Origin of the sequence: Streptomyces sp. NPDC006925 (assembly GCF_042869575.1) — a bacterium.
Lineage (GTDB): Bacteria > Actinomycetota > Actinomycetes > Streptomycetales > Streptomycetaceae > Streptomyces.
Genome location: NZ_JBIAGB010000009.1, coordinates 1 through 42,201, shown reverse-complemented (window position 1 = coordinate 42,201; position 42,201 = coordinate 1). Strand labels below are relative to the sequence as shown.

The 42,201-nt window shown below is 71.3% G+C and carries 37 protein-coding genes, 2 pseudogenes and 1 riboswitch; of the genes and pseudogenes, 21 read left to right on the top strand and 18 right to left on the bottom strand.

The genetic code is table 11. The annotated features are described in order from the left end of the window. Positions 1-124: 124 nt before the first annotated feature. From groL to thrC, 4 genes are all read right to left on the bottom strand, one after another. Entirely contained in the window at positions 125-1,753 is a 1,629-nt protein-coding gene (gene groL / locus ACFYNS_RS14760; RefSeq protein ID WP_019355143.1) for a chaperonin GroEL, read from the bottom strand. Positions 1,754-2,261: 508 nt separating this feature from the next. Further along, on the bottom strand, positions 2,262-2,465 hold the full coding sequence (locus ACFYNS_RS14755; protein ID WP_016472377.1) for a cold-shock protein: 204 nt from the start codon (positions 2,463-2,465) through the stop codon (positions 2,262-2,264). Positions 2,466-2,991: 526 nt separating this feature from the next. Then, positions 2,992-3,267: a MoaD/ThiS family protein gene (locus ACFYNS_RS14750; RefSeq protein ID WP_019355144.1), complete on the bottom strand. Its 276-nt coding sequence runs from the start codon at positions 3,265-3,267 to the stop codon at positions 2,992-2,994. 186 nt (positions 3,268-3,453) lie between these two features. Continuing rightward, positions 3,454-4,767 (bottom strand): threonine synthase, encoded by a 1,314-nt coding sequence (gene thrC / locus ACFYNS_RS14745; protein WP_360301113.1) that lies wholly within the window; start codon positions 4,765-4,767, stop codon positions 3,454-3,456. Positions 4,768-4,784: 17 nt separating this feature from the next. Next, positions 4,785-4,934: riboswitch (SAM riboswitch) on the bottom strand. A 318-nt stretch (positions 4,935-5,252) separates the two neighbouring features. Here thrC and ACFYNS_RS14740 point away from each other — a divergent pair. Further along, entirely contained in the window at positions 5,253-6,254 is a 1,002-nt protein-coding gene (locus ACFYNS_RS14740; protein WP_360301110.1) for a glucosyl-3-phosphoglycerate synthase, read from the top strand. A gap of 81 nt (positions 6,255-6,335) precedes the next feature. Continuing rightward, entirely contained in the window at positions 6,336-7,958 is a 1,623-nt protein-coding gene (locus ACFYNS_RS14735) for a trehalose-6-phosphate synthase (RefSeq protein ID WP_388603023.1), read from the top strand. A 76-nt stretch (positions 7,959-8,034) separates the two neighbouring features. On the opposite strand, the gene otsB is transcribed toward ACFYNS_RS14735, so the two are convergent. From otsB to ACFYNS_RS14720, 3 genes are all read right to left on the bottom strand, one after another. After that, a complete protein-coding gene (otsB, locus tag ACFYNS_RS14730; RefSeq protein ID WP_388603021.1) occupies positions 8,035-8,913 on the bottom strand; it encodes a trehalose-phosphatase in 879 nt (292 codons plus the stop codon). A gap of 59 nt (positions 8,914-8,972) precedes the next feature. Next, on the bottom strand, positions 8,973-9,338 hold the full coding sequence (locus ACFYNS_RS14725) for a DUF3263 domain-containing protein (RefSeq protein WP_388603018.1): 366 nt from the start codon (positions 9,336-9,338) through the stop codon (positions 8,973-8,975). A gap of 118 nt (positions 9,339-9,456) precedes the next feature. After that, entirely contained in the window at positions 9,457-10,752 is a 1,296-nt protein-coding gene (locus ACFYNS_RS14720; protein WP_388603015.1) for an extracellular solute-binding protein, read from the bottom strand. A 371-nt stretch (positions 10,753-11,123) separates the two neighbouring features. On the opposite strand from ACFYNS_RS14720, the gene ACFYNS_RS14715 reads away from it, so the two are divergent. The 3 genes from ACFYNS_RS14715 to ACFYNS_RS14705 all read left to right on the top strand — a co-directional run bounded on the left by ACFYNS_RS14715 (position 11,124) and on the right by ACFYNS_RS14705 (position 14,448). Continuing rightward, positions 11,124-12,083 (top strand): ROK family protein, encoded by a 960-nt coding sequence (locus tag ACFYNS_RS14715; protein WP_388603263.1) that lies wholly within the window; start codon positions 11,124-11,126, stop codon positions 12,081-12,083. Further along, positions 12,080-13,261, top strand: coding sequence for an N-acetylglucosamine-6-phosphate deacetylase (nagA, locus tag ACFYNS_RS14710; RefSeq protein WP_388603012.1), 1,182 nt, complete (start codon positions 12,080-12,082; stop codon positions 13,259-13,261). The genes ACFYNS_RS14715 and nagA overlap by 4 nt, the downstream gene beginning before the upstream one ends. A 197-nt stretch (positions 13,262-13,458) precedes the next feature. Further along, positions 13,459-14,448 carry a 1-phosphofructokinase family hexose kinase gene (locus ACFYNS_RS14705; RefSeq protein ID WP_388603010.1) on the top strand — a complete coding sequence of 330 codons (990 nt, stop codon included), beginning with the start codon at positions 13,459-13,461 and terminating at the stop codon, positions 14,446-14,448. Between the two features lie 205 nt (positions 14,449-14,653). Here ACFYNS_RS14705 and ACFYNS_RS14700 read toward each other — a convergent pair whose 3' ends face one another. Beyond that, on the bottom strand, positions 14,654-15,709 hold the full coding sequence (locus ACFYNS_RS14700; protein ID WP_360292644.1) for a hypothetical protein: 1,056 nt from the start codon (positions 15,707-15,709) through the stop codon (positions 14,654-14,656). 105 nt (positions 15,710-15,814) lie between these two features. Beyond that, positions 15,815-17,614: a diguanylate cyclase CdgB gene (gene cdgB / locus ACFYNS_RS14695; protein ID WP_360292641.1), complete on the bottom strand. Its 1,800-nt coding sequence runs from the start codon at positions 17,612-17,614 to the stop codon at positions 15,815-15,817. A 396-nt stretch (positions 17,615-18,010) separates the two neighbouring features. On the opposite strand from cdgB, the gene ACFYNS_RS14690 reads away from it, so the two are divergent. Next, positions 18,011-18,529 (top strand): flavin reductase family protein, encoded by a 519-nt coding sequence (locus ACFYNS_RS14690; RefSeq protein ID WP_360292653.1) that lies wholly within the window; start codon positions 18,011-18,013, stop codon positions 18,527-18,529. A 276-nt stretch (positions 18,530-18,805) separates the two neighbouring features. On the opposite strand, the gene arfB is transcribed toward ACFYNS_RS14690, so the two are convergent. After that, on the bottom strand, positions 18,806-19,246 hold the full coding sequence (gene arfB / locus ACFYNS_RS14685) for an alternative ribosome rescue aminoacyl-tRNA hydrolase ArfB (RefSeq protein WP_388603007.1): 441 nt from the start codon (positions 19,244-19,246) through the stop codon (positions 18,806-18,808). A gap of 304 nt (positions 19,247-19,550) precedes the next feature. On the opposite strand from arfB, the gene ACFYNS_RS14680 reads away from it, so the two are divergent. Together ACFYNS_RS14680 and ACFYNS_RS14675 are read left to right on the top strand one after the other, a co-directional pair. Further along, positions 19,551-20,126 carry a TerD family protein gene (locus tag ACFYNS_RS14680; protein ID WP_276476027.1) on the top strand — a complete coding sequence of 192 codons (576 nt, stop codon included), beginning with the start codon at positions 19,551-19,553 and terminating at the stop codon, positions 20,124-20,126. A 345-nt stretch (positions 20,127-20,471) separates the two neighbouring features. After that, entirely contained in the window at positions 20,472-20,990 is a 519-nt protein-coding gene (locus ACFYNS_RS14675) for a hypothetical protein (RefSeq protein ID WP_388603004.1), read from the top strand. Between the two features lie 38 nt (positions 20,991-21,028). Here ACFYNS_RS14675 and ACFYNS_RS14670 read toward each other — a convergent pair whose 3' ends face one another. Next, a complete protein-coding gene (locus tag ACFYNS_RS14670; protein ID WP_360292632.1) occupies positions 21,029-21,691 on the bottom strand; it encodes a pentapeptide repeat-containing protein in 663 nt (220 codons plus the stop codon). A 183-nt stretch (positions 21,692-21,874) separates the two neighbouring features. Here ACFYNS_RS14670 and mltG point away from each other — a divergent pair, with 183 nt between their 5' ends. From mltG to ACFYNS_RS14650, 4 genes are all read left to right on the top strand, one after another. Then, a complete protein-coding gene (gene mltG / locus ACFYNS_RS14665; protein ID WP_360292629.1) occupies positions 21,875-22,666 on the top strand; it encodes an endolytic transglycosylase MltG in 792 nt (263 codons plus the stop codon). Positions 22,667-22,931: 265 nt separating this feature from the next. After that, entirely contained in the window at positions 22,932-25,154 is a 2,223-nt protein-coding gene (locus tag ACFYNS_RS14660; RefSeq protein WP_388603001.1) for a TerD family protein, read from the top strand. Between the two features lie 455 nt (positions 25,155-25,609). Continuing rightward, entirely contained in the window at positions 25,610-25,804 is a 195-nt protein-coding gene (locus ACFYNS_RS14655) for a hypothetical protein (protein ID WP_360292623.1), read from the top strand. A 469-nt stretch (positions 25,805-26,273) separates the two neighbouring features. Further along, the gene (locus ACFYNS_RS14650) at positions 26,274-26,795 is read left to right on the top strand and encodes a hypothetical protein (RefSeq protein ID WP_388603000.1); all 522 of its coding nucleotides are present in this window, start codon (positions 26,274-26,276) and stop codon (positions 26,793-26,795) included. 7 nt (positions 26,796-26,802) lie between these two features. On the opposite strand, the gene ACFYNS_RS14645 is transcribed toward ACFYNS_RS14650, so the two are convergent. Continuing rightward, entirely contained in the window at positions 26,803-28,296 is a 1,494-nt protein-coding gene (locus tag ACFYNS_RS14645) for an MFS transporter (protein WP_388602998.1), read from the bottom strand. A gap of 523 nt (positions 28,297-28,819) precedes the next feature. Between ACFYNS_RS14645 and ACFYNS_RS14640 the strand changes: the two genes are divergently transcribed. From ACFYNS_RS14640 to ACFYNS_RS14630, 3 genes are all read left to right on the top strand, one after another. Then, the gene (locus ACFYNS_RS14640) at positions 28,820-29,476 is read left to right on the top strand and encodes a TetR/AcrR family transcriptional regulator (RefSeq protein WP_388603261.1); all 657 of its coding nucleotides are present in this window, start codon (positions 28,820-28,822) and stop codon (positions 29,474-29,476) included. 222 nt (positions 29,477-29,698) lie between these two features. Further along, the gene (locus tag ACFYNS_RS14635; RefSeq protein WP_360292611.1) at positions 29,699-29,905 is read left to right on the top strand and encodes a hypothetical protein; all 207 of its coding nucleotides are present in this window, start codon (positions 29,699-29,701) and stop codon (positions 29,903-29,905) included. A gap of 253 nt (positions 29,906-30,158) precedes the next feature. Then, positions 30,159-30,764 (top strand): DUF1062 domain-containing protein, encoded by a 606-nt coding sequence (locus ACFYNS_RS14630; protein ID WP_360292608.1) that lies wholly within the window; start codon positions 30,159-30,161, stop codon positions 30,762-30,764. A 44-nt stretch (positions 30,765-30,808) separates the two neighbouring features. Here the strand turns inward: ACFYNS_RS14630 and ACFYNS_RS14625 are convergent, their stop codons facing one another. Continuing rightward, positions 30,809-31,219: an SRPBCC family protein gene (locus tag ACFYNS_RS14625; RefSeq protein WP_388602996.1), complete on the bottom strand. Its 411-nt coding sequence runs from the start codon at positions 31,217-31,219 to the stop codon at positions 30,809-30,811. Positions 31,220-32,188: 969 nt separating this feature from the next. Here ACFYNS_RS14625 and ACFYNS_RS14620 point away from each other — a divergent pair. Both ACFYNS_RS14620 and ACFYNS_RS14615 read left to right on the top strand, forming a co-directional pair. Continuing rightward, positions 32,189-32,601 (top strand): annotated as a pseudogene (locus ACFYNS_RS14620) (Uma2 family endonuclease); the annotation flags it as partial. A gap of 16 nt (positions 32,602-32,617) precedes the next feature. After that, positions 32,618-32,770 (top strand): annotated as a pseudogene (locus ACFYNS_RS14615) (flavoprotein); the annotation flags it as partial. Between the two features lie 140 nt (positions 32,771-32,910). On the opposite strand, the gene ACFYNS_RS14610 reads toward ACFYNS_RS14615, so the two are convergent. Together ACFYNS_RS14610 and ACFYNS_RS14605 are read right to left on the bottom strand one after the other, a co-directional pair. Continuing rightward, positions 32,911-33,759, bottom strand: coding sequence for a GNAT family N-acetyltransferase (locus tag ACFYNS_RS14610; protein ID WP_360292602.1), 849 nt, complete (start codon positions 33,757-33,759; stop codon positions 32,911-32,913). Between the two features lie 281 nt (positions 33,760-34,040). Then, positions 34,041-34,817 (bottom strand): hypothetical protein, encoded by a 777-nt coding sequence (locus tag ACFYNS_RS14605; RefSeq protein WP_388602993.1) that lies wholly within the window; start codon positions 34,815-34,817, stop codon positions 34,041-34,043. A gap of 73 nt (positions 34,818-34,890) precedes the next feature. Here ACFYNS_RS14605 and ACFYNS_RS14600 point away from each other — a divergent pair, with 73 nt between their 5' ends. Beyond that, entirely contained in the window at positions 34,891-38,028 is a 3,138-nt protein-coding gene (locus ACFYNS_RS14600) for a Tn3 family transposase (RefSeq protein ID WP_388602990.1), read from the top strand. A gap of 96 nt (positions 38,029-38,124) precedes the next feature. Here ACFYNS_RS14600 and ACFYNS_RS14595 read toward each other — a convergent pair whose 3' ends face one another. After that, positions 38,125-39,174: an RNA ligase family protein gene (locus ACFYNS_RS14595; protein WP_388602987.1), complete on the bottom strand. Its 1,050-nt coding sequence runs from the start codon at positions 39,172-39,174 to the stop codon at positions 38,125-38,127. Between the two features lie 194 nt (positions 39,175-39,368). Between ACFYNS_RS14595 and ACFYNS_RS14590 the strand changes: the two genes are divergently transcribed. The 3 genes from ACFYNS_RS14590 (at position 39,369) to ACFYNS_RS14580 (ending at position 41,094) form a co-directional block, all read left to right on the top strand. Next, positions 39,369-40,037 (top strand): recombinase family protein, encoded by a 669-nt coding sequence (locus ACFYNS_RS14590; RefSeq protein WP_388602985.1) that lies wholly within the window; start codon positions 39,369-39,371, stop codon positions 40,035-40,037. 107 nt (positions 40,038-40,144) lie between these two features. Continuing rightward, on the top strand, positions 40,145-40,810 hold the full coding sequence (locus ACFYNS_RS14585; protein WP_388602982.1) for a class I SAM-dependent methyltransferase: 666 nt from the start codon (positions 40,145-40,147) through the stop codon (positions 40,808-40,810). Further along, a complete protein-coding gene (locus tag ACFYNS_RS14580) occupies positions 40,807-41,094 on the top strand; it encodes a sulfurtransferase TusA family protein (RefSeq protein WP_388602980.1) in 288 nt (95 codons plus the stop codon). The genes ACFYNS_RS14585 and ACFYNS_RS14580 overlap by 4 nt, the downstream gene beginning before the upstream one ends. Positions 41,095-41,159: 65 nt before the next feature. Here ACFYNS_RS14580 and ACFYNS_RS14575 read toward each other — a convergent pair whose 3' ends face one another. Together ACFYNS_RS14575 and ACFYNS_RS14570 are read right to left on the bottom strand one after the other, a co-directional pair. Continuing rightward, positions 41,160-41,873, bottom strand: coding sequence for a caspase domain-containing protein (locus ACFYNS_RS14575; protein ID WP_388602978.1), 714 nt, complete (start codon positions 41,871-41,873; stop codon positions 41,160-41,162). A 2-nt stretch (positions 41,874-41,875) separates the two neighbouring features. Continuing rightward, a complete protein-coding gene (locus ACFYNS_RS14570) occupies positions 41,876-42,046 on the bottom strand; it encodes a hypothetical protein (protein WP_388603259.1) in 171 nt (56 codons plus the stop codon). Between the last annotated feature and the right edge of the window lie 155 nt (positions 42,047-42,201).

Here is a 42,201-nt window from a genome sequence, read left to right as displayed (position 1 = left end):
CCGGGGCCGCTCGCCTCGCCGCCGGGCCGGGCGGCCGCGCAGTGGGGGGGGGGGCCCCCCCGCGGGGGGGCCCCCCCCCTCCCGCCGCCCTCGGCGGGCGGTACTGCCTGCGTGCGGCTCGGACTCAGAAGTCCATGCCGCCCATGCCACCGGCGGCAGCCGCGTCGGCGCCGGCGGCGGCCTTCTCCGGCTTGTCGGCGATGACGGCCTCGGTGGTGAGGAAGAGCGCCGCGATGGAGGCGGCGTTCTGCAGCGCGGAGCGCGTCACCTTGGCCGGGTCGAGGATGCCCTCGGCGATCATGTCGACGTACTCGCCGGTCGCCGCGTTCAGACCGTGGCCCGGGGTCAGGTTGCGCACCTTCTCCACGATGACGCCGCCCTCGAGGCCGGCGTTGACCGCGATCTGCTTGAGCGGGGCTTCCAGAGCCAGCTTGACGGCGGCGGCACCGGTGGCCTCGTCGCCCGCCAGGTCCAGCTTCTCGAAGACCGAGGAAGCCTGCAGCAGGGCGACGCCACCGCCGGCGACGATGCCCTCCTCGACGGCCGCCTTCGCGTTGCGGACGGCGTCCTCGATGCGGTGCTTGCGCTCCTTGAGCTCGACCTCGGTGGCGGCACCGGCCTTGATGACGGCCACGCCGCCGGCCAGCTTCGCCAGCCGCTCCTGGAGCTTCTCGCGGTCGTAGTCCGAGTCGCTGTTCTCGATCTCGGCGCGGATCTGGTTGACCCGGCCGGCGACCTGGTCGCTGTCGCCCGCACCGTCGACGATGGTGGTCTCGTCCTTGGTGATCTGGACCTTGCGCGCCCGGCCCAGCAGGTCGAGGCCCGCGTTCTCCAGCTTGAGGCCGACCTCCTCGGAGATGACCTGACCGCCGGTGAGGATGGCGATGTCGTTGAGCATCGCCTTGCGGCGGTCGCCGAAGCCCGGAGCCTTGACGGCGACGGACTTGAAGGTGCCGCGGATCTTGTTGACGACCAGCGTGGACAGGGCCTCGCCCTCGACGTCCTCCGCGATGATCAGCAGCGGCTTGCCCGACTGCATGACCTTCTCCAGCAGCGGAAGGAGGTCCTTCACGTTGCTGATCTTGGAGTTGACGATGAGGATGTAGGGGTCCTCGAGCTCCGCCTCCATGCGCTCCATGTCGGTGGCGAAGTAGGCGGAGATGTACCCCTTGTCGAAGCGCATGCCCTCGGTGAGCTCCAGCTCGAGCCCGAAGGTCTGCGACTCCTCGACGGTGATGACGCCTTCCTTGCCGACCTTGTCCATGGCCTCGGCGATCAGCTCACCGATCTGGGTGTCGGCCGCGGAGATGGAGGCGGTGGAGGCGATCTGCTCCTTGGTCTCCACGTCCTTCGCCTGCTCCAGCAGAGCGGCGGAGACAGCCTCGGTGGCCTGCTCGATACCGCGCTTGAGGGCCATCGGGTTGGCACCCGCGGCGACGTTGCGCAGACCCTCGCGGACGAGCGCCTGGGCGAGCACGGTGGCGGTCGTCGTGCCGTCACCGGCGACGTCGTCCGTCTTCTTGGCGACCTCCTTGACCAGCTCGGCGCCGATCTTCTCGTAGGAGTCCTCGAGCTCGATCTCCTTGGCGATGGAGACACCGTCGTTGGTGATCGTGGGGGCGCCCCACTTCTTCTCCAGAACGACGTTGCGGCCCTTGGGGCCGAGCGTGACCTTGACGGCGTCGGCAAGCTGGTTCATGCCACGCTCAAGACCGCGCCGCGCCTCCTCGTCAAAGGCGATGATCTTGGCCATGTGGGTTGGTCCTCCCTGGCTTCCCCCATGCGTCGAGCGCAAGGGGAGGGTTGGATTTCTCCGGACCGCGTGGCGCCCGCGACGGACGGCCTGAGACCCGGTGGTTCCTTCCCCACCCGGCTGCGGCCTCACCGACCCGGTCCTTCTTTGTCACTCTCACTCGCAGAGTGCTAACCCAATGATTAGCACTCGGGCATGGAGAGTGCAAGCGACGGCGAAGCCGTCTCCGTGGGAGTGGTGGCTCGGTGGGGGCACCTCCCGGCCGGAGGCCGGGGGAGGGTGGGCACAGGCGACGGCGGGGGCCTCCGGCCGGGGCGGCGGAGTCGCTCCCGGCCGGAAAGCGGAACCCGAGAGCAGGCCCGGGGCCCGGGAGGCACGAGCTCAAGCGGATGGCGGACGACGGGCGACGGGCCACGGGCAGCAGACAGCAGACAGCAGAGAAGGGGCCGCACCCGAGGGTGCGGCCCCTTCTCCGCTGTGTCTGCAGCTCTGCGCAGTCCGGCGACACTCAGCCGGTCACGCGGACCATGTCCGCCTGCGGCCCCTTCTGACCCTGCGAAATCTCGAACTCGACCCGCTGCCCTTCGTCGAGAGTGCGGTAACCGTCCATCTGGATCGCGCTGTAGTGGACGAACACGTCCGCACCACCGTCGACCGCGATGAAGCCGTACCCCTTCTCCGCGTTGAACCACTTGACGGTGCCCTGAGCCATTCCTAACTCCCCTATTACTGGCCCTTGCGCGAGCCCGCACTTCGCGAACCCGGGTCAGACCTCACCCCCATGAGCAAGCGGGGGCGTGCGCCGGAACGCGTCGACCGCCGCTGAATGTATCTGCACGGACGCCCTGTGCAACAGGTCAATCGGACGAGAATTCTGGGCACGGCTGATCGGAAATAAGCCTCAACTGGTCCCGAAGCAGGGCAAGTCGGGCCAGACATTTGGAGTCTTCGCGACAATTGCCGTCCGGTTTTCGACCGTAACTTGTCCCGTTGTCGTCGCGGCGCTGTCCCGTCCTCGGCCGTGCCCGCCGCGGTCTGCGCGGCGGTCGGCGGGTGCCGGGTGGGGGAACTTCCGTCACTCTACCGCCTCCCGAAACACGGAATCGCCCCCTCCGATTCTCTTCGGAGGGGGCGACCCCACGGCGTAAGCCCTGCTGGCGAGCGGTGGTCCGGGACCCGGCGGGCCGGGGCTGGTCCGGCGGCGGAGGACCGGCCAGACCCGCCGCGCGTGCGACCGGTCAGCCGCCGGCGACCGCCGGAATGATGGAGACACCGGTGCCGTCCGGGGTGGGGGTCTGCAGCCCCTGTTCGAAGCGGACGTCGTCGTCGTTGACGTAGACGTTGACGAAGCGGCGCAGCTTCCCGGCGTCGTCCAGGACGCGGGCGGAGATGCCCGTGTGGTTCTTCTCCAGGTCCGCCAGCACCTCGGCGAGAGTCCCGCCCTCGGCGCTGACCTCGGCCTGACCGCCCGTGTAGGTGCGGAGGATGGTGGGGATCCGGACGTTGACGCTCATGTCGATCTTCCTCACGTGTAGGGGACGCGTCCCAGGGGCCCGCTCCGGCACTCCCGATGCGGAACACCGGGCAAACACCGGGGGGCGGATTTCAGCCGTTCGAGGCGCTGCGGGCCTGCGAAGCCCGCGGCCCCTCGAGGCGCCGCGGTGGCTCCCGGGGCGGCGCGCGCCCCGGGAGACCCCCGGTCAGGCCAGACCGGCCTCGCGGAAGGCGGCCAGGTTGGGGCGGATCACGGCGGTGGGCCGCGCCGTGGCGGCCACGGCGTCGAGGGTCTTGAGTCCGTCGCCGGTGTTCAGGACGACCGTCGTGAGCGTCGGGTCGATGGCACCGGACTCGATCAGCTTGCGGGTCACGCCCAGCGTGACACCCCCGGCCGTCTCCGCGAACACCCCTTCGGTCCGGGCGAGCAGCGCGATGGACTCCACGATCTCGGCGTCGTTCACGTCGTCGACGGCGCCGCCCGTGCGCGTGCAGATGTCGACCACGTACGGCCCGTCCGCCGGGTCCCCGATGGCCAGGGACTTGGCGATGGTGTCCGGCTGCTTGACCGGGCGCACGGCACCGGTGCCGTCCTTGTACGCGCGGGACACCGGCGAGCAGCCCTCGGCCTGCGCGGCGTAGATGCGGTACGGCTTGTCCTCGACGAGCCCGAGCCGGATCAGCTCCCGCAGCCCCTTGTCGATCTTCACGAGCTGGCAGCCGGAGGCGACGGGGATGACGAGCTGGTCGGGCAGCCGCCAGCCGAGCTGCTCGCAGATCTCGTACGCCAGCGACTTCGATCCCTCGGCGTAGAACGGCCGCAGGTTGACGTTCGTGAAGCCCCACCCCTCGCCCAGCGGGTCGCCGATCAGCTCGGAGCAGAAGCGGTTCACGTCGTCGTAGGTGCCGTCGATCGCGACGAGTTCGCCCCCGTAGATCGCGGCCATCACCACCTTGGACTGCTCCAGCCCGTCCGGGATGAACACGCACGAGCGCAGTCCGGCCCGGGCGGCGGCGGCACCCACCGCGCCGGCCAGGTTGCCGGTCGAGGAGCAGGAGAGGGTGGTGAACCCGAAGGCGCGCGCTGCCTCCAGGGCGATGGCGACCGGGCGGTCCTTGAAGGAGTGGGTCGGATTGCCGGAGTCGTCCTTGACGTAGAGCCCGCCGGTCACGCCCAGTTCGGCGGCGAGCCGGTCGGCCTTCACCAGCTGGGTGAGACCGGGGTTCAGGTTCGGCCTCTCGGCGACGTCGGCAGGCACCGGCAGCAGCGGCGCGTAGCGCCACATCGAGGCGGGCCCGGCGGCGATGCGCCGCCGCAGCTCCTCCGGGTCGCCGGAGGGGAGCTCGTAGGCCACTTCCAGCGGGCCGAAACACTCCAGGCACACGAAGCTGGGGCCCAGCTCGGTGCGGGTGCCGCACTCACGGCAGGAGAGGGCCACTGCGGCACCGAGGTCGTAGGGGGTGCTGCCGGCGGTGCCGGTGGAGGTGGTGCTGTTCGCTGCAACTGTCTGCACAGCCATGGAGGCGAGGCCCTTTCTCCTCATCTTCCCCGTGGCGTATCTCGTCACGGGCCGGAATTGGCACCGTCCCCACGAGGCGGTCTCGCCTTTGAGTCCGCGTACGCGCGGATCGCGGGATGGTTGCCGGGGCTTCAACGGGCCGTTCCCTCTGCCCCTCTGGATGAGCTGCACTATGGCTACGGGCGGCCGACAGCCGCCCGGGCGTTTGTGTCGCGGCGACCCCGAGATGCGGAGGTCACCTGCGTTGTTCAAGACTGTAACCGACGGCGGTCACGCTTGAGGGGGACGTCCGAACCGCGAGATGGATCTTCCACTGCTCGTCCTCCCCGGTCCGGGGCGGCAACGGTACCGCCGGGCGCTCCTCGGCCCGCCCCCGGACCCGACCGACCGGCCCGACCACCCGACCACAGATCCGACCGGACCGGCTACAGATCCGATCGGACCGACCACAGATCCGACCGGACCGACTACAGGAAGGCGCGCACGTGCTCGACGAAGTGGGCCGCTGGCTGCGGCGCCGTTCCTGGCGCGTCGCGGACCGGCCGCTGGAGGACCTGCTGGCGGCGAAGCGCCGCACCGGCACCACCGTCAGCGTGGTGCTGCCCGCGCTAGACGAGGAGGCCACCGTCGGCGACATCGTCTCGGTGATACGCCGCGGGCTGGCCACTCCGCACCCCGGCACCGGGACCGCGCTGGTGGACGAGCTGATCGTGATGAACTCCGGCTCCACCGACCGGACCGCCGAGGTCGCCGCGGCCGCCGGGGCCGAGGTGGTCCACCGGGACGAGGTGCTGCCCAGGCTGCCGCCCCGCCCCGGCAAGGGCGAGGTGCTGTGGCGTTCCCTGCTGGCGACCAGCGGCGACATCGTCTGTTTCGTCGACGCCGACCTGCGCGAGTTCTCGCCGGACTTCGTCACCGGCATCGTCGGGCCGCTGCTGACCGAACCGGACGTGCACCTGGTCAAGGCGATGTACGACCGTCCGCTGCGGGACAACCCGGCGGGCGGCGGGCGGGTGACCGAACTGGTGGCGCGTCCGCTGCTGAATCTGCACTGGCCCCTGCTGGCCGGCCTCGTCCAGCCGCTGGGCGGCGAGTACGCGGCACGCCGTTCGCTGCTGGAGCGGCTGCCGTTCCCGGTGGGCTACGGGGTGGAGCTGGCGCTGCTGGTCGACACCCTGGAGCTGGTGGGGCTGGACGCGCTGGCCCAGGTCGACGTGGGGGTCCGGCTGCACCGCAACCAGGACGGGCAGGCGCTCGGCCGGATGGCGACCGCCATCCACGCGGCGGCCGAGCGCCGCATCGCCCGGGGCCCGGCGACGGTGGACGGCACGCGCGGCGCGATCGAGGCGCTGTCGGGCGGCACGGCGCTGACCCAGTTCGAGCGGGACGGGACGGGGTGCTTCGTCCCCCGCGGCCACCTGGTGGACGTCGAGGAGCGCCCTCCCATGTGCACCGTGCCCGAGTACGGGCAGCGGATGGCGGCATGAGCGGCCCGGAGGTACCCCTGTCCGTGTTCGGGGGCCGACGGGCACGTTTGAGCGGTTTCGGCGGTGGCTAGGCTCAGCGGCATGGTCGCTGGAGGAACACCGCCCGGAGCAGCACCGCGGGGAGCAGCATCCCAGGGAGCTGGGGAAGCGCCCGGGGCGCGGCAGGCCGGGGGAGGCTCGGCGCGGGTGCTGGTGGCGTCCAACCGCGGCCCGGTGTCCTACACGCGCGCGGAGGACGGCACGCTCTCCGCCAGGCGCGGCGGCGGCGGGCTGGTCTCCGGACTCTCGGCCATCGGCCCGGAGGCGGACGCGCTGTGGGTGTGCGCCGCGCTCGGCGACGGCGACCGCGAGGCGGCCAGGTCGGCGCGGGGACGGCTGGACCCGGGGGACACCGGCGGGCAGCCGGTGCGGATGCTGGACATCCCGGCCGACACCTTCGAGGCGGCCTACCACGGCATCGCCAACTCCGTACTGTGGTTCACCCATCACATGCTGTACCACACGCCGCTGGAGCCCGCCTTCGACGAGGACTTCAGCGGCCAGTGGGCCGGTTACGAGGCGTACAACGCCGCTTTCGCGGACGCGCTGGCGCGGGAGGCCGACGACGGTGCCGCCGTCCTGGTGCAGGACTACCACCTCGCGCTGGTCCCCGGGATGCTCCGCGCACGCCGCCCCGACCTGCGGATCGGCCACTTCTCCCACACGCCGTGGGCGCCCGCCGACTACTTCCGGCTGCTCCCGGACGACGTCGCCGCGCAGCTGCTGCGCGGCATGCTCGGCGCCGACCGCACCGCGTTCCTGACCGCGCGCTGGGCCCGGCTGTTCGCCGAGTGCTGTGCGCGGGTGCTGGGTGCCACGGTGGAGGGCGGCGGCTTCCCGGGGGCGGACGCCTCGCGCCGCGGCTCCGTACCGCAGGACGCCTCAGCGGAGGACTCCGCACCGGAGGACTTCTCGCTGACGGTGACCTACGAGGGCCGTACGACGCGGATCGGGGTGCATCCGCTGGGTGCGGACGGCGACTTCCTGCGCGAGCGGGCGCACCGGAGTGACGTCGCCGACCGGCTGGCGCAGTTGCGCGATCAGGTGGGCACGGACCCCGAGGGGGCACCGCGCCGGGTCCTGGTCCGGGTGGACCGCACCGAGCTGTCCAAGAACATCGTCCGGGGCCTGTACGCCTACCGGCGGCTGCTGGCCGACCACCCCGAGTGGCGCGAGCGCGTCGTCCACCTCGCGTTCGCCTACCCCTCGCGGCAGGACCTCGCCGTCTACCGGGACTACACGGCCGAGGTGGGCCGGGTCGCCGAGGAGATCAACCGGGAGTTCGGCACCGGCGGCTGGACGCCGGTCGTGCTGCATGTGAAGGACGACTTCGCGAGGTCGCTGGCCGCCTACCGGATGGCGGACGTCGCGCTGGTGAACCCGGTACGGGACGGGATGAACCTGGTGGCCAAGGAGGTCCCCGTGGTCTCGGACGCCGGCTGCGCGCTGGTGCTCTCCCGGGAGGCGGGCGCCCACGAGGAACTGGCGCCGGACGTGCTGTCCGTGAACCCGTTCGACGTGCGGGAGACGGCGGCCGCCCTGCGCACCGCGCTGGAGGCGGACCCGGCCGACCGCGCGGAGCGGACCCGCCGACTGGCCGCGACGGCCACCTCCCGGCCACCGGCCCGCTGGTTCCTCGACCAGTTGGAGGCGCTGCCCGGCTGACCCCGCCCGGGTCCCGCTCGCCCCGGGCCCGCCCGGGGCCGCCGCCGGGCGGTGGCAGCCGGGCGGTGTCCGCGGGTCAGTGCGGCGGCTGGATCCCGTCCGCCAACGCCCGCAGCCAGGCCACCAGTCCGGCCGGGCCCGGAACCCGGACGTCCGCACCGTCGCGGAGTTCCGGAACCGCCTCGGCCGCCGCCTCGGGAGCGCTGTAGAGCAGCAGTCCCGGTACGCCCTCGGCGCGCAGGGCCGCGACGGCGGCGTAGGCGGGCAGGTCGCCGCGGTCGTCACCGGCGTAGACGACGGCGGTGGCGGACCGCTCGCGGACGAAGCCGGTGAGGGCTGCGCCCTTGTCGGCGCCCGGCGGCCGGAGTTCGAGCACCATGCGGCCCGGCTCCACCACGAGTCCGTGCCGTTCGGCCAGCGCGTACAGCGGCTCCCGCAGCCGGTCGAGGGCCTCGTCGGGCGAGGCGGCGCGCCGGGTGTGCACGGCGAGCGCCCGGCCCTTGTCCTCCGTCCAGGTGCCCTCCGGTGCTTCGGACTCCCGCAGCAGCCCGGGGAGTTCGGCCCGTACCGCGGCCACTCCGGCGGGTGGTTCGGGGGCGCGGACGACCGGGTCCGCCGCGTCCCACCGTTCGGCCCCGTAGCCGCCCAGGACGGTGAGCCCCTCCAGCCCGGCGGCGCCGTCGAGGCCGCCGTACCGTACGGCTTCCGCCGCCGGGCGGCCGGTGATCACGGCGACACCGGCCAGCCGCGGGGCGAGCCGCGCCAGCGCGGGGACCGCCTCGGGGTGCGCCCGGGCCTCCCGCGGATCGCCGACGATGGGCGCGAGGGTGCCGTCGAAGTCGAGTGCGAGCACGGTGCGCGCGGGGTCGGCGCGGACGGCGGCGAGCCCGGCGCGCCCCGCCTCCGTCTCGGATTCGGGCAGCGGCGGATGCGCGGAAGGCGGCGGAAGCGACATGTTCGCACCCTAGCGAGCGGGCGGGTGCCGGGCCCGAGGGTCCGGCGGAATGTGCGGTTCTAGTGGGTGCGGTCCCGGGCGGCCTGCCGGAGGCGCCGCAGGCGGTTGACCGTCACCGGAGCGTGCCGGGCCGCGCGGGGGTCGTCGAGCAGCGCGTTGAGGTACTGGTAGTAGCGCACGGGCGACATGCCCAACTGCTCCCGGACGGCGCGCTCCTTCTCGCCGGAGGAGGGCCAGCCGCGGGCCGCGAAGGCGAGCACCGCGCGGTCCTCCGCGGAGAGGTCGCCCGCTGCCGGGTGCGCCGCGCCGTCGGGACCGTCCCCGGCCGCGTCCGCGGTAGCGTCGGCAGGCCGGTCCGGCGTACCGGACGCGTCCGTCCCGCCGTCCGCGCCGCCGCTGTCCCGCACGTCCTCCGTACCGCTCACGCTTCCACCGTACGTGCCGGGGCAGCCGCCGCGGCCGCGCGGGAGGGGCGCTCGGCGTCAGCGGGGGCCGCCCGGCGCAGAGAGAGCGGCGCCTCGGCACCCGCAGCCGCGCTCGGCGTCAGGAGGGCTTCGCCTCCTCCTCGGCTTCCGCCTTGCGCTGGAGTTCGGTGAGCACGGCCTTCGGGTCGCCGCCCTTGACGGCGGCCTGCCCGATGGATTTCTTGATGGTCGCGTTGGTACTCGCCCAGGAGACCTTGCCCACCGGGTAGAACTCGGCGCCGGCGAGCTGGTCGAGGAAGGGCCAGAGCTTCTTCTGCTCCTTGTCCTTGCGCATCTTCTCGGAGGCGCTGGTGGTGACGGGCAGCAGTCCGTACTGGGACACGAAGGAGTAGTGGTTCTTCGTCTCGAAGACGAAGGCGAGGAACTTGCCGCACGCTTCGCGGTGGCCGTTCTTCTTGAACGCCATCATCCAGTCGGCGACGCCCAGGGTGCCCTCGGCGGGGCCCTTGCTGCCGGGCAGCTTGCCGGTGCCGTAGGAGATGTCCTTCTTGTCGGCCTGCTGCATCAGGGTGGGGTGCCCGTTGAGGATGCCGACGTCGCCCTCGGTGAACGCGTCGAACAGCTTCTGCCGGTCGGTGCGCTGGGGGCTGGGTTCGGTGTAGCCGGGCGTGACGAGGTTGTCGCGCAGCCACTGGAACGTCTGGATGTTCTCGGGGGAGTTGATGGTGTAGTTGCCCACGCTGTCGACGTAGGCGCCGCCGTTGCCGAGCATCCACATCAGGGACTCGCCCTGCGCCTCCTCGGGGCCGAGCGGCAGGCCGTAGGGGATCCGCACCCCGGCGGACTTCAGGGCGCGGGCCGCCGACTTGAGCTCCTGCCAGCTCTCCGGCGGCTTCTCGGGGTCGAGTCCGGCCTTCTCGAAGAGGTCCTTGTTGTAGAAGAGCACCCGGGTGCTGGCGACGAACGGCAGTCCGTACTGGACGCGGCGCACCTCACCGGCCTCGGCGAGCGAAACGAGGAACTCGGCCTGCGCGGGGATCGGGAGCAGCTCGCTGACCTTGTAGAGCTTTCCCTCGTCGGCCCAGTCGGCGTACGAGTCGACCTGGGCGATGTCCGGCGGGTCGCCCTTGTCGACCATGTCGGTGAGCTTCTTGCCGATGTCGTTCCAACTGTGCACGGTGACGTCGACCGTGATGTCGGGGTTCTTCTTGGTGAAGGCGTCGGCGAGCTTCTGCCAGTAGATCTTGGAGCTGTTCTCGGCGCCGGGGTTCCCGTAGTCGGCGGCGACGAGCTTCAGCGTCACCTCGCTCGATCCCGGGCCGCCGCCGCAGCCGGACAGTGCGGTCATGCCGGCCGCCCCGGCCACACCGGTCGCGGCCATACCCAGGAATCGACGCCGTTCCATCTTCTTCATACCCCTCAGCCCTGCGAACCCTCAGAACATACTGCGAGCCCCTTGAGTGCCTTTGCTCCCCCCTGGCACCACCAGCCCCGGCCCGTCCGCCCGGAGTCTCCCTCCATGAGGGCCCGAGCGTCCACCGAAACCGGATACCAGTACGGAATCAGGTTGGCTTCCATTCGGATCACGAAAGAAGTCCGGATACGGACGAACCGCTCGCCGTGCCGCGCGGAACGGCCGGCGACAGGAAGAAGCCCCCGGAGTGGACTAGACCTTTACACTCCTCACGCGGGACACTGTCCCGCGTGAGTACCCGTGACAAGGCCCCCAGCACGTCCGCCGCGGCAGCCGACGCCTCCCGGACGCAGACCGGGGAAGCGCCCCCCGTGCAGTACGTCGTCGCTCTCGACGTCGGCGGCACCGGGATGAAGGCCGCCCTCATCGGCACCGGCAACGAACTGCTGCACGAGGCGCGTCGGGCCACCGGCCGGGACCGCGGCCCCGAAGCAGTGGTGGCGGGAATCCTCGACTTCGCCGCCGAACTGCGCGCCGAGGGCGTACGGCAGTACGGCACCGAACCGTCCGCCGCGGGCGTCGCCGTCCCCGGCACCATCGACGAGGAGCACGGCATCGCCGTCTTCTCCGCGAACCTCGGCTGGCGCGACGTGCCGATGCGCGCGCTGCTCGGTGAACGGCTCGGCCGGGGCCGGGACACCCGACTGCCGCCGCTGCCGGTCGCGCTCGGCCACGACGTGCGCACCGGCGGGCTCGCGGAGGGCCGCATCGGCGCCGGGGACGGCGTGGACCGCTACCTCTTCCTCCCGCTGGGCACCGGCATCGCGGGCGCCATCGGCATCGGGGACCGGGTCGAACCCGGGGCGCACGGCAGCGCGGGCGAGATCGGCCACATCGTCGTACGGCCCGACGGCCCGCCCTGCGGCTGCGGCCAGCGCGGCTGCCTGGAACGCCTCGCCTCGGCGTCCGCGGTCGGCGCGGCCTGGGCGGCTGCCTGCGGCGACCCGGAGGCGACAGCCGCCGACGCCGCCGCAGCCGTGGCCGCGGGCGACCCGCGCGCCCAGCGGGTGTGGGCCGACGCCGTCGACGCGCTGGCCACCGGCCTGGTCACGGGACTCACCCTGCTCGACCCCCGCACACTGATCATCGGCGGCGGCCTCGCCGAGGCGGGCGACACCCTCTTCGTTCCGCTCCGGGAGGCGGTGCGCGAGAAGGTCACATTCCAGCCACTCCCGACCATTGTGCCCGCGGCCCTCGGAGACGCCGCGGGCTGCCTGGGCGCGGGTCTCCTCGCCTGGGACCTACTCTCCGCGGAGGTTGCGAGCCGATGAGCAAGCGAACGGTGCTGACCGGTGCCCGGGTGGTGGTACCCGAAGGGGTACGCGAGAACGGCAGCGTGGTGGTCGAGGGCCGCACCCTCGCCGGCGTCGGCCCCGGAGGGCCCGCCGGTGCGGGCGCGCCGGGCACGCCCGCACCGGACGCGGAGACGCTCGACCTGAGCGGGCACTGGATCGTGCCCGGCTTCGTCGACCTCCATGTGCACGGCGGCGGCGGCGCCTCCTTCTCGGCGGCCAGCCACGAGGAGTCGCTGACCGTCATCCGGACCCACCGCGCACACGGCACCACCACCATGGCGGCCTCCACGGTCACCGGGGACCTGGACGACCTGTCCCGGCAGGCGGCCTCGCTGAGCGAACTCGCCGAACAGGGCGACCTGGCCGGCGTCCACTTCGAGGGCCCCTTCATCTCCTGCAACCGACGCGGGGCGCACGACGAGTCCCTGCTGCGCGACCCGGAACCCGGCGAGGTGCGCAAGCTCCTGGACGCGGCACGCGGCCGGACCGTGATGATGACGCTCGCCCCCGAACGCCCCGGCGGTCTGGACTCGGTGCGGCTGCTCGCCGACAGCGGCGTGATCGCCGCGATCGGGCACACCGACGGCGACTACGAGGGCACCCGCCAGGCCGTCGACGCGGGCGCCACCGTCGCCACCCACCTGTTCAACGCCATGCCTCCGCTGGGCCACCGGCAGCCGGGACCGATCGCCGCGCTGCTGGAGGACGACCGCGTCACCGTCGAACTGATCAACGACGGCACCCATCTGCACCCCGCCGTGCTGGGACTGGCGTTCGAGGCCGCGGGCCCTGACCGGGTCGCCTTCATCACCGACGCGATGGGCGCGGCGGGCATGGGCGACGGCCGCTACCCGCTCGGCGGTCTGGAGGTCGAGGTGCGTGACGGCGTGGCCCGACTGGTGGAGGGCGACTCCATCGCCGGTTCCACCCTGACGCTCGATCAAGCATTCAAGCGCGCGGTCACCGTCGACCGGCTGCCGGTCGCCGACACCGTCAAGGCCCTGTCGGCCAACCCGGCGCGGCTGCTGGGGGTGTCCGACCGGGTGGGCTCGCTGGAGCCCGGGAAGCTGGCCGATCTGGTGGTGCTGGACGAGGAGTTCACCCTGACCGGAGTCATGCGCCAGGGCTCCTGGATCGTCCGCCCGCCCCACTGAGCCGAACCGCGCGTCGCCCCGCGCGGGTTCCCGGGGACATCTCCCGCTCATAAGCTGGGTGAGGCATGATCGCTCGCGCGGTCGCGGCAGGCCGCGGGCCGCGCAGGGCCCGCGCGTGCCGCGCCCGGCGGAAGTGTCGTCTGCCGTGGGTTGTATGTCATGAATCGTCGTTGGACGGGTGAGGATGGTGCGCGCGGATGATCCTGACCGTCACGCTCAATGCCGCGCTCGACCTCACCTACCGAGTGCCCCACCTCGTCCCGCACGCCTCGCACCGGGTGCGGGAGGTGACCGAGCGCCCCGGCGGCAAGGGGCTGAACGTCGCCCGGGTGCTCGGGGCGCTCGGGTTCCGGACAACCGTCACCGGCTTCGTCGGCGGTGAGACGGGCCGCACGCTGCGGGCCCTGCTCGCCGCGGACGACGACCACGGAAGCGGCGGAATCGGCGGGGGCAGCGGAGTCGGCGAAAGCGGGGGAAGCGCCGCTGTCACCGACGCACTGGTCGAGGTCGCCGGGCCCACCCGGCGCACCGTCGGCGTCGTCGACGAGAGCACCGGCGACACCACCCAGCTCAACGAGCCCGGACCGCACATCTCGCCGGAGGAGTGGGAGGGCTTCCTGGCCACCTACCGCGGCCTGCTGGAACAGGGCGTCGAGGCGACGGCCCTGTGCGGCAGCCTGCCGCCGGGCGTCCCCGTCGGCGCCTACGCGACACTCGTGCGCGAGGCGCGTGCGGCCGGGGTCCCGGTCCTGCTCGACACCAGCGGGGAACCGCTGCGCCGCGGCCTGGCCGCCCGCCCCGACCTCGTCAAACCCAACGCGGACGAACTCGCCGGGATCACCGGCACCGCCGAACCGCTGCGCGCCGCGCGCGCCGCCCGGCGCCGCGGCGCCCGCGCGGTGGCGGCCTCGCTGGGGGCCGACGGGATGCTGCTGGTCACCCAGGACGGCGCCTGGAGCGCCGCCGTCCCGGAACGGCTGGCGGGCAACCCGACCGGCGCCGGGGACTCGGCGGTCGCCGGTCTGCTCTCCGGCCTGGCCGAGGACCTGCCCTGGCCGGAGCGACTGGCCCGGGCGGTCGCCCTGTCGGCGGCGACGGTGCGCGCCCCGGTGGCGGGCGAGTTCGACGAGCGGACCTATGCACGGATGCTGCCCTCGGTCCGGGTCCGCGGCGCGGAGACCGCCTGACAGACGGCCCGCTCGCTCCCCGCGTACGCCCGGCCGCCCGGCCCGCGTGCGGCGCCGGGCGGTACGCGCCTGGCGCCCTTTGCCGTTCCGGCCCCGGTAGGTCGGCCGCCGGTCCGGCCCGGGAACATCAGCTGCCGGTCCGGCCCGGCAACGTCAGCCGCCGGTCCTTGTCCGGTGCGTCAGCCGGCGGTCCGCACCCGGTGCGTCAGCCCTTCCAGCCCTTGGTCAGCCAGACCTGGTCCAGGTTGACCTCGCACGTGTTGCCGTCCTCGCAGGAGATCTTGACCGAGTTCTGGCCCTTCTGGAGCTGGATGTTCGACCAGGTGTTCTGCCAGCCGTGCTCCCAGTCGCCTTCCTCGGCGCCGGAGAAGTTCTTCATCCGCAGCGGCCGGCTCTCCGGCTTGCCGTTGACGGTGAGGGTGGCGTCCGCGTCCTTGCCGGGCACGCCGTAGCGGACGTGCAGGGTGTACTTGCCGCCCTCGGGGATGTTCTTCAGCGCCCAGGTCGCCGAGGAGCCGGGCTGGTTCATCCCGCCGACGTACGCGCCGCCCTGGCCCTTCGCACCCGACACGTCGGTCGCCGCCGTGGCGCCGCCGCCGAGCCGGAGGCTGGCCGCGTCCTCCTTCGGCAGCTTCTTCGACGCGGGTTCCTGGTCCTTCTCGTCCTTGCCGCCCTCGTCCTGGCCCTGGTCCTGCTCGTCCTGCTGCGAGCTGCCGGTGTCCCGGGCCTGCGGCTCGTCGGCGTCACCGTCGTCGTTGAAGACGATGGCGGCGCCGATGCCGATCACCACGGCCGCCACCACCGCTATCGCCCCGACCAGCAGGCCGGTCCGGTTGCGCCCGCCGCGGCCGGGGCCGCCCTGCTGCCGCGCCGCGGCCCGTCCGCCGGGCACCGTCTCGGGCGCGGCATAGTGCGGGCTGGGCTGGTGCTGCGGGGGCGGTGGCGGCTGCGAAGCGCCGTATCCGGGCTGCTGGGGATAGCCGTAGCCGGACTGCTGCTGCGGGTAGCCGTAGCCAGAGCCCTGCTGCGGGTAGCCGTAACCGGAGCCCTGCTGCTGCGGCTGTTGCGTCTGCTGCGGGTAGCCGTAGCCGTACTGCCGCTCGCCGACGGCACGGACCTGGTTGTAGGAGCGACGGGGAACGCCGGGCTGCTGTCCGGGCGCGGGCTGCTGGGCGCCGCCCTCCTGCCGGTACAGATACGCGAACGGGTCGTCGTCGCCCCCCTCCGGCGCAGCACCCGTGCCGTTGTTCTCGGCGGTCATCCCCTCACTCCCTACTGCGTCAGGTATCCGGGCGAGCCTACCTCTCCTGGGTGAACCTCTTGGCCCTGTTGCCGACCGATCGCCGACCGATTGTCCCGGGCTTGCCTAGCCCGCCCGGCGCTGTCCCTTGGACCGGGACCGCTTCTCCACATACATGCGCTGGTCAGCGGATTGCAGGACTTCTTCGGCCGTCATTCCGCAGCCTGCCCAGCCGATGCCGAAGCTTGCGCCTACCCGCACCGCCCGGCCGTCAATCTGGATCGGCGGGATGATCGCGTTCCGCAGCCGCACCGCCAGGTCCTGCGCCTCGGCCGGGCCCAGCCCGTCGGCCAGCACCACGAACTCGTCGCCGCCCAGCCGGGCGACCGTGTCGTCGTCCCGGACCCCCGCCTCCAGGCGGCGGGCCACGGCGATGAGCACGCCGTCCCCGCAGTGATGGCCGTAGCGGTCGTTGATGGACTTGAAACCGTCCAGATCGCAGAAGAGGACGGCGAGCCCCTTCTCACCGGGCCCGTCGCCCTTCGGCGGCACCGCGTGCACATGGTGCGGATCCGCTCCCCCGTCCGCGCCGGACCCGCCGAATCCGCCGGCACCCGGGGAGCCGGGCGGACCGCCGGGTGCCACAGCGGTCGCGTACGGAGCGGGGGCCTGCCGGCTGCCCGCGGAGTGCGGGCCGGTGCCGGGTTCCGCCCCGGCGCCGGGTATCCCTCCCAGACCCTCCAGGTCCCAGAAACCACCCCCCTGCCCGTACAGCTGGCCGGACCCGCCCTCCGCGTACCCGGAGGGGCCCGCGCCGGGCAGGGCGCTGGACTGGACCGCCGGCCTGTCCGGCCGCGCACACAGCCTGCTGCCCAGCCGGGCGCGCAGCTCGGCGCTGTTCGGCAGCCCGGTCAGCTGGTCGTGGCTGGCGCGATGGGCGAGCTGGAGCTCGTGCCGCTTGCGCTCCTCGATGTCCTCGACGTGGGTGAGCAGGTAGCGCGGCCCGTCGGCGGTGTCGGCGACCACGGAGTTGCGCAGCGAGACCCAGACGTAGCTGCCGTCCCGGCGCGCCAGCCGCAGCTCGGCCCGGCCGCCCTCGGCCGAGGTGCGCAGCAGGGTGCGGATGTCCTCGGGGTGGACCAGGTCGGAGAAGGAGTAGCGGCGCATCGCGGCCGCCGGGCGGCCCAGCAGCCGGCACAGCGCGTCGTTGATCCGCAGCAGCCGCCCGTGCTGGTCCCCGCCCATCTCGGCGACCGCCATCCCGCTGGGCGCGTACTCGAACGCCTGCCGGAAGCTTTCCTCACTGGCCCGCAGCGCCTGCTGCTCGCGCTCCAGCCGCACCAGCGCACGCTGCATGTTCGACCGCAGCCGGGCGTTGCTGAGGGCGATGGCGGCCTGGGAGGCGTACATCTGCAGCGCCTCGCAGCCCCACGCGCCGGGGCGTCGGCCGTTGCGCGGGCGGTCGACGGACAGCACCCCCAGCAGCTCGCCGTCGGAGGCGTACAGCGGCGCGAAGAGGCGGTCCATGGGGTGCCAGGCGTCCGGGGTGTCCCGCACCGGCGACGGGGCGTGCCACTCCGGCACCTCGTCGTCGTCCAGGACCCAGCCCTCGGTGTACGGGACGAAGTGCAGCGCCCCCCACTGCTGGCCCAACGACAGCCGCCGCTCCCAGGCGGCGCGCGACCCCGAGCGGCCCGCCATCATCGCCTCGGCCGCGGCGCTCCCGGCGACGGCGGCCACGACCAGTTCACCCTCGGCCCGCACCAGGTGGACGGCGGCTATCTCGAAGCCGAGGCCCTCGACCACCCCGTTGGCGACCGTCTGCAGGGTGTCGGCGAGGCTGCGCGCTGTGTTGAGCTGCGCCACGACGTGGTGGAGCTGCCGCAGGCTGGCGAGGCGGACGTAGGGCTCCGACTCGGTTTCCATAGCCCTCCCCCTGAGCCTTGCTCGTCAACTCCAGGTGCTCGTGGCGTCGCTTCCGGGCCTCACTGACTCAGTGCTTCGGCTGTCTTTCGGCTGCCACCGCCACTGAATCACAGCGAGCTGTTCACTCGGTACACAGGGTCAACAATTAATGCCCTCTGTGACTCAAGTCACAACAGTCCGCGATTAGTTGATTGCGCAACGTGTACCCCGGCAGGACAGCGGTATACGCCGCGTACATCTCGTGCAAATTCCCCGCATACTCCGGACGGCCTCGGCCGGGCCTCGTACCCGCCTGGTCCCCGAGTCCGATGCGGGGTCGGGAGAGCGCCCGTTAGCGTAGCCGACGTGTCCCACGCAGTGCAGCAGCAAACGACCCCCGTGCCCCCGGGCCTCGCCATGCCCCATGCTGATGGGGTGAGCGACGAGGAGTTCCGCGCGGCAATGGCCCGGCTCGCGGCCGGGGTGGTGCTCGTCACCGCACACGACCCCGAGGAGGGCGTGCGCGGTGAGGACGTCGGCATGACCGCCACCGCGTTCCTGTCCGTCTCCCTCGACCCGCCCCTGGTACTGGTCAGCGTGCGCGAGGACTCCCGGATGGACGAACTGCTCTCCCGCCAGAACCACTGGGCCGTCTCCCTGCTCACCGAGGCCCAGCACCAGACCGCCGGTCGCTTCGCAATGAAGGCGCGGCTCAGCGACCGGCTCCTCTTCCAGGAGCTCCCCCACACCCGCGGCTCCGTCAGCGACGCACCCCTGGTAGACGGCGCGCTGGCGGCCGTCGAGTGCCGCACCGAGCAGCGGGTCGCCGCGGGCGACCACACCCTGGTCATCGGGCGCGTCCTGGCCACGCGGCTCACCCACGGGGAGAGCGGGCCGCTGCTCTACCACAGCGGGCGGTACCGGTCCCTGCGCTGATCCGCGGTCGCGGGGCCCGGGGACGGGACCGGACGGTCGCGAGGTCCGGAGGACGGGCCCTCGGGCGGCGTCCGGGGGACGGGCCCTGGAGCGGACTCTGGGTGCGCGCCGGGATCGGCCCTCGGCGACCAGTACGCGGCCGCGGGGCCCGTCCCGGCTCACGGCATCCCGGGCCGCCGCCCGGACTCGCGCGCCGGCGTTCCCCGGCGGCGGCCTGATGCCGCCGCCGGATTATCACGCAGTGATTTCCGCGCCGCGTCCCCGGCGGAGGTCCTGTCAGTCCCAGCCGCGTCCCGTCCGGCCCCGCTTCAGGTCACTGCGCTGCTTCTTCTGACGCAGCCTGCGCTCATTGATCCCGCGGGGCGTCTTCTTCTTGCGCCGCGGCGGCGGAGGGGGCGCCGTGGCCTCCGCGAGCAGCGCCGCCATCCGCACGGCCGCCGTCTCCCGGTTGCGCCACTGCGAACGGTGCTCGCTCGCCCGCACGACCAGCACCGCACCGTCCACCAGCCGGTTCGCCAGCCGCTCCAGCGCACGGCGCTTCCATACCTCGGGCAGCGCCTGGGTGTGCGCCAGGTCGAAGCGCAGCTCCGCCTGGCTGTCGCTGGTGTTCACATGCTGGCCGCCCGGCCCCGACGAGCGGGTGAAGCGCCACGTCAGCTCGGCCTCGGGCAGGGCGACGTCGCCGCGGATGAAGTGGGGACCGGACATGGTCTCCATGGTCCGGCCTCCGGGCGCGGCCGTCATCCGCTTTTCCGGACACCCGCGCCGGCGCCGCGCCTGGCCCTGCTCCGCGCGCCGTCCGCTCGGCTCGGACACCGCCGGGCCACTGCCCGGATCGCGCGGGCGGAACCGCGAAGGTAAAGAACGCAAAGTGGACCCGGAAAGCTGGAACCCGTCCGTCCTCCGGCTGCGTTGTGCAGAGTGTGAGGCGTACGGCCGCGGACCCCGGTGAGGTTCCGTTCCGGCGCCGGTGATTCCCTCGGAGTCACCACCAGAGCCAGACACGACAGAAGGGCACCCCATGGCTGTAAGCCTGTCCAAGGGCGGCAACGTCTCGCTCACCAAGGAGGCACCGGGCCTGAGCGCCGTCACGGTCGGCCTCGGCTGGGACGTGCGCACCACCACCGGTACGGACTTCGACCTCGACGCGAGCGCCATCGCGGTGACCGCCGAGGGCAAGGTCTATTCCGACCAGCACTTCATCTTCTTCAACAACAAGGCGACGCCGGACCAGTCGATCGTCCACACCGGGGACAACGTCACCGGTGAGGGCGAGGGCGACGACGAGCAGATCAACGTCAACCTGGCCGCGCTGCCCGCCGAGATCGACAAGATCGTCTTCCCGGTCTCGATCTACGACGCGGAGAGCCGCAGCCAGAACTTCGGCCAGGTGCGGAACGCCTTCATCCGTATCGTCAACCAGGCCGGCGGCACCGAGATCGCCCGCTACGACCTGAGCGAGGACGCCGCCACCGAGACCGCCATGGTCTTCGGCGAGCTGTACCGCAACGGCGCGGAGTGGAAGTTCCGCGCCGTCGGCCAGGGCTACGCCTCCGGCCTCGTCGGCATCGCCCAGGACTTCGGCGTCAACGTCTGAGACCGGCGGACCGCCGCCCGGCCTCGGGCCCTCCGGGCCCCGGGCCCACCCGGCGGACACCGGCCGGACACCGGCACCACCCGGGCACCGGCGGGGGGGGGGGGGGGGGGGGGGGGGGGGGGGGGGGGGGGGGGGGCGGCCCCGCGCGGGGGGGGGGGGGGCCCCGGCGGCCGCCCCCCCCCCCGCCCGCGCCCCCCCCCCCCCGCCCCCCCCCCCCCCCCCCCCCCCCACGCCCGTACCCGGCCGTGCAGGGGCCCGTCGGCACCCGGCCGAACAGCCCGACCGGAACCGCCCGACCGGAACCGCGCGGCGCCGCGATCCCGACGGGCGTGACACCATCGCGCCGTGCTCGACATCGGCTACGCCCTCTCCCGCCGCTTCCCCGACCCGCCCCAGACGGACTACCGCACCGCCGACGTGCGGACCCTGCGGCACGATCTGTTCTGCGGCGACATCTACCTCGCCGACACCGACACCGACACCGACACCGACACCGATCGCGAACTGTCCACAGCCTGGGGATGGGTGCAGGTGCTCGACTTCGCCTGGGCGCTCTGCGACATCGTCGAGGAACTGGACCGCGACCCGCTGGGGAGCCGCTCCCCGGGCCCGCACCACGCGGCCCTGGACTTCACCGAGTCCGCGGAACTGCTGCGCTTCACCCGCCGGTTCGGCTGGGTGGAGATCACCGCCGACTGGTCGCCGGACGCTGAGGAACCGCTCTCCTTCTCCCATGGCGCCCTGCGCCGGGAGGCCCGCGACTTCCTGCACGACCTCGTCGCGGACCTCACGGACCTGCACGAGGACCTGACCGCCAACCCGGCCGTCCACGTTCTGACCTCCCGCTTCCCCCGGATGCCCTGACTCCGGTGCCCGCGTGCCGGGCTCTCGCCGCCGCGGCCTCAAGGCTCCACCCGCACTCCGATCTGCGCCGCGAACGCGGGGGCCAGCTCCATCAGCTGCCCCGGGTCGATGGTGGCGCCGGCCAGCCGGTCCAGGCCCGAGGCGATGTCCAGTTCGGTCGCTCCCCGCAGATCCACGTCCTTGAGCCGCACCTCGCGCAGCTCGGCCCGGCGCACCGTGCAGTCGCGGAAGGCCACGCGCTCCAGCGCGGCACCCGCGAAGTCCGGCTCGTCCAGCACACAGCCCTCGAACGTCACATCGGTGAGCGACGCCTGCCGGAGGTTCAGGAAATCGATCTTCCCACCGGACACCAGCACCCGGTTCCACCGCGCCCCGTGCAGCCGGACACCGCCCAGCCGCGCATCCCGCAGCTCCACGTCGCGGAACTCGGCGCCCGCCAGCTCCGTACCGACGCCCCGGACTCCCTCCAGCACCGAGTCGACCACCCGGAGCCGCCCCAGCCGGGCCTCGTCCAGCACGCACCGGTACATCCCCACGTCCAGGAACGTCGCACCGCCGCCCTCGGTCCCGCTCAGGTCCAGTTCCTCGAACCGCACCCCGTCGTAGTCCCCGTCGGGCTCCAGCCCCCGCCCCTCGAAGGGCCGCAGCTCGGGAAGGGAGATCTGCGGGCGCCGCGCCGCCCGTACTGCCGATGTCGCCATCCCCTCATGGTGCGGCCGACCACTGACAACGGCGGCACCGACGGCGCGTCGACGGCGGCGGCGGGCCGGCGGCACACCCGCACCGCCCGGACCGGCTGCGCGGGACCCGCACGGAAAGTGGTCCTGGTCCCATAACCGGCATCCGGACCCCGCCACCCGGCCCACTGGCCTAGCGTTCTTCCCATGACCACCAGGACCGGGAACCGGAAGCGATGGCTCATCGCGGCGGCCCTGCTGTGCGCCCTGGCCGTGACCGCGGCCGCCGTGGTGCTGATCCGGCAGTACCAGCAGGATCGGGCGTCGAAACCCTTCGTCGTCCCCGAGGGATGGCGCGCCACCCAGGTGTACACGGCGGCCGACAAGGCGCTCTCCGTGCCCGAGGGCACGACGCGCAAGGCCGCCGAGCGCGCCGCCCGCGCGGGCGAGCTCCCCCTCCCCGCCGCGGCGAAGCACAACCCCGAGGGGTACCTCTACCCCGCCACCTATCCGGTGCGCGCCAAGACGACACCGACCGCGCTGCTCACCTTCATGGCCGAGACGGCGAAGGAGCGGCACGCGGCGGCGGGCGTGGGCGACTACGACACTCTCGTCATCGCCAGCCTGCTCCAGGCAGAGGCCGACACCCCCGAGGACATGGCAAAGGTCGCCCGCGTCATAGACAACCGCCTCAAGCGCGACATGCCGCTGCAGATGGACTCGACCATCAACTACGCCCTCGGCCGCTCCACCCTCGACACCAGCCACGCCGACACCCGCCTCGACTCCCCCTACAACACCTATCGCCACAAGGGCCTGCCTCCGTCCCCCATCAACAACCCGGGCCCCGAGGCCCTCGAAGCGGCCCAGCACCCCACCCCCGGCGACTGGCTCTACTTCGTCACCGTGAAACCGGGCGACACCCGCTTCACGGACGACTACGCGCAGCACGAGAAATGGGTGGAGGAGTTCAACACCGAACAGGCGGGCGGCGCCTGAGCCGAAACCCGACGCTGACCCCTGACGCCACTCGGCATCGGGACCGAGGCCGGTGCCGACATCTGCGGCCGGGACCGACACCGGGGCCGGGAACGGACCCGGCGACGCGAGTGGCCACTGCCGATTTCCCGCGAACCCCGCAGGCACCGGACGTGAGTACTACGATTTTCCTGGTGTGTTGTACGTCACATCGAGAGTGCGACAGGTGGTCCGTGCGGGAGAACTGTGTGCCCCGCACGGGAGATGGGGGGCTTTTGTGCGCGAGATGACCAAGGGGATGAACGTAGGGCTCAGCTCGCTGAGCCCCCATGTCGGCTCGGTACTCGTCGGCCTGAGCTGGGTCAGCCCGACCGGGGACGGCGACGCGGACGTGTCCGTCCTGCTGCTGGACGCGAACGGCAAGGTACGCGGAGACAGCGACTTCTACTTCTACAACAACCCCGCCGCAGCCGACGGAAGTGTGCAACTTCTGGGCAAAACACCGACGGAGAACGGCGACGAGGACCGCATCAGCTTCGACCTGACCGCCGTCCCGCCGGGGATCGACCGCATCGTCGTCGCCGCGAGCCGCTACGGCGGCCGGAATTTCGGGGAGTTGGCGGACGTGGAGGTCACGCTGGCCGACGGGACCGGTGAGCGCCTCCTCCGCTTCGCCGTCGAGGACGCCGACACGGTCAGCGCGATCATCTTCGGCGAGCTGTACCGGCGCGGCGGAGAGTGGAAGTTCCGGGCCGTCGGCCAGGGGTACGACAGCGGACTGGCCGGACTGGCGACGGACTTCGGCGTCGACATCGAGGACGACGCCGATGAAGCGGAAGGCGCGGAAGGCGCTCGTGCCGAGGACGGCGAGGAGACACCCCAGGACGAGCCGGACACCGCCCGGACCGCCCAGACCGGGCAGACCGCCGCGGACGTGCACAGCAGCGCGAACGCAGGTGGGAACGTGGCTGGGATCGGTGTCAGGACCATGAACAGGACCGGGACCGGGACCGGGACCGGGACCGGGAACGGGACCGGGAACGGGACCGGGACCGGGACCGGGACCGGGACCGGGACCGGGAACGGGAACGGGACCGGCAACGAGACCGGGGGCGGAGCTGCGCAGGCCGGCGCTCCGGCTCCGGGGACGACGCCCGGCCCGGTACCGGCACCGCGCGCATCCGGCGACAACGTCACACCGCCCGCGCGCGCGACCCGCCCCCGTACCGCGAAGAAGAAGGTCACCCTGCCCCGGGCGGACCGGAAGGCGCTGGCGGAGAACGAGTCCTGGCGGCCGTCCCGGCTGGTACCGGTCCCGACGCTCAAGAGCGACCGGGACCGCGAGGTGCGGGCCACCTCGGTGCTGCTGTCGGTGATGGCCCAGGTGCCGGAGTTCGGCAGGAGGCTCACAGCCGCCTTCGGGGCCCCCGCGGGACGCATGGAGACCTACACCGAAGTCGTCCTCCCGCACGGCGAGGCACCGCGCCGCCCGGACGGGGTGATCCGCGTCGAGCGGGCCGGCAAGCTGTGGACCGCCCTCGTCGAGACCAAGACCAACGGAAGCGCCCTCAAGCCCGACCAGGTGCAGGCCTACATGGACATCGCCGCACGCCGCGGCTACGAGGCAGTGATCACGGTGTCCAACGATGTCGCGCTGGAGGGCAGCCCGCTCGTCGACGTCAAGATCGACGGACGGCGCAAGCACCGCGTGGCTCTCCGGCACCTGTCCTGGGCCGAAGTCACCTATCAGGCGCAGCTGCTGATCCGGCACGAGGGCGTCGGGGACAAGGCGCACGCCTGGCTGCTTCAGGAACTGCTGCACTATCTGCAGCACGAGAACTCCGGCTGCCACGGCTTCCAGAACATGGGCGCGGCCTGGGTCCCCGTACGCAACGGGATCAACGACGAAACCCTGTGCGAAGGTGATCCTCGCGCCCTGGACGTGGTCGAGAGCTGGGAGCGGCTCGTCCGCCAACTGTGCCTCGGCCTCGGCGGCGAACTCGGGCAGAAGGTGCTGCCCGTCCACCGGTCCAAGCGCGGTGCCGACCCCGCCGCACGCCGCAGCCGCCTGGCCGACCGGCTCTGCCGCGAGGGGCTGCTCCAGGCGGAGTTCCGGATCGACGGCGCGCCCGGGATCCTGGCGCTCAACGCGGATCTGCGCACAGGCAAGCTGCGCACCTCCATCGAGATCCCGCCCCCCGAGGGGGGCTACCCCCTCAGCAGGGCGAAGCGGCTGCTCCGCCGGCTGGCCGAGGCCCCGGCGGATCTCCACGTCGAAACACTGCTCGAAGGCGGGGCAGGCGGTCCGCGGGGCACGCTGGAGCGGCTGCGGCCGGAACCGGCGGACATGCTCCCGAAGGGCGACAACCCGATCGCCGGCTTCCGGCTGTCGCTGTTCAAAAGCATGGGGAACAGCCGGGGCAACGCCGAATCCGGCTTCATCCGCAGTGTCGACGACGCGGTGCACCGCTTCTACACGGCCGTGGTGGTGCACCTCGATCAGCCGTAACCCCTCGTCGGTCTCCGCAGGCAACGGGGACCGATGGAATCAGGCCGTCGAAACGGCTGCACGACCCGGCCGCAAGTCCCCGTCGGGACGGCGTACACCCGCCGCACGCACGTCGTACGGCCCTCCGGGTGGGCGTGCCACGCACGTCCACCCGGGTTCACGAGGAGTGGCCGAATGACAGCGTCGGGGCGGACCGGTCCTGTACCGGACAGGTGAGACGCCGCTATGGTGAAGTACCGCCATACACATTGCGGAGAAGAACGAGAGGAGGAATCCGTGCTGTCCCGAGAGAAGAGCTGGAATGCCACAGGCATCCCGCGGTTCGGTGTACACCGTGACCGGCGAGAAGCTGCTGGAAAGGCCGGATCCTCCAGCTTCTCCGCGCGAGGAGCAGTTTTCCTTTCGTTGTGAATCGCAGAGTGCGCGCCCGGCCCGTGCGCGGTAAGGCGAGCGCGATGTATCTCGATCTCATGGAAGCCCTCGGCACCTTCCTCGGCGGTCTCGGCGCCTTTCTCGCCGCCACGACCCAACTGCTGAACACCTTGCAGAAGAAGGGCGAGGAGGAGCGGGGCGCCGGCAGCGGCAACGACGCACCGGTCGACTGGGAAATCCCCCCGGCACTGACCCTCCACCTGGCCACCGCGGCGTGATCCGCTCCCCCTGACCTCGCCCTCGAGAGACGCCACCCCGCACCACGCGTCCTCGGGACGGCCCCACCGCGGGTCGGCACGGCAGGCCGGGCCGAACAGCCACGTCAGGCCGCACGCACTGCACTTCGGCGTTGCCGGGCAACGCACGCGCAAAGCACCGGCACCGGCACCGGGGGAGGAGCCCTACGCTCCTCCCCCTGCTGCCGATATCCGAGGCCCGGTATCCGAGGCCCGGTATCCGAGGCCCGAGGCTGAACGTCGGACATCGGATGTCCGACCCCCACATGCCGCGCAGTGCCCACGCACCCAAAGCGCGCGACACACCCCACGTCGAACGCGAAAACCTCCGCACCGTCCCACTCCCAGCCCGAGCACTGGTCACAGAATGGCCACCTCTCACCCAAGTTCTCCACAGACTGCATCGCAGAGCACTACGGTCACTCCACCCGAAACACACTTGGGGGACGAGATGACCAATCCGTACACCGCTCCCATACCTCCGGCTCCCCGCCCGCCCGACACCCGCCCGCTCCACAAGCGGGTGCTCGTATGGGTCGGAGGCGTGGCCCTCTTCGTCGTGGGCGTGGGCATCGGCGCCACCGGCGAGGACGGACAGCAGCCGGTCGGCGACGAGGCGAAGCCCGCGACGACCGTCACCGCGACCCGGACGGCGACGCCCGAACCCGCGCCCACGGTCACCGAGACGGTCAAGGCCAAGGCGAAACCCCGCCCCACGGTGACCGTCACCACGACCGCAGCCGCGAAAGCGGCCGACGACGGAGACGGCGGAACCGGCGGCAACAGCAGCAGTGACACCAGCAGCGGCCAGGACAGCTCGGGCACCTGCTCGATCGTCTCCAGCGCGGGGAACTGCTACTCGGCGGGCCAGTTCTGCCGCAACAGCGACCACGGCGCCACCACCTCCACCGCGAGCGGCCGGGCGATCACGTGCGCCTCCCGCTCGGGCTCCTGGCGCTGGACGTACAACTGACGTCGACTCAGTCCAACGCGGACACGGCATCGCGGTCGTCGCCCCACTCGCCCAGCTCACTCCGCTCGCCCCGCTCGCCCCGCTCGCCCCGCTCAGCCTGCTCGGCTCGTGCGGGCGGGCCGGAGCGGCGCAGGACGAGCAGCGCGACGAGGACCGCGGCGGCCAACAGCCCAGCGCCGACGCGCAGGCCGAGCGCGTACCCCGCGTCGAGCGCCTCGGGGGTGACGGCCCCGCCGGTGCGGTGCTGGGCCGCGGTGCCCAGTACGGCCAGTCCGAGGGAGGCACCGATCTGGCGGGAGCTGTTGAGCAGGCCGGACGCGGTACCGACCTCATGCGCGGCCACCCCCGCGGTGGCCGTGGAGACGACGGGCCCCAGGCAGAGACCGAAGCCGGCACCGGCGACGACCGACGGCCCGAGGACATCGGTGACGAAGGCCCCGTCGGCGCTGATCAGGCCGAACCAGGCGAACCCCGCCGCGGTCAGCGTCCCGCCGGCGACCAGCAGGGTGCGGGGCGCGACGCGGTAGCCCAGGGCGATGGCGAGCACCGACCCGGCGATCACCGCGAGGGCGAAGGGCAGGAACATCACCCCGGTCAGCGCCGGACCGTTCCCGAGGACCTGCTGGAGGTAGAGGGAGACGAAGTAGAAGGAAGCGGCCATCGCCGCACCCACCAGAAGGTTGTAGGCGTTCGCACCCGCGACCGACCGGTTGGCGAACAGGCCCAGCCGGACCAGCGGTTCGCGTGCCGTGGTCCGCTCGACGTGGAGGAACGCCGCCAGCAGCACGGCGGCGGCCGCCAGCGTCGCCAGGGTGACCGGTGAGCCCCAGGCGTACCGGTCGGTCCGGACGATGCCGAACACCAGCAGCGTCGTTCCCGCCGTCGCCAGGACGGCACCGAGCACGTCCGGACGGCCGCGGGAGGTCGGCGCGCTGTCGGCGACGCCGCGCCAGGCCAGTGCCAGCGCGCAGGCGGCCATCGGTACGTTCACGAACATCACCCAGCGCCAGTCGGCGTACTCGGTGAGCAGCCCGCCCATCAGGACCCCCATGGCACCGCCCGCGGCGTTCATCGCACTCCACACACCGAAGGCCCGGACCCGCGCCCGGCCCTCGGGGAACGTCTCGGCCAGCACCGCCAGCGCGGCCGGCGCCAACGCGGCGGCCCCGACGCCCTGCGCGGCCCGGGCGGCGACGAGGTGACCGGGCTCCTGGGCCAGGCCCCCGACCAGCGAGGCGAGGCCGAACAGACCCAGCCCGAGCAGCAGGATCCGCTTGCGGCCGTACCGGTCCGCGGTCCTGCCGCCCAGGAGCAGCAGCCCGCCGAAGGTGAGGGCGTAGGCGTGGATGACCCAGGTCAGGCCCGCATCGCTGAAGCCGAGGCCCTCGGCAATCTTCGGGAGTCCGACATTCACGACCGACAGGTCCAGCGACACCATGAACTGCACGACAGCCACCGCGGCAAGCGTCATGCCGGGGCGGGCGGTTGAGCCCTTCGTCATCGCGGTCTCCGTTCCCGGCGGGGCTCGCGGCCGGGCCGATTCGACTTTCCGAACATGTTCCGAAAGTAGCACCGAACCGCCCGCCGCGCACGCGAAGAGTTTCGGAAGCGGCCCGGATCCGCGGCCGGCGACGAGCCGCCGCGCTCAGCGCGGCACGCGAGAAACGCCCTCGTCCACGACAGAGGCGCCGCCCCCGCCCCGACAGACAGGACGGCATCATGGGGCGATGCCCCGCCCCCCCGAACCGTCCGAGCCGGCCGAGTCGCCCGAGACCCGCGAGACGTCCCAGACCCGCAAGACGCCCCAGACCCGCAAGACGCCCCAGACCCGCAAGACGCCCGAGACCCGCGAGACACGTGAGACATCCAAGACCCGCGAGACATCCGACGCGGGTGAGTCACCCGCACCGAGACCGCCGGGCGGTGCCGTTCGCACCGACAGTCGCACCGGCCCTGCCAGGGACACCGGACACACCGGACACACCGGACGCACCGGACACACCGGCCGCACCGGCCGCCCGCGGCTGACCTCCCGCGCGGAGATCCTGGCGGCGGCCCGCCGGCTCATCGACCGGGACGGCTGGGGGAAACTGACCATCCGCCGCCTGGCCGCCGAACTCGGCATCGGCGCGACGACCCTGTACCACCACATCCGGAACAAGGACGAACTGCTCGTCCTCCTGCTCAACCACCACGTCGACCAGATCGCACGCCCGCAACTGCCCGACGAGCCGCACGACCGCGTCGTCGCGGCCGCCACCGCCCTGCACGACGCCCTCGCCGACTGGCCCTGGGCCGCGGAGATCCTCACCGCCGACGGATTCGTCGGCCTGCTCGACGCATCGGCCCTGTGGATGGTCGAAGCCATCGTCGCCGGAGCCGAGGACTGCGGCTGCACACCCGCCCAGGCCGTCGATGTCTTCCGCGACCTCTGGTACTACACCGTCGGCGAGATCCTCGTCCGCGCCCACTCGGCGCGCCGACCGGCCGACGACGCACACCCCGCCCCCCGCGGCGCCTCCTTCAGCGACCTCGACGCCACGCAGGTACCCCGCCTCGCCGCCATCGGCGACCGGTGGCCGGAGCTTGCCGCACACGACACCTACCCACGGGGGCTCCGCGCCTTCGCCGACGCGCTCCTCCCCCACACCCCGCCGACCGCACCCCGAACCACCGCCTGAGCCCGCGCACCCAGCCGGTACGCGGCACAGAACACGCGCACACGCACACGACAAGCACCAGTGCGTCGCCGCGACACTCCTCGGATGCGCGACGCTTCCGCGCCGATCGGGGATGAACCCGCGCGCGCCGGGTACGGCGTCGCGCACAGCGGCAACCGCCCGAGGCCATGCATCCGGACGGGGCGCTGCTGACGGCCCGTCTACGCACCGCCGGGGGACGACATGGACGAGAGCAACTTCCTGCGCGAGCGACTTCGCTGGGCACTCCGCGCAGGCGGCGCCCTCACGACCTTCGGCGTCGTAGGGGCAGTACTGTCCGCCCTGTTCGGCGCTCCGGACGTGGTGACCTGGCCCCTGGCGGCCGGTGCGGCCGTCGTCGGCTGGCACGGCGGCAACCAGTTGATGCAGCGCTACGAAGGCCGCCGGTGACGCGGCAGCAACAGGCGGCATCCAAACCGGTGTTGCCGGCCCGACATCCGAGTTGCGGGCGGGCGACCTCCCCCGAAAAAGCGGTGGAACGAGCCCTCCGGGTACCGCTACCGTGCTATCGCCTTTGTCGCCTCACCGAGGACGTGCCCTTGTACACCAAGTGAGACCCCCCGAGTGCTGATCTGTCGCGCGTCGCGCCTGTGCGCCGCGCTGCTTTCCGCTGCGGACTTCTCACTGAAACCGGTGTACTGCTGTGCAAACGACCTGGGTGGTCGTTCCCACCTGCCTGCCCGAAATCCTCCGCCGTTGTCATGTCTGCGCCTCCGAGCGCTTCCGGACGAGCGGCAAATTCCGCGTCAACGCGAACCACAAACTCCTCGACGCCTGGCTCCTCGCCCTGTGCAACGGCTGCGCGGAGACCACCAAGCTCACCGTCCTGGAACGGATCAACGTCCGCTCCATCCGACCCGAACTGCTGGACCGCCTCCACGGCAACGACCCCGGCCTGGCAGCCGAACTGCTCCAGGACCCGACCGTACGGCGCCGCAACCGCATCGCCCTCGACTGGCGCAACGCCTGGCGACTGGAGACCGCCGGACCGACGCCGCCGGACACCGGGGACGTGCCGGGAAGGAGGGCACCGGCAGACGAGGCGGCGACCCTGCCGGAAGGCGAGACGCTCGAAGTCTCGGTCCGCTTCGCGGCACGGATACCCGTCCGCCCGGTACGCCTGATCGCTGACGGCTTCGGCCTCTCACGGGCCGAGGTGGAGAGACTGATCGCCGAGGGGAGCCTCGTCTCGACGGTCCGCCTGAGCGGCAAGCTCTCCGCCGACTTCACCTTCACGTTCAAACGCTGAACCGGGCCCCACCGGTAGGTCCGGCCCGTCGCGACGGGCCGGACCTACCCGGACTCCACGATCGACTTGAGCCGCGCGAGATCGGCGGCAACGGTGTCCGCGTCCCGCTCGAAGTCGACATCGCTCATCTCCGGCCGACGACGCAACGTGAACACCACCTCGCTCCCGGCACCATGGGCGATCACGCGCACCGGGTTGTAGACGGTCTCCCCCGAAGGCAACGTCACATCGTGATCCAGCACGCCCAACTCATTACGCGGCGCGAAGGTGACCACCACCCGCCCCATCGGCGACGACTCCGCGACCCACCCCTCGTCCCCCTGCTCGATGGAATCCCCCAGCCCATGGGCCCACACGGGCAGATTCACCGGGTTCGACGCATAGGCATAGACCTCGCCGAGGGGCCGATCGACATAGACGCTCACATGGCGTGATGCGGTGACTTCGCTGCTCATGGAACGACGGTAGCCCTCCGCCCGCCCCACCTTCTTGAACGAATCGGCCGTGCCGCGCTCAGCCGCACCGCGGTGGTACGGCACGCCGCGGATAACTGACCTGCCCCCGGAAACCGTTCGATCCGGCCGTGGACCCAGTTCCTCCGCACCGGTCTCGCGTCCACCGGGTCGCCGTCCGCCGCGTCCCGGTGCTCCGCGACATCACAGACGTAAAGAACCAGCGAAGCACCGCGCCAAGCCCACCAACCTCCCGTAACCCACAGGAGTGAAGAGAGTGAACTCGGCTCGCTTTCCTGCCCGTTCGCCGGCATAGGCTCCAGTCGAGCACCCGCTCCCTCCGTACGACGTCGAAACGGCGGCCGCACACGAACCGCACGTCAATCGCACGACGACCGCACGACGACCGCACGACGACCGCACGACGACCGCACGACGACCGCACGACGACCGCACACATGCAACGGCCCCCGGCCGGGACTGCAATCCCGATCGAGGGCCTGACCACCGAGGAAGAAGAGACCTTCCCCATGGCTGTCCAGCAGCTTAACGCGGCTGCGCCCGCGCGCCCGCCCTCTCGCCCGTATCGACGTTGCACCTCCGCCAAGACCGCACCGGCCCCAGCCCGGCCCGGCGTCGTCCACGTGAAGTACCGGCACCGCGCTCTCCCGGCACCGAAACGACCCCTCCCGGAACCGCGCACCCCCGATCCCGTACGGCAAGGCACCGCGGCCGCGCTTCTCGCCGGGCTCCGCCGGGACGATGACCGTCTGCTGCTCTCCGAGCGGGACGTGGCCCGCCTCACCCCCGCCGTCGGCGCCTGGTTGGAGCGCGGCACCGGACCGGAGGCCGTGCGTCGCACCCTCACGGCGCACCTCCCCGCCGGGCCGCTCCGCCGTCCGGCCGCCCTCATCTCCCACCGCCTCACCGTCCAGCTGCCGGCGCCGCTGCCCGAGGCCCGCCCGCCCCCGGACCGCCGCCCGGACCCGTTCCAGGAGTGCCCCCGAACTGCTGGCACACACGGGTACCCCGGACGTCGAGGACGTGGCAGAGGGGGTACTGCGGCACCCGGACGTCATGGTGATCGCCGAGGCCGACATGGAAGTGGAGGGTTCTTTCGACCCCCATTCCGTCCTGGCCGCCATCGAGGTCGTTTCGCGCTCCAACCCGGACAACGACTGGACGAGCAAGATGCGGGACCATCCGCTGCTCGGCGTCCCGATCTATGTGATCTTCGATCCCCGAACCGGTGAAGGCGCGGTCTTCTCCGACATCCACACCACCCCGCGGGTTCCCGCTACGCCACCCGCAAGGACTTCCTCTACGGGGAGGCGGTCACGATCGGCGAATGGACCATCTCCACGGACGGACTCCCCCGCTACGCGCCCTGGCCGCACGGGAGAGCTGGAGACGCTGACCGGACACCCCGTGCGGCACCGCTATACCCTGCCCGGCGAATCGAGTGGACTGCCACCAGCAGACGCGATGCTCGTGGCCCCGCTGACGACGACGAGCGCCTGCAAGTGGTCAGCGGGGATCACCGACACCGTGGCACCGCAGTGACTGATCGGTCCGCAGCCGGATGGAGTTCCGCGACGGTCCGGATCTCCGCTTCAGCGGGTTGCCGCTCGTGAGATCGAATATTCCGGCCTCGCCGCAGAAGGAGCTGACTCTCCGCTGCAGTCTTCCTGTCCCTACTGTCCGCGGGCCGGTTGGTTGGCGATCAGCAAGGTCGTGCCCGCCGGACGGAATCCCAGGCGCGCGTAGATGCGGGCGACTGCCTCTTCTGCGTAGGCGAGGAAGATGGTGCGCACGCCGTGCTCGCGGGCGTGGGCGACCAGGGCTGCCATGACGGCAGCACCGAGGCCCTGGCGGCGAGCGACGGGAAGGGTACCGATCCCGCCTATCTCAGTGGCGTTCTCCGCGGGGTGATAGTGACCGGCGGCAAGCGGGGTGCCGTCTGGGGCGAAGGCCGCGACGAGGATTTTGTGTCCGGCTCGGAGCGAGGGCTGGAACGTCGCCACCGTGCCGCCCGCAGTGATGCGTTCGGCCGCTTCCTCCAGTTCCGCGCGGCCAGCGGGACCCACAGCCGTGCCCTCGTCCGCGAACGCCAACTCGGGAAGGGCGAGTACGGCCGGCAGCGCCGGATCGTCGGCGTCCAGAGACCGGACAGTGACTCCAGGGGGGACGGGCTGCGGGAACATCTGATGCTGTGGGTCGAGGACCATCAGCGGACGTTCGGCCACAGGGAGCCCCGCTCCCACGAGACGACCGCGTAGCGACGGCGTCACCTCGGCGAGCCACTCGAAGCATTCCGGCACGTCGAGTTCACGTTGGCGAGCACGGACCAAGGCGATGTCATCAGCGGTGGGCGTCGCGGCCCCCGTGATCGGGCGGGCGTGGTTCGGACCCCCGTAGTACGGGCTTCCCGTTTCCTTGCGGACGAAGAGGCACAGACTGCCGAACGCCTCCGTCTCCGAAAACAGCAGCGGCACGGTCGCGTAGTACCGCTCGATACAGTCACGCAGAGAGGACTCACCCATGCAGCGCATCCCACCACAGAGAGCTGATGCACCGCTCCTGAAAAACCTCCGCCTCGTCGAGTGCGTGGAATTGGGGCCATCCCGGGGGCGCGGGGAGCACAGTTGGTGACACTGCCCTTGGCTGGTGCGAGCCTGTCCACCAGGTGGCGCCGACGGCTACTGACGTTTGGTGCTCGCGTCCTGGCAGCGCGGTGAACGGCATCGGCTGTCGGATCGCGGCCCTCAGGTTTCGTACGCCCGACACTCATCGTTCCGGGCGCCCATCGCGCCAGTCGGCCCTGTCAGCCGCGCTGTATGCCGCTGGTGTCCAGTAATAGTCCCCGCCTCCCATCCTCAGATTGCGCCACAAGTGCGTGACCACGTCGACCTACAGCCAGATACCAGACGCCCGGTACAAGCTCCGTCACCGGATCCAGCGAACCGTCTTCCCTTGCAATCCAGCGCGCCACCGGAACAGCAAACCAAAACGGCGAGAAATCCCGATCTGGATCTGCCGCGAGAGCACGGGCGAGCTGGTCGGCATCAAATTCGGCGACATCTGCCAACGAGTACTTGACGCCCCCGCCAATGTCAGCGCGCTGTATGCCGCTGGTGTCCAGTAATAGTCCCCGCCTCCCATCCTCAGATTGCGCCACAAGTGCGTGACCACGTTGGCCTACAGCCAGATACCAGACGCCCGGTACAAGCTCCGTCACCGGATCCAGCGAACCGTCTTCCCTTGCCATCCAGCGCGCCACCGGAACAGCAAACCAAAACGGCGAGAAATCCCGATCTAGATCTGCCGCGAGAGCACGGGCGAGCTGGTCGGCATCAAGCAGGGTCTGCCTGATGCCGTTCTCCGCACTACTCTGCGGCGCGCCTCGTGCTTCGTCGACGACAGTTCCCACGTGGTACGTCTCGGGCTCCTTCTGCCAGGCTACGAAGCTCGCTTCGTTGGGTATCAGGGGCGTACGGGATACCGCCCGGTTCCGGGCGATCGCAATCAGCCCTCCGGTATTCGGGTGTGAGTAGTTGAGGTGCAGGAAATCCCGGTGAGAACGATCATGGTCGTCTAGCACACGTGATCGGTCTGGTGCGGGGGTTCGGAGGAAGATCCTCGATCGCTGCCGGGGCATGGCTACCGTCCGCCGCATGCCGGTGGAATTCTTAACTGATGAGCAGGCCGAGGCGTACGGGACGTTCACCGAGGTGCCCACGCGTCCGGAGCTGGAGCGGTTCTTCTTCCTCGATGATGACGACCGCGATCTGATCGCGCTGCGTCGTACGGACGCACATCGACTGGGCATGGCCTTGCAGATCTGCGCGGTCCGCTACATCGGACGGTTCCTGGGTGAGGACCCGCTCGCGGTGCCGTGGGAGGCCGTGGAGTACCTGGCGGGGCAGCTCGGCATCGCGGACGCCTCGTGCGTGAAGCGGTACCCGGAGCGCCGGTCGACGGTGTACGAGCACGCGGCGGAGATCCAGAAGCGGTTCAAGTACCGGGACTTCACCGATCGGAAGTGGGGTCGGGAGTTCCGCGGCTTCCTGTACGGGCGGGCGTGGACGCATGCCGAGGGGCCGGTGGCGCTGTTCAATCACGCGGTGACGTGGCTGCGGAAGAACCGGGTGTTGCTGCCCGGCGTTTCGGTGCTGGCCCGGCAGGTGTCGGAGGCCCGCACGGTTACCGAGCGGCGCCTGTACGAAGCGGTGGCCCGCGCCGCGTCCCGAGCCGATCCCGCGCTCGCGCCGGCGCTGGCTGAGCTGCTGGTGGTGCCGGAGGGCAAGCGGGTCTCGGAGCTGGAGAGGCTGCGTACTCCGCCGACGAAGTCGACGGGAACCGCGATGGTGCGGGCCATGGAGCGGGTGGAGGAGATCTCGGCGTTCGCGCTGGGGCGGGTGAACCTGTCGAGGGTGCCGGTGAACCGGCTGTCCACGCTGGCCCGGTACGGGCAGCTGAGCAAGGCGCAGACGATCGAGCGGGCGCCGGAGCCGCGGCGCACCGCGCTGCTGACGGCGGTGGTGCGCCAGCTGGAGGCGCAGGCAGTCGATGACGCGCTGGACCTGTTCGCGGTGCTGATGGCGAACCGGCTGATCAGCCCGGCCCGCAGGGCGTCGGACCGGGACCGGCTGGCGATGCTGCCGCAGCTGGAGAAGGCGGCGCGCATCCTGGCGAAGGCGTCGAAGATCCTCGCTGAGGAGCTGGACCTGGTCGCCGAGGCGGGCACGGATCTGGACGTGGCCGCGCTGTGGGCGGCGGTGGAGGAGGCGGTGCCGCGTACGGCGGTGTCCGGGGCGGTCGCGACCGTGGAAGCCCTGGTGCCGGAGGACGACGGGTCGGCCGAGGCGGCGATGCGCGAGAAGCTGGCCCTGCGCTACAACACGGTGCGCCCGTTCCTGTCGCTGCTGGGAGAGTCGGACGCGCTGGGTGCCGCTCCGGCCGGGCGGCGCATCCTGAAGGCGGTGCGCCGTCTGCCGGCGCTGTCGCGCCGCCGGGTCAAGGACCGGCCGCTGCTGCCCCGCGAGATCGACGCGGAGCTGGTGCCCGCGATGTGGAAGCGGGCGGTGTTCTCCAACGCCAAGCTGCCGCAGGGCGCGGTCGACCGCGACGCGTACGTGGTGTGCGTGTTGGAGCAGCTGCACCGTGCGCTGAACCGGCGGGACGTGTTCGCCTCGCCGTCGAACCGGTGGGCGGACCCGCGCGCCCGACTGCTGGACGGGCCGCGGTGGGAGGCGATGCGCGCGGACGTGCTGGCGGGCCTGTCCCTGACCGAGGACGCCGACCAGCACCTGGCCCAGCTCACGCGGGGGCTGGATGCGGCGTGGCGGCAGATGGCCGACCGTCTTCAGGAGGCCGGCGACGACGCGAAGGTGGAGATCGTCGTCCCCGAGGGCGGCGGACGCGCCCGCCTGTCGGTGGACAAGCTCGGCGCGGTGGGCGAGCCGGAGTCGCTGACCTGGCTGAAGAACACCACGGATGCGATGCTCCCCAGGATCGAGCTGCCGGACCTGCTGTTCGAGGTCCACTCCTGGACCGGGTTCCTCGACGCCTTCGGCCACGTCTCCGAACGGCGCACCCGCATGGAGGGCCTGCTCGTCTCCCTGGTCGCCCTGCTCGTCTCGCAGAGCTGCAACATCGGCCTGACCCCGGTCATCGACACGGAGAACAAGGCGCTGACCCGCTCGCGCCTGTCCCACGTCGACCAGAACTACGTGCGCGCCGACACCATCGCCGCGGCGAACGCCGCGCTCATCACCGCCCAGTCCCGGATCGAGCTGGCCCAGATGTGGGGCGGCGGACTGCTCGCCTCCGTCGACGGCCTGCGCTTCGTCGTCCCCGTCAAGAGCATCAACACCGGTCCCTCGCCCAAGTACTACGGCTACAAACGCGGCGTGACCTGGCTCAACGCCGTCAACGACCAGGTCGCGGGGATCGGCGCGATGGTCGTGCGCGGCACTCCGCGCGACAGCCTCTACACCCTGGACACCCTGCTGAACCTCGACGGCGGGGTGAAGCCGGAGATGGTCGCGACCGACAACGCCTCGTACTCGGACATGGCCTTCGGCCTGTACAAGATGCTCGGCTTCCGCTTCGCCCCGCGCTTCCGCGACCTGGAAGACCAACGGTTCTGGCGGGCCGACCTCCCCGACGACGGGGAGACGCCGGCCGCCGGGTACGGGCCGCTGGAAGCCGTCGCCTGCAACAAGGTCAACCTCAAGCGGATCGCCACCCACTGGCCGGACATGCTGCGCGTCGCCGGATCGCTCATCACGAACCAGGTCCGCGCCTACGACCTGCTGCGCATGTTCGGCCGCGAGGGGCATCCCACCCCGCTCGGGGCCGCGTTCGCCGAGTACGGGCGCATCGACAAGACCATGCAACTGCTCGCGCTGGTCGACCCGGTCGACGACACCTACCGGCGGCTGATGAACCGGCAGCTGACTGTGCAGGAGTCCCGTCACCGTCTCGCCCGCGCGATCTGCCACGGCGGCCGGGGCCAGATCCGGCAGGCGTACCGCGAGGGCCAGGAGGACCAGTTGGCCAGTCTGGGTCTCGTGCTCAACGCCGTCGTGCTGTGGAACACCCGCTACCTGGACGCCGCCGTCGCCCAGCTCCGCGCCGAGGGCCACGACATCAAGGACGAGGACGTCGCCCGGCTCTCCCCGCTCAAGGACCGGCACATCAACTTCCTGGGCCGCTACCAGTTCAATATCCAAGCCACCAGCCCGAACGCGGGCCTGCGCCCATTTCGCGACCCAAATACCCCCGAGAACACCGACGACTTGGAGTAGACAACAGGCGCGTCGTCCAGCCAGAACTAACCAGCGACACCCGACTGATGCCCTTTGTCATCACGCCTCTTACCGAGAGGCGAATGCTTGCTGCCGTCACCGTGTACCTTTTCTGCCTGCCCGGGAACGGCGACGGTCCTTCGCATCGAACACCGCCAAGGAGCGCGCCCCAGACAAAAGTGCTCGCTCCAAAGGGCGCAGGAGTGTGTCCTCCAGACCTCCCAGCGCTTCGGCAAGCTCCTCCGAAACATCCCGGGTGATCTCCTCCGCCACAACATCTACCGGAGCGCGGGGGCCCAGCTTGCTGACCACGGCGGCCGCGCGAGCGGGGGTAAGGAGCGCCGAGGCATGGGCCAGAAGCCAGGCAGGAACTCCGGCTGCTCCCTGCGGCGGCGACAGATAGGGACGTGCGCCGTCGAACCGCTCGTCCTCCGCGAAAGACTTTTGCTTCACCTTGACCACAGGACGCATGCCCGCACCTGCGGAATCCGCCTCCGGCCATTCGCCGGCCGGCTTGAGGACATAGCCTTCGGCAAGATTGTCCGCCAGCTCGGGCAATTCAAAGAGGGCTGGGACTCTTGTGGGGAAGGCACACGGCAGCTCCTGGAGCTTATTCAGCGCGCCGTGCCCTAGAGCAGGAGGACAGATGAGCCCTGCAGCGGCTGCGCCGTCACGCAGAGCACGGTCAGAGATCCAGCAGCGTCCCTCGGCTGTCTCGACTGATGCGTCGAACGGCAGCCACTGCAGGCCCGGCGCGTACCACACGCCTGTCTGTACTGGGTCCGCCCCGGCAATCGCGGGAACATCGGGGTGTGGGTAGCTTCCACCGGCCAGCTCACCGTAGATCGTCACCACCGCAGCGTCGCCCCATGCACTGTGCAGTGCGGAAGCGAAACGGGCCGCCGCTACCGATAGCACCGGCCAGATCCTGCTCACGCCGAAGAAACCATCCAGCGCATCGTCACCCAGCAGCTCACGCCGCTTCGCCGGATGAACCCCCGTTTCATCACACACCACCGCAAAGTGCGCTCCATGTACCTTTTCCACGGCCACCCACTCCCGGCCCCCGGACACGCCAAGCCCTCCCCTTGCAGAGATCTTGGGATATGGCCGTAGCGCGGGGCCCGCAGATGCAGCATCGAACATGAGGAGGATCATCGCTGCCTGCCCAGCACCGGGCAACCAGATTCACCGCGGCAACTCCGGCCTTCAATAAACCTTCGTTTTCTGAAGATCGCCCGGCGGGATCTCCCGAACCCCGCGGAGCCTTCAAAAACCCCTTCAAAAACCTGGGTCATTCAAGAACCCCGGACCACCGTTTTCTGACATGATCCGGGGCCATGACCGCCCTCGAACCGGCCGCCGGGCCGGACCTCCTTGTCGCCGAACCCCTCGTCCGCAACGAGATCAAGATCGGGTACGCCCGGGTGTCGACCGGCGGGCAGAAACTGGAGCGGCAGCTCGACGCGCTCACCTCCGCCGGGTGCCGGAAGATCTTCGCCGACAAGAAGTCCGGCAAGAACGCGCTCCGCCCCGAACTGAAAGCGTGCCACGCCTTCCTCGACGCCGGCGACACCCTCGTCGTCCCCTCGCTCGACCGCTACGGCCGCAGCCTCCAGGACCTCATCAACATGGTCGCCGAACTCCGTGACCGCGGGATCGGCTTCACCTCGCTGCACGAGAACCTCGACACCACCACCCCCGGCGGCCGCCTCGTCTTCCACGTCTTCGCCGCCCTCGCCGAGTTCATCCGCGAACTCATCATCATCGGCACCAACGAGGGCCTCGCCGCCGCCCGCGCCCGCGGCCGCGTCGGCGGGCGCCCCAGCGTCGCCACCGAGGACGTCATCCGCGCCGCCCGCGACCTGCTGCCCGACCCCGGCCGCTCGATCACCTCGATCGCCAAGCTGCTCGGCGTCTCCCCGGGCACCCTGTACAACCACATTCCGGACCTGCGCGAACTGCGCTCAGGCGCCCTGCCCCGCCAGATCGAAGAGGGCCATCAGTGACTCGCTCCCGCACCGGCCACGGGCCCGACCAAGGCGCCCCAGGGCCCGGACCTAGGCTGGCCAGCGGACAAACCGGCACCGGCCGGGAACGAGAGGAGCAGGCAGGAATGAACGGCCCCGAGCGGGAGCTGGCCGAAGCCCAGCGCGCACACTGGCAGCTGACCTACGGCTCTCACCCCGGCATGTACGGGCAGGACCCCAGCGAGCCAGCCCGCCACGCCGCCGCCGTCTTCCGGGCGGCCGGGGCGCGACAGGTGCTGGAGCTGGGGGCCGGTCACGGACGCGACGCCCTGTTCTTCGCCCGCGAGGGCTTCACCGTGACGGCCACCGATTTCTCCGCCACCGGCCTGGAGCAACTCCAGCAGGCCGCCCGAGGCCAGGGGGTCACCGAACGGGCGAGCACGGTGGCGCACGACGTCCGCGAGCCACTGCCGCTCGCAGACGCCTCTGTCGATGGCGTCTTCGCCCACATGCTGCTGTGCATGGCCCTGTCCACCAAGGAAATCCAGGCAGCGGTCGACGAGATCCGCCGCGTACTGCGGCCCGGCGGCACCTTCGTCTACACCGTCCGGCACACCGGCGACGCGCACTACGGCACCGGCACCGCGCACGGCGACGACATCTACGAGCACGGCGGCTTCGCCGTGCACTTCTTCCCCCGCCACCTGGTCGACACCCTCGCCGACGGCTGGACCCTCGACGAGGTCCATGCCTTCGAGGAAGGCGAACTGCCCCGCCGCCTGTGGCGCGTCACCCAGACCCTGCCGCGATGACCACCGCGCCGACTCCCGCACCGGCCATGATCGTGGACGGCACCGGCCTGCTGTGCGTCACACTCCTGCTGCGCCTGCGCAAGCAGATCGACGGCGCGCCCCCGGGCACGGTCGTGCACGTCATCGCCACCGACCCGGCCGCGCCGCTCGACCTGCCTGCCTGGTGCCACATGACCGGGCACCACTACCTCGGCCCCGTCGCCGGCGAACAGCCGGTGTACGCCCTTCGCCTCACCTCGGACGCCCGCCCCACCATGCCTGATGCGCCCTGGCACGCGACCTGAAGCGGCCGCTCTCGAACCCTCGCGCTTCACCAAGATCAATCTCAGCGGCACTTCCTGTACCGCAACTACTCACGCCCGGTATTGCGGTTGCGTTGCTGCGGCAGCGGCCGGGACTTACTCACCAGGCACTGATGGAGATACCGGTACAGGGTATTCATGTCGAGAAGATCGGGGCCACCCACGATGCCCTCAGTCAGGGCCGCGACCAGTTCGCCGGTGAATGCGGTGTACTTTTCGCCGGGTGGAGACAGGGCAGGGCGGGTCTCGGCAGATGCCGTGAGCAGATAGGTGCCAGCCACCACGGCTTGGTCAGCGACTTGCATGCTCGCGCCCATCTCGCCAATCAGGGCACGTCCGCTGTAGCAGCAGTCGAGGATCACTATGGTTCGCTTGGCGCGTGCCAAGGGATCCAGGACGGCACGTCGAAGGTACTCGTACCGCATCGAGGTGTACTCACGCTCAGGATCCGAGTCCGGCAGAGTCAGATACAGCTCGTCGGTATGCGCATCCGTCAGACCGTGCCCCGCGTAGTACACCAGCAGAGTGTCCTGCGCCAGACGTGCCTGCTCGCGCACGGTGTCTAGCACTAGTCCGGCGCTGCCCGGCTGTTCGATTACCGTGCAGGCCTCGGGGGGCAGGCCCCATACCTCGGGATCCGTCAGTGCCTTCTTGAGCCCCACGAGGTTGCGCGCGACCGACGGCAGGTTCTCCAGTACGGCGTAGTCGTGGATGCCCACCAGCACGGCCGCCGAGGAGGCCGGGTCCGACAAAGCAACCACCGCTACTCACTGCCCCCGTCCGTGCGAGACGGGGCAGGCTCGGAACCCCTGCTCCATGCCCTCGTGATCCGCTCGATCGTCTCGGGAGAGCTGTCGTACACGCAGATCGCAACGCCATCCCGCTCGAGAGTCAGCTTAGGTGGGCGCGGACGGGAACTCCGCCAGGTCGCAATGGCTGTAATCAGCGCTCCCAGAGCGATGCTGTTGGCGAGGACGACGTTGATGACCTCTAGCCTCCGGCTTTCACGAGGCGTGGTGTCCGATGGGTGATCACATAAGCAGAAAGTGCCTCTGACCAGCGAGAATGTGGATTGTCGAGATCCCTGTT

What these genes read in the sequence shown, in the direction of transcription:
- groL (WP_019355143.1), bottom strand. Translation starts at nt 1,753, where the DNA reads ATGGCCAAGATCATCGCCTTTGACGAGGAGGCGCGGCGCGGTCTTGAG.
- ACFYNS_RS14755 (WP_016472377.1), bottom strand. Translation starts at nt 2,465, where the DNA reads ATGGCTCAGGGCACCGTCAAGTGGTTCAACGCGGAGAAGGGGTACGGC.
- ACFYNS_RS14750 (WP_019355144.1), bottom strand. Translation starts at nt 3,267, where the DNA reads ATGAGCGTCAACGTCCGGATCCCCACCATCCTCCGCACCTACACGGGC.
- thrC (WP_360301113.1), bottom strand. Translation starts at nt 4,767, where the DNA reads ATGGCTGTGCAGACAGTTGCAGCGAACAGCACCACCTCCACCGGCACC.
- ACFYNS_RS14735 (WP_388603023.1), top strand. Translation starts at nt 6,336, where the DNA reads ATGGTCGCTGGAGGAACACCGCCCGGAGCAGCACCGCGGGGAGCAGCA.
- otsB (WP_388603021.1), bottom strand. Translation starts at nt 8,913, where the DNA reads ATGTCGCTTCCGCCGCCTTCCGCGCATCCGCCGCTGCCCGAATCCGAG.
- ACFYNS_RS14720 (WP_388603015.1), bottom strand. Translation starts at nt 10,752, where the DNA reads ATGAAGAAGATGGAACGGCGTCGATTCCTGGGTATGGCCGCGACCGGT.
- nagA (WP_388603012.1), top strand. Translation starts at nt 12,080, where the DNA reads ATGAGCAAGCGAACGGTGCTGACCGGTGCCCGGGTGGTGGTACCCGAA.
- ACFYNS_RS14705 (WP_388603010.1), top strand. Translation starts at nt 13,459, where the DNA reads ATGATCCTGACCGTCACGCTCAATGCCGCGCTCGACCTCACCTACCGA.
- ACFYNS_RS14700 (WP_360292644.1), bottom strand. Translation starts at nt 15,709, where the DNA reads ATGACCGCCGAGAACAACGGCACGGGTGCTGCGCCGGAGGGGGGCGAC.
- cdgB (WP_360292641.1), bottom strand. Translation starts at nt 17,614, where the DNA reads ATGGAAACCGAGTCGGAGCCCTACGTCCGCCTCGCCAGCCTGCGGCAG.
- ACFYNS_RS14690 (WP_360292653.1), top strand. Translation starts at nt 18,011, where the DNA reads ATGCCCCATGCTGATGGGGTGAGCGACGAGGAGTTCCGCGCGGCAATG.
- arfB (WP_388603007.1), bottom strand. Translation starts at nt 19,246, where the DNA reads ATGGAGACCATGTCCGGTCCCCACTTCATCCGCGGCGACGTCGCCCTG.
- ACFYNS_RS14680 (WP_276476027.1), top strand. Translation starts at nt 19,551, where the DNA reads ATGGCTGTAAGCCTGTCCAAGGGCGGCAACGTCTCGCTCACCAAGGAG.
- ACFYNS_RS14670 (WP_360292632.1), bottom strand. Translation starts at nt 21,691, where the DNA reads ATGGCGACATCGGCAGTACGGGCGGCGCGGCGCCCGCAGATCTCCCTT.
- mltG (WP_360292629.1), top strand. Translation starts at nt 21,875, where the DNA reads ATGACCACCAGGACCGGGAACCGGAAGCGATGGCTCATCGCGGCGGCC.
- ACFYNS_RS14660 (WP_388603001.1), top strand. Translation starts at nt 22,932, where the DNA reads ATGACCAAGGGGATGAACGTAGGGCTCAGCTCGCTGAGCCCCCATGTC.
- ACFYNS_RS14655 (WP_360292623.1), top strand. Translation starts at nt 25,610, where the DNA reads ATGTATCTCGATCTCATGGAAGCCCTCGGCACCTTCCTCGGCGGTCTC.
- ACFYNS_RS14650 (WP_388603000.1), top strand. Translation starts at nt 26,274, where the DNA reads ATGACCAATCCGTACACCGCTCCCATACCTCCGGCTCCCCGCCCGCCC.
- ACFYNS_RS14645 (WP_388602998.1), bottom strand. Translation starts at nt 28,296, where the DNA reads ATGACGAAGGGCTCAACCGCCCGCCCCGGCATGACGCTTGCCGCGGTG.
- ACFYNS_RS14635 (WP_360292611.1), top strand. Translation starts at nt 29,699, where the DNA reads ATGGACGAGAGCAACTTCCTGCGCGAGCGACTTCGCTGGGCACTCCGC.
- ACFYNS_RS14625 (WP_388602996.1), bottom strand. Translation starts at nt 31,219, where the DNA reads ATGAGCAGCGAAGTCACCGCATCACGCCATGTGAGCGTCTATGTCGAT.
- ACFYNS_RS14610 (WP_360292602.1), bottom strand. Translation starts at nt 33,759, where the DNA reads ATGGGTGAGTCCTCTCTGCGTGACTGTATCGAGCGGTACTACGCGACC.
- ACFYNS_RS14600 (WP_388602990.1), top strand. Translation starts at nt 34,891, where the DNA reads ATGCCGGTGGAATTCTTAACTGATGAGCAGGCCGAGGCGTACGGGACG.
- ACFYNS_RS14595 (WP_388602987.1), bottom strand. Translation starts at nt 39,174, where the DNA reads ATGTTCGATGCTGCATCTGCGGGCCCCGCGCTACGGCCATATCCCAAG.
- ACFYNS_RS14590 (WP_388602985.1), top strand. Translation starts at nt 39,369, where the DNA reads ATGACCGCCCTCGAACCGGCCGCCGGGCCGGACCTCCTTGTCGCCGAA.
- ACFYNS_RS14585 (WP_388602982.1), top strand. Translation starts at nt 40,145, where the DNA reads ATGAACGGCCCCGAGCGGGAGCTGGCCGAAGCCCAGCGCGCACACTGG.
- ACFYNS_RS14580 (WP_388602980.1), top strand. Translation starts at nt 40,807, where the DNA reads ATGACCACCGCGCCGACTCCCGCACCGGCCATGATCGTGGACGGCACC.